At 50.9% G+C, this 57027-nt stretch carries 55 protein-coding genes and 1 pseudogene (2 of these 56 running past the window's edge); 15 read left to right on the forward strand and 41 right to left on the reverse strand.

All coding sequences use genetic code 11. The features are described 5' to 3' along the window. The 5 genes in view from shuU to shuT are tightly spaced (at most 48 nt apart) and all read right to left on the reverse strand, a layout consistent with a single transcriptional unit that may run on beyond the window. Positions 1-861: the 5' portion of a heme ABC transporter permease ShuU/ChuU gene (gene shuU, locus ACJHYR_RS09040; protein WP_000910398.1), read on the reverse strand. Its footprint begins 132 nt before the window's first position; 861 of the gene's 993 nt are visible here — the first part of the coding sequence; its start codon is at positions 859-861; its stop codon lies off the left edge, out of view. A gap of 48 nt (positions 862-909) precedes the next feature. Beyond that, entirely contained in the window at positions 910-1533 is a 624-nt protein-coding gene (gene chuY / locus ACJHYR_RS09045) for an anaerobilin reductase (RefSeq protein WP_000189349.1), read from the reverse strand. Continuing rightward, a complete protein-coding gene (gene hutX / locus ACJHYR_RS09050) occupies positions 1533-2027 on the reverse strand; it encodes a heme utilization cystosolic carrier protein HutX (protein WP_000020046.1) in 495 nt (164 codons plus the stop codon). The genes chuY and hutX overlap by 1 nt, the downstream gene beginning before the upstream one ends. A gap of 12 nt (positions 2028-2039) precedes the next feature. Next, a complete protein-coding gene (gene hutW, locus ACJHYR_RS09055) occupies positions 2040-3377 on the reverse strand; it encodes a heme anaerobic degradation radical SAM methyltransferase ChuW/HutW (protein WP_001095617.1) in 1338 nt (445 codons plus the stop codon). Between the two features lie 19 nt (positions 3378-3396). Next, positions 3397-4311: a heme ABC transporter substrate-binding protein ShuT gene (gene shuT / locus ACJHYR_RS09060; RefSeq protein WP_001322813.1), complete on the reverse strand. Its 915-nt coding sequence runs from the start codon at positions 4309-4311 to the stop codon at positions 3397-3399. 683 nt (positions 4312-4994) lie between these two features. Between shuT and chuA the strand changes: the two genes are divergently transcribed. Then, positions 4995-6977: a TonB-dependent heme/hemoglobin receptor ChuA/ShuA gene (gene chuA / locus ACJHYR_RS09065; protein WP_000089587.1), complete on the forward strand. Its 1983-nt coding sequence runs from the start codon at positions 4995-4997 to the stop codon at positions 6975-6977. Between the two features lie 48 nt (positions 6978-7025). Further along, positions 7026-8054: a hematinate-forming heme oxygenase ChuS gene (gene chuS, locus ACJHYR_RS09070; protein ID WP_001017181.1), complete on the forward strand. Its 1029-nt coding sequence runs from the start codon at positions 7026-7028 to the stop codon at positions 8052-8054. A 60-nt stretch (positions 8055-8114) separates the two neighbouring features. On the opposite strand, the gene ACJHYR_RS09075 is transcribed toward chuS, so the two are convergent. From ACJHYR_RS09075 to ACJHYR_RS09090, 4 genes and pseudogenes are all read right to left on the reverse strand, one after another. Next, positions 8115-8645: a helix-turn-helix transcriptional regulator gene (locus ACJHYR_RS09075; protein WP_000478615.1), complete on the reverse strand. Its 531-nt coding sequence runs from the start codon at positions 8643-8645 to the stop codon at positions 8115-8117. A gap of 152 nt (positions 8646-8797) precedes the next feature. Beyond that, entirely contained in the window at positions 8798-9364 is a 567-nt protein-coding gene (gene slp / locus ACJHYR_RS09080; protein WP_001057453.1) for an outer membrane lipoprotein Slp, read from the reverse strand. A 351-nt stretch (positions 9365-9715) separates the two neighbouring features. Beyond that, positions 9716-10832 (reverse strand): annotated as a pseudogene (locus ACJHYR_RS09085) (hypothetical protein). Between the two features lie 580 nt (positions 10833-11412). Further along, complete coding sequence (locus tag ACJHYR_RS09090; RefSeq protein WP_059327892.1) at positions 11413-12417, reverse strand: permease; 1005 nt, start codon at positions 12415-12417, stop codon at positions 11413-11415. A gap of 107 nt (positions 12418-12524) precedes the next feature. Between ACJHYR_RS09090 and ACJHYR_RS09095 the strand changes: the two genes are divergently transcribed. Continuing rightward, positions 12525-12845: an ArsR/SmtB family transcription factor gene (locus tag ACJHYR_RS09095; protein ID WP_001175592.1), complete on the forward strand. Its 321-nt coding sequence runs from the start codon at positions 12525-12527 to the stop codon at positions 12843-12845. 20 nt (positions 12846-12865) lie between these two features. On the opposite strand, the gene arsC is transcribed toward ACJHYR_RS09095, so the two are convergent. The 4 genes from arsC to ACJHYR_RS09115 all read right to left on the reverse strand — a co-directional run bounded on the left by arsC (position 12866) and on the right by ACJHYR_RS09115 (position 15463). Beyond that, entirely contained in the window at positions 12866-13291 is a 426-nt protein-coding gene (arsC, locus tag ACJHYR_RS09100; RefSeq protein WP_000065798.1) for a glutaredoxin-dependent arsenate reductase, read from the reverse strand. A gap of 12 nt (positions 13292-13303) precedes the next feature. After that, positions 13304-14593 (reverse strand): arsenite/antimonite:H(+) antiporter ArsB, encoded by a 1290-nt coding sequence (gene arsB / locus ACJHYR_RS09105; RefSeq protein ID WP_000922637.1) that lies wholly within the window; start codon positions 14591-14593, stop codon positions 13304-13306. 54 nt (positions 14594-14647) lie between these two features. Beyond that, a complete protein-coding gene (arsR, locus tag ACJHYR_RS09110) occupies positions 14648-15001 on the reverse strand; it encodes an As(III)-sensing metalloregulatory transcriptional repressor ArsR (RefSeq protein WP_059327891.1) in 354 nt (117 codons plus the stop codon). A 246-nt stretch (positions 15002-15247) separates the two neighbouring features. Beyond that, positions 15248-15463, reverse strand: coding sequence for a hypothetical protein (locus tag ACJHYR_RS09115; protein WP_059327890.1), 216 nt, complete (start codon positions 15461-15463; stop codon positions 15248-15250). A 278-nt stretch (positions 15464-15741) separates the two neighbouring features. Between ACJHYR_RS09115 and dinQ the strand changes: the two genes are divergently transcribed. After that, positions 15742-15825 carry a damage-inducible type I toxin DinQ gene (gene dinQ / locus ACJHYR_RS09120; protein ID WP_001295215.1) on the forward strand — a complete coding sequence of 28 codons (84 nt, stop codon included), beginning with the start codon at positions 15742-15744 and terminating at the stop codon, positions 15823-15825. 53 nt (positions 15826-15878) lie between these two features. Here dinQ and gorA read toward each other — a convergent pair whose 3' ends face one another. Both gorA and rlmJ read right to left on the reverse strand, forming a co-directional pair. Further along, positions 15879-17231: a glutathione-disulfide reductase gene (gene gorA, locus ACJHYR_RS09125; protein ID WP_000160811.1), complete on the reverse strand. Its 1353-nt coding sequence runs from the start codon at positions 17229-17231 to the stop codon at positions 15879-15881. A 71-nt stretch (positions 17232-17302) separates the two neighbouring features. After that, complete coding sequence (gene rlmJ / locus ACJHYR_RS09130) at positions 17303-18145, reverse strand: 23S rRNA (adenine(2030)-N(6))-methyltransferase (protein WP_001296497.1); 843 nt, start codon at positions 18143-18145, stop codon at positions 17303-17305. A gap of 202 nt (positions 18146-18347) precedes the next feature. On the opposite strand from rlmJ, the gene prlC reads away from it, so the two are divergent. Both prlC and rsmJ read left to right on the forward strand, forming a co-directional pair. After that, positions 18348-20390 (forward strand): oligopeptidase A, encoded by a 2043-nt coding sequence (prlC, locus tag ACJHYR_RS09135; RefSeq protein ID WP_001298719.1) that lies wholly within the window; start codon positions 18348-18350, stop codon positions 20388-20390. Positions 20391-20397: 7 nt separating this feature from the next. Further along, positions 20398-21150 carry a 16S rRNA (guanine(1516)-N(2))-methyltransferase RsmJ gene (gene rsmJ, locus ACJHYR_RS09140; protein ID WP_000686620.1) on the forward strand — a complete coding sequence of 251 codons (753 nt, stop codon included), beginning with the start codon at positions 20398-20400 and terminating at the stop codon, positions 21148-21150. A 48-nt stretch (positions 21151-21198) separates the two neighbouring features. Here rsmJ and dtpB read toward each other — a convergent pair whose 3' ends face one another. Then, complete coding sequence (gene dtpB, locus ACJHYR_RS09145) at positions 21199-22668, reverse strand: dipeptide/tripeptide permease DtpB (protein WP_001098642.1); 1470 nt, start codon at positions 22666-22668, stop codon at positions 21199-21201. Positions 22669-22833: 165 nt separating this feature from the next. On the opposite strand from dtpB, the gene ACJHYR_RS09150 reads away from it, so the two are divergent. Next, positions 22834-22887 (forward strand): hypothetical protein, encoded by a 54-nt coding sequence (locus ACJHYR_RS09150; RefSeq protein ID WP_212591402.1) that lies wholly within the window; start codon positions 22834-22836, stop codon positions 22885-22887. A gap of 98 nt (positions 22888-22985) precedes the next feature. Here ACJHYR_RS09150 and uspA read toward each other — a convergent pair whose 3' ends face one another. Further along, positions 22986-23420 carry a universal stress protein UspA gene (uspA, locus tag ACJHYR_RS09155; RefSeq protein WP_000323571.1) on the reverse strand — a complete coding sequence of 145 codons (435 nt, stop codon included), beginning with the start codon at positions 23418-23420 and terminating at the stop codon, positions 22986-22988. 390 nt (positions 23421-23810) lie between these two features. Between uspA and uspB the strand changes: the two genes are divergently transcribed. Next, complete coding sequence (gene uspB / locus ACJHYR_RS09160) at positions 23811-24146, forward strand: universal stress protein UspB (RefSeq protein WP_000626187.1); 336 nt, start codon at positions 23811-23813, stop codon at positions 24144-24146. A 70-nt stretch (positions 24147-24216) separates the two neighbouring features. Here the strand turns inward: uspB and pitA are convergent, their stop codons facing one another. After that, positions 24217-25716, reverse strand: coding sequence for an inorganic phosphate transporter PitA (pitA, locus tag ACJHYR_RS09165; protein WP_000902780.1), 1500 nt, complete (start codon positions 25714-25716; stop codon positions 24217-24219). Between the two features lie 231 nt (positions 25717-25947). On the opposite strand from pitA, the gene ACJHYR_RS09170 reads away from it, so the two are divergent. After that, positions 25948-27150 carry an NAD(P)/FAD-dependent oxidoreductase gene (locus ACJHYR_RS09170; protein ID WP_059327889.1) on the forward strand — a complete coding sequence of 401 codons (1203 nt, stop codon included), beginning with the start codon at positions 25948-25950 and terminating at the stop codon, positions 27148-27150. 314 nt (positions 27151-27464) lie between these two features. On the opposite strand, the gene ACJHYR_RS09175 is transcribed toward ACJHYR_RS09170, so the two are convergent. Next, complete coding sequence (locus tag ACJHYR_RS09175) at positions 27465-28517, reverse strand: DUF2776 domain-containing protein (RefSeq protein WP_001028899.1); 1053 nt, start codon at positions 28515-28517, stop codon at positions 27465-27467. Between the two features lie 382 nt (positions 28518-28899). Between ACJHYR_RS09175 and ACJHYR_RS09180 the strand changes: the two genes are divergently transcribed. The 6 genes from ACJHYR_RS09180 (at position 28900) to ACJHYR_RS09205 (ending at position 37662) form a co-directional block, all read left to right on the forward strand. After that, the gene (locus tag ACJHYR_RS09180; RefSeq protein ID WP_000862327.1) at positions 28900-30489 is read left to right on the forward strand and encodes a DUF4049 domain-containing protein; all 1590 of its coding nucleotides are present in this window, start codon (positions 28900-28902) and stop codon (positions 30487-30489) included. A 261-nt stretch (positions 30490-30750) separates the two neighbouring features. Beyond that, positions 30751-32373, forward strand: coding sequence for a DUF4049 domain-containing protein (locus ACJHYR_RS09185; protein ID WP_014639332.1), 1623 nt, complete (start codon positions 30751-30753; stop codon positions 32371-32373). 189 nt (positions 32374-32562) lie between these two features. Then, positions 32563-32676 (forward strand): protein YhiY, encoded by a 114-nt coding sequence (yhiY, locus tag ACJHYR_RS09190; protein ID WP_001315057.1) that lies wholly within the window; start codon positions 32563-32565, stop codon positions 32674-32676. 62 nt (positions 32677-32738) lie between these two features. Beyond that, positions 32739-33806, forward strand: a complete 1068-nt coding sequence (locus ACJHYR_RS09195) for an HlyD family secretion protein (protein ID WP_000361491.1) — start codon at positions 32739-32741, stop codon at positions 33804-33806. Next, positions 33803-36538: a ribosome-associated ATPase/putative transporter RbbA gene (gene rbbA, locus ACJHYR_RS09200; protein WP_059327888.1), complete on the forward strand. Its 2736-nt coding sequence runs from the start codon at positions 33803-33805 to the stop codon at positions 36536-36538. Before ACJHYR_RS09195 ends, rbbA begins: the two co-directional genes overlap by 4 nt. Then, positions 36538-37662: an ABC transporter permease gene (locus tag ACJHYR_RS09205; RefSeq protein WP_001314210.1), complete on the forward strand. Its 1125-nt coding sequence runs from the start codon at positions 36538-36540 to the stop codon at positions 37660-37662. Before rbbA ends, ACJHYR_RS09205 begins: the two co-directional genes overlap by 1 nt. 90 nt (positions 37663-37752) lie before the next feature. On the opposite strand, the gene ACJHYR_RS09210 is transcribed toward ACJHYR_RS09205, so the two are convergent. The 22 genes from ACJHYR_RS09210 to ACJHYR_RS09315 form a co-directional block, all read right to left on the reverse strand. Continuing rightward, complete coding sequence (locus ACJHYR_RS09210; RefSeq protein ID WP_059327887.1) at positions 37753-38604, reverse strand: class II aldolase; 852 nt, start codon at positions 38602-38604, stop codon at positions 37753-37755. 30 nt (positions 38605-38634) lie between these two features. Next, complete coding sequence (locus ACJHYR_RS09215) at positions 38635-38904, reverse strand: HPr family phosphocarrier protein (RefSeq protein ID WP_000949583.1); 270 nt, start codon at positions 38902-38904, stop codon at positions 38635-38637. Beyond that, positions 38894-40402 (reverse strand): FGGY-family carbohydrate kinase, encoded by a 1509-nt coding sequence (locus tag ACJHYR_RS09220; RefSeq protein ID WP_059327886.1) that lies wholly within the window; start codon positions 40400-40402, stop codon positions 38894-38896. Before ACJHYR_RS09220 ends, ACJHYR_RS09215 begins: the two co-directional genes overlap by 11 nt. Continuing rightward, positions 40395-41753: a PTS galactitol transporter subunit IIC gene (locus tag ACJHYR_RS09225; RefSeq protein WP_001306345.1), complete on the reverse strand. Its 1359-nt coding sequence runs from the start codon at positions 41751-41753 to the stop codon at positions 40395-40397. Before ACJHYR_RS09225 ends, ACJHYR_RS09220 begins: the two co-directional genes overlap by 8 nt. Positions 41754-41829: 76 nt before the next feature. After that, the gene (locus tag ACJHYR_RS09230; protein ID WP_000084021.1) at positions 41830-42111 is read right to left on the reverse strand and encodes a PTS sugar transporter subunit IIB; all 282 of its coding nucleotides are present in this window, start codon (positions 42109-42111) and stop codon (positions 41830-41832) included. Next, positions 42108-42581 (reverse strand): PTS sugar transporter subunit IIA, encoded by a 474-nt coding sequence (locus ACJHYR_RS09235; RefSeq protein ID WP_001377099.1) that lies wholly within the window; start codon positions 42579-42581, stop codon positions 42108-42110. The genes ACJHYR_RS09230 and ACJHYR_RS09235 overlap by 4 nt, the downstream gene beginning before the upstream one ends. A 24-nt stretch (positions 42582-42605) precedes the next feature. Further along, positions 42606-43352: a GntR family transcriptional regulator gene (locus tag ACJHYR_RS09240; RefSeq protein ID WP_021564691.1), complete on the reverse strand. Its 747-nt coding sequence runs from the start codon at positions 43350-43352 to the stop codon at positions 42606-42608. A 198-nt stretch (positions 43353-43550) separates the two neighbouring features. Further along, positions 43551-43952 (reverse strand): nickel-responsive transcriptional regulator NikR, encoded by a 402-nt coding sequence (nikR, locus tag ACJHYR_RS09245; protein ID WP_001190062.1) that lies wholly within the window; start codon positions 43950-43952, stop codon positions 43551-43553. A gap of 4 nt (positions 43953-43956) precedes the next feature. Then, complete coding sequence (gene nikE / locus ACJHYR_RS09250; protein WP_000173693.1) at positions 43957-44763, reverse strand: nickel import ATP-binding protein NikE; 807 nt, start codon at positions 44761-44763, stop codon at positions 43957-43959. Beyond that, positions 44760-45524 (reverse strand): nickel import ATP-binding protein NikD, encoded by a 765-nt coding sequence (gene nikD, locus ACJHYR_RS09255; protein ID WP_001136250.1) that lies wholly within the window; start codon positions 45522-45524, stop codon positions 44760-44762. The genes nikE and nikD overlap by 4 nt, the downstream gene beginning before the upstream one ends. Continuing rightward, entirely contained in the window at positions 45524-46357 is an 834-nt protein-coding gene (nikC, locus tag ACJHYR_RS09260) for a nickel ABC transporter permease subunit NikC (RefSeq protein WP_001008963.1), read from the reverse strand. The genes nikD and nikC overlap by 1 nt, the downstream gene beginning before the upstream one ends. Continuing rightward, complete coding sequence (gene nikB / locus ACJHYR_RS09265) at positions 46354-47298, reverse strand: nickel ABC transporter permease subunit NikB (protein ID WP_000947068.1); 945 nt, start codon at positions 47296-47298, stop codon at positions 46354-46356. The genes nikC and nikB overlap by 4 nt, the downstream gene beginning before the upstream one ends. After that, positions 47298-48872: a nickel ABC transporter substrate-binding protein gene (gene nikA / locus ACJHYR_RS09270; protein WP_000493130.1), complete on the reverse strand. Its 1575-nt coding sequence runs from the start codon at positions 48870-48872 to the stop codon at positions 47298-47300. Before nikA ends, nikB begins: the two co-directional genes overlap by 1 nt. Positions 48873-48982: 110 nt before the next feature. After that, the gene (acpT, locus tag ACJHYR_RS09275) at positions 48983-49570 is read right to left on the reverse strand and encodes a 4'-phosphopantetheinyl transferase AcpT (RefSeq protein WP_000285765.1); all 588 of its coding nucleotides are present in this window, start codon (positions 49568-49570) and stop codon (positions 48983-48985) included. Between the two features lies 1 nt (position 49571). Continuing rightward, on the reverse strand, positions 49572-50801 hold the full coding sequence (locus ACJHYR_RS09280) for a beta-ketoacyl-ACP synthase (protein WP_410233110.1): 1230 nt from the start codon (positions 50799-50801) through the stop codon (positions 49572-49574). Further along, on the reverse strand, positions 50798-51529 hold the full coding sequence (locus ACJHYR_RS09285; protein ID WP_000091666.1) for a 3-ketoacyl-ACP reductase FabG2: 732 nt from the start codon (positions 51527-51529) through the stop codon (positions 50798-50800). The genes ACJHYR_RS09280 and ACJHYR_RS09285 overlap by 4 nt, the downstream gene beginning before the upstream one ends. Then, positions 51529-51993, reverse strand: a complete 465-nt coding sequence (locus tag ACJHYR_RS09290; protein WP_000020249.1) for a 3-hydroxy-fatty acyl-ACP dehydratase — start codon at positions 51991-51993, stop codon at positions 51529-51531. The genes ACJHYR_RS09285 and ACJHYR_RS09290 overlap by 1 nt, the downstream gene beginning before the upstream one ends. Beyond that, positions 51990-53159: a beta-ketoacyl-[acyl-carrier-protein] synthase family protein gene (locus ACJHYR_RS09295; protein WP_001306340.1), complete on the reverse strand. Its 1170-nt coding sequence runs from the start codon at positions 53157-53159 to the stop codon at positions 51990-51992. The genes ACJHYR_RS09290 and ACJHYR_RS09295 overlap by 4 nt, the downstream gene beginning before the upstream one ends. 1 nt (position 53160) lies before the next feature. Beyond that, the gene (locus ACJHYR_RS09300) at positions 53161-53745 is read right to left on the reverse strand and encodes a DUF3261 domain-containing protein (protein ID WP_000595147.1); all 585 of its coding nucleotides are present in this window, start codon (positions 53743-53745) and stop codon (positions 53161-53163) included. Then, a complete protein-coding gene (locus tag ACJHYR_RS09305) occupies positions 53742-56060 on the reverse strand; it encodes an MMPL family transporter (RefSeq protein WP_077248658.1) in 2319 nt (772 codons plus the stop codon). The genes ACJHYR_RS09300 and ACJHYR_RS09305 overlap by 4 nt, the downstream gene beginning before the upstream one ends. Continuing rightward, positions 56029-56634, reverse strand: a complete 606-nt coding sequence (locus tag ACJHYR_RS09310) for a LolA family protein (RefSeq protein ID WP_000670558.1) — start codon at positions 56632-56634, stop codon at positions 56029-56031. Before ACJHYR_RS09310 ends, ACJHYR_RS09305 begins: the two co-directional genes overlap by 32 nt. Continuing rightward, positions 56631-57027: the 3' portion of an acyl-CoA thioesterase gene (locus tag ACJHYR_RS09315; RefSeq protein WP_000930891.1), read on the reverse strand. 26 nt of this gene lie beyond the right edge of the window; 397 of the gene's 423 nt are visible here — the last part of the coding sequence; the start codon falls outside the window, past its right edge; the stop codon is at positions 56631-56633. Before ACJHYR_RS09315 ends, ACJHYR_RS09310 begins: the two co-directional genes overlap by 4 nt.

A 57027-nucleotide genomic window follows, 5' to 3' on the forward strand; every position in this document is an offset into this window, starting at 1 on the left:
ACAGGCTCCGGCGAGGGCGGAGCAAGGGATTAGCCAGCGGTGATTTGCCCCGGTAGTCATACGAATCAGATGCGGGATCACCAGGCCAATAAAGCCGATAATGCCGCTTACCGATACGGCGGCACCAACGAGCAGTGAGCTCACTAACAGTAATTGCTGGCGTTTACGCTTAACGTTCACGCCGAGGTAGTGGGCTTCTTCATCACCGAGCTGCAGTAAATTCAGCGTTCCGGCGAGACAAGTTGTTGCGATAATGGCCGGTAGGATGAATGAACTGGCAACCAATAACGTCGGCCATTGCGCCTGTCCAAGATTGCCCATCATCCACAATGTGAGTTGTCGTAGCTGCTGCTCATCGCCGATATAGCTCAGTATGCCGATCGCTGCGCCGCACAGGGCATTGATGGCGATACCGGAGAGTAATAATTGCATCATGCTGCCATCGCGATGGCGCTGCGTGATGAGAAAAATGATGGTGCAGACCACTAAACTTCCGGCAATGGCAAACACCATTTGCTCATAGAGCACCAGCGCCACGGGGAAGGAGAAGGGCAGCACAATAGCAACGCCGACCATTAATGCAGAACCGCTACTGACGCCGAGTAATCCAGGGTCAGCCATTGGGTTGCGAAAAAGCCCCTGCATAATTACCCCGGCGGCTGCCAACGCTGCACCTACCAGCACCGCCAGCAAAACCCGTGGTAGACGAATATTGAGCCAGATATCGCGGTATTCCTCATCAAAAAGGGCATCAAAACTGATCTTTAACGCTCCCTGACTGGCACCGAACAGCACCAGAGCGAGCAATAATAGTGATAGCCCCATAAAGATCCTGGCGGAAGAGAGTGAATCCTTGAGCACGCAAAACTCCGTTACGACATTACGGCGCGGAGATTCCGCGCCGGGGTATCACGCCGGTTTCAGGTCCGGTTCAATCAGACTGTGGACCTGCTGGTTAAGTGCTGGCGCATTTGCCAGTTCATGGATATGTGCGGCGACATCGGCACGGTGAACAAAACCATGACACTCCTGATTTTGTATCCGTTGTGCTTTGCCCGTTGCCGCCCCATCAAGCAGACCGCCAGGGCGGAGAATGGCGTAATCAAGCTGGCTGGTTTGCAACCAGCTTTCCGCCAGCGTTTTTTCCCGTACCGCCTGACCAAACGCAGCCTTTGCCCGCTCCGATAAAAACGGCCAGCTATCGCCGCATCCCAAAGAGGTCACCAGAATCATGCGACTGATGCCGGCCTTTTCGGCCTCATCAATCACTGTTCTGTGCGCCAGATAATCCTGAGCTCCTCCCATTGTTGAGATGATAAGCGCATCCGGGCCAGCTGCGCGGCAAGCAGCCGCAACTACGCTGGCATCACAGGCGTCGCCTGTAAAAACCTGTACGCCTTGTTGCGCCAGTTTCGTGGCGGCATCGGCATGACGAATGACAGCAACGACCGGACGTTGTTCCGCCAGCGCCAGTTCAAGCGTTCTGGCACCCACACCTTTTCCGCCTGCGCCAAAGAGTAGCCACGGCGTCATCAGGCGTGTTCCTTTAACGATGCCGCCAGAGCATGGAAAGCGTTGACCTGTTCGCTCAGGAGCTGACGATGGTCATCCCTGCCGAGGAAGATTTTCAGCATGGCGCTGCCTTCCTTATTGAAAAAGAGAATAGAGGCGGTGTCCATGCCCATAAATTTACGTTCGATCAAGGCAATATGCGTGCAGTTTTCTGCTTTGATATGCCCGGACATGCCGTGCTTTCCGCGTAGGTTGAAATAGCCGTGGCGGTGGAAACCCGAAGGCAGTTCGCCGCTAAATTCGAGGATTACATCGGCAGTATGTACTAACGTGGTGACGTTGCCCCATTCGCAGACGGTATCCCAGACAGTATCGAATTTATCGCCTGACACTATGGTAGAGGAGGGTAGATTTCTCACTACCTCCAGCAGTGTGGTGTTGTATTGTTCGGCTACCACCTCCAGCGTACCGTCCGGCTCCGTTTTCAAAAATTCTTGTAACGAGACATGGCTCATAAATCACTCCTGTTATGGTTTTTCACGCACAATCGCTGGCGCATTAAGTACCTGAATTAGTTCATTAAGAGACTGCAAAATATTGCTTGCCCAGAAACGACCTTCATTAGTCAGCCGCAGGCAAGTTGACGCATCGCGGCTTAAGCCTTTTTGGTGCCATTGAGCCAGTAACGGCGCGAGTTTTTCGGCATGTGGCGTAAGTTCATCCAGCGGTACACGCGCTGTTTCAACACCTGACTGCAAGGTATGACGCCATTGCGCATTACGTTCGGCGTTACGCATGATCATCATCAGCGGTTTTTTGCCTGCCGCGACGGATTCATGCCAGGTCTGCAGATTGCGTTCGTTCATCCAGGAGTAACCATTAATCGAACCGCCGGCTCCGGAACCAAAGGCCAGACAATCGGCACCTTGTTTTATCAGCAGGTTATAGAGATTGCGTTCGCGTGTGGTACGGCCCCAGTGGCTGTTACTGATGCAGCGCCAACCGGCATCGTCCATAAAATCACACCCTTGCAGATAAAGATCGCGACGTTCTGCCGGTGAGGGTACGGTAGTGCGCCCATTTTCCACGGCTTTGCCCAGCGGTGTATTGGGCAGGACATTGAGCGCATAGAGATCGACGCCGTCGAGACCGATATCGCGAGCAATAGCCAGATCTTCTCCCCAGGTTTGCGCATCCTGACCCGGCAGGCCAAACAGCAGGTCACAGACCACCGCAGCACGGTCACGTTTGACCAGGCTTTCCATAAACGCAATGGCGGTTGGGCCATCCGAGGTGCGGGCCATTTTCTTGCGGATTTTGCTGTTAAACGACTGGATACCAATTGAGAAGCGGTTTGCTCCTGCATCAAGACAACCATCGATTCGCTCAGCGTCAAAATTCAGTACCCGGCCTTCGATAGTGATTTCACAATCAGGGGCCAGTGGCAGCTTTTCTCGTAATGTGGTGATGATTCTGGCCAAATCGTGTGCCGAAAGCGCGGAAGGCGTACCGCCACCGAAATAGACCGCGTGGATGGGGGCAGACTGATGCAATACGCTGTCCGCTTCCATTTCTATTTCACGAATCAGGGCGTCGGTATAATGAGCACACGCATCTTCATTAAAACGGTTCTGATAAAAGCCACAAAACGTGCAGTGTGTCGCACAAAAAGGAATGTGTAGGTAAATCAGTCGCTTACGAGGTGATGCCGTTTGATTGATCATCTCTTGCCAGGTCTGTGCCAGTTGCTCTTTGGCAACCGGAATGGCTCCACGAAACGGCATCATGGCGCGCCTGTCTTTAAATGGCTGATCACCGTCTAAAGCAAAATGTGGCGTGAGATCCAGGGTGTTATTTGTGTTCATTCGTCTGATTTAAATCCATTTATTGCGGCCAAAGCTGCTGGTGTAAAGACTCAACGACATCAGCAATACGCGGACCCATTCCCAGAATCAGGTTTTGATCAACGGTGATAATGCGCTGGTTTTTCCATGCGGCAGTGTGGGTAATTCCGGCAATAGAACGTAGCCGATTAATATCGCCATCGACCATTTGTGAGGTTACGACAATCACTTCTGGATTGGCCGCAATCAGTGATTCTGCACTGTAGCTTTTGTACTGCTGGTGGGTTGCGACGTTTTCTGCTCCGGCAAGCGAAAGAATGGCGTCCGCGACGCTGCCTTTACCGGCAACCTGTGGCGCACTTCCGCCTGCGGAGAGAATAAACATGGCTTTAACCGGGGCTTTTTTGGCCGCCACGTTTTGCTGTACTCGCTCCAGGCGTTGGTTGATCTGTGTCACCAGCGCCTCGCCTTGTTCAGGAACCTGTAGCGTTTTTGCCAGTTGGCGAATGTTGGCGTACATCTGCTGAAGGGTGGCAGGCACACGCGGCAGGGTGACGACGTTGACTTTCTGCGCTCGTAGTTGGTCGAGCACAATTTGTGGCCCGGCATCCTGCCAGGTAATTACGCTATCCGGGCGAAGTGACAAAATGCCTTCGCTGCTGAGTTGTTTCCAGTAGCCAATATGCGGCAGTTTGGCGGTTTCTGGTGGATAAGATGTCGTTTCATCGACACCAACCACGCGTTCGCCAGCGCCCATCGCGTAGATTAGCTCCGTCAGCGATCCTCCTGCGACCACGATACGTTCGGCAGCCGTTACGCTAAAAGCCCAGCTAAGAGCCAGTACTGCCGTAAACAATTTTTTTCGTTTTACCGCGGTCTTCGCGGCAGAGGCCACGGCTGAAATACATAACGTCAGTGGGGAAAAAAGAAACGGCCTGGTGATGATCCTTGGCATAATATGAGAACTCTTATCAAATTGAGAATGATCATGATTATCATTTGAGTTATATATGAAATACAACCGTCGATTCAATACGCAAGGCGTTACAAGCGTATTTATTTTTGATTTTTATCAAGATGCTTCGTCAGCTAACGTTCTTGTTACCGACTAAATTTCAGCGCGGGAAAAAGCTGAGAACCCAGAGATATCGAGGCTTGCAGAGCAAAGCGAAGAGAAAATTATCACTGTTAACGACAAAGTTTAGTGATGAGGTCATGGGGGAATAACCATAAAAATAAAGTGGTTTCCAGGGCGCAGGATAAGTTTCATAACCCCCTGTTTATTGTGTTAATGGCGGTTAAAAAAAAGCTTGATCATAAAAAATTGATCGATAATAATTCTCATTATCACGTTTGCATTTAACAAAATACGGCCATATGGATAACAAAGCCATATCATTTACAAGGGGTAACGCACAGCGCTCTTCACTCCTGATGGGGCATATCGTTTTGCCTGACAAAGAGGGCGTGCTTTTGCGTATTTGCCGAGATACCAGGCAATTTCATGGGATATAAACGCCTGTAAACTCACCCGGCGAATATTATCGCTCTGAATTTTAAATAAATTTATTTTTCGCCAGCCACCCCGGTATTAACCCAGGCAGCCAGCATTTTTTATTTTCCTCATGGAGAATCGCTATGTCACGTCCGCAATTTACCTCGTTGCGTTTGAGTTTGTTGGCTTTGGCTGTTTCTGCCACCTTGCCAACGTTTGCTTTTGCTACTGAAACCATGACCGTTACGGCAACGGGGAATGCCCGTAGTTCCTTCGAAGCGCCTATGATGGTCAGCGTCATCGACACTTCCGCTCCTGAAAATCAAACGGCTACTTCAGCCACCGATCTGCTGCGTCATGTTCCTGGAATTACTCTTGATGGTACCGGACGAACCAACGGTCAGGATGTAAATATGCGTGGCTATGATCATCGCGGCGTGCTGGTTCTTGTCGATGGTGTTCGCCAGGGAACGGATACCGGACACCTGAATGGTACTTTTCTTGATCCGGCGCTGATCAAGCGTGTTGAGATTGTTCGCGGACCTTCAGCATTACTGTATGGCAGTGGCGCGCTGGGTGGGGTGATCTCCTACGATACGGTCGATGCAAAAGATTTATTGCAGGAAGGACAAAGTAGTGGTTTTCGTGTCTTTGGTACTGGCGGCACGGGGGACCATAGCCTGGGATTAGGCGCGAGCGCGTTTGGGCGAACTGAAAATCTGGATGGTATTGTGGCCTGGTCCAGTCGCGATCGGGGTGATTTACGCCAGAGCAATGGTGAAACCGCGCCGAATGACGAGTCCATTAATAACATGCTGGCGAAAGGGACCTGGCAAATTGATTCAGCCCAGTCTCTGAGCGGTTTAGTGCGTTACTACAACAACGACGCGCGTGAACCAAAAAATCCGCAGACTGTTGAGGCTTCTGATAGCAGCAACCCGATGGTTGATCGTTCAACAATTCAACGCGATGCGCAGCTTTCTTATAAACTCGCCCCGCAGGGCAACGACTGGTTAAATGCAGATGCAAAAATTTACTGGTCGGAAGTCCGTATTAATGCGCAAAACACGGGGAGTTCCGGCGAGTATCGTGAACAGATAACAAAAGGAACCAGGCTGGAGAACCGTTCCACTCTATTTGCCGACAGTTTCGCTTCTCACTTACTGACATATGGCGGTGAGTATTATCGTCAGGAACAACATCCGGGCGGCGCGACGACGGGCTTCCCGCAAGCAAAAATCGATTTTAGCTCCGGCTGGCTACAGGATGAGATCACCTTACGCGATCTGCCGATTACCCTGCTTGGCGGAACCCGCTATGACAGTTATCGCGGTAGCAGCGACGGCTACAAAGATGTTGATGCCGACAAATGGTCATCTCGCGCGGGGATGACTATCAACCCGACTAACTGGCTGATGTTATTTGGCTCATATGCCCAGGCATTCCGCGCCCCGACGATGGGCGAAATGTATAACGATTCTAAGCACTTCTCGATTGGTCGCTTCTATACCAACTATTGGGTGCCAAACCCGAACTTACGTCCGGAAACTAACGAAACTCAGGAGTACGGTTTTGGGCTGCGTTTTGATGACCTGATGTTGTCCAATGATGCTCTGGAATTTAAAGCCAGCTACTTTGATACCAAAGCGAAGGATTACATCTCCACGACCGTCGATTTCGCGGCGGCGACAACTATGTCGTATAACGTCCCGAACGCCAAAATCTGGGGTTGGGATGTGATGACGAAATATACCACTGATCTGTTTAGCCTTGATGTGGCCTATAACCGTACCCGCGGCAAAGACACCGATACCGGCGAATATATCTCCAGTATTAACCCGGATACCGTTACCAGCACCCTGAATATTCCGATCGCTCACAGTGGCTTCTCTGTTGGGTGGGTTGGTACGTTTGCCGATCGCTCAACACATATCAGCAGCAGTTACAGCAAACAACCAGGCTATGGCGTGAATGATTTCTACGTCAGTTATCAAGGGCAGCAGGCGCTCAAAGGTATGACCACTACTTTGGTGTTGGGTAACGCTTTCGACAAAGAGTACTGGTCGCCACAAGGCATCCCACAGGATGGTCGTAATGGAAAAATTTTCGTGAGTTATCAATGGTAATCATCTGCCCCGATATTTCGGGGCATTTATATGGAAGGAAGAGAGACAATGAACCACTACACACGCTGGCTTGAGTTAAAAGAACAAAATCCCGGAAAGTACGCGCGTGACATCGCAGGTTTAATGAATATTAGCGAAGCAGAACTGGCATTTGCGCGCGTCACGCACGATGCGTGGCGGATGTGCGGCGATATCCGTGACATTCTGGCGGCGCTCGAAAGTGTTGGCGAGACCAAATGTATTTGCCGTAATGAATATGCAGTCCATGAGCAAGTTGGTGCGTTCACAAACCAGCATTTGAACGGACATGCCGGATTGATCCTCAATCCACGCGCGCTGGATTTGCGTCTGTTTCTCAATCAATGGGCCAGTGTTTTTCACATTAAAGAAAATACGACTCGTGGCGAACGCCAGAGTATTCAGTTCTTTGATCATCAGGGCGATGCATTACTAAAAGTTTATGCCACCGACAATACCGATATGGCGGCATGGAGTGAGCTTCTGGCACGGTTTATCACCGATGAGAATACGCCGCTTGAGTTAAAAGCCGTTGATGCGCCAGTCGTTCAAATGCGAGCCGATGCCAGTGTGGTCGAGCAAGAGTGGCGGGCGATGACCGACGTTCATCAGTTTTTTACGTTGCTCAAGCGCCACAACCTGACGCGCCAACAGGCGTTCAATCTGGTGGCAGACGATTTGGCCTGCAAAGTATCCAACAGTGCGTTGGCGCAAATTCTTGAATCTGCACAGCAGGATGGTAATGAAATCATGGTGTTTGTTGGCAACCGTGGCTGCGTACAGATTTTCACTGGCGTGGTAGAAAAAGTGGTGCCAATGAAAGGTTGGCTGAATATTTTTAACCCGACGTTTACTCTTCATCTATTAGAAGAGAGCATTGCTGAAACCTGGGTAACCCGTAAGCCTGCTAGTGACGGTTATGTGACCAGTCTGGAATTGTTTGCCCATGATGGTACGCAGATAGCGCAACTTTATGGTCAACGTACAGAAGGCGAACAGGAGCAAGCGCAATGGCGTAAGCAAATTGCTTCGCTGATACCGGAAGTCGTTACTGCATAACGTATAATTAACGGGAGGTCTGGCTATTTATTGCTGGGCCTCTTTATATTAATCAATCGATCACACCAGATAATCAATATGCTGATGGCGTACCAACTCATTGATCCGCTTAAGATTGAGGATCATCATGATATTGTGTTTATGGCAGTAGAACGTTTTTAGCGATATTTTCAGTTTCTCCAGAATATCTTCCGTTGTCATTTGATTCGCAATGCAGCTCAGAACCTGATGCTGCTTGCGCGAAAGGGACACATCCGCTTCAGGCACAGAGCAGTAACTGCCATTGATGAGTGCGACAAAGTCGATGATGGTGATAGTTCGCGGAACAAAGGTCACCGGTACTTTCCCCAGGCAGCGTTTAATATTAAAGGGGGAGAAAATAATCACATGGACAGGTTTTAATCGTTCAATTTGAGTGAGCAAATTAGAATGAAATACATTATTCATTAATGTATCAATAATGACGAAGGCATGCTGATGCAACATTACGTCGATCTCTTCTTCGTTCTGTATATGAACGACATTACCTTTACTCAGAATGTTTTTCATCGCAGTGAAGAACATCGTATCCCTGGTAATTATAAGAAACATAACCGACTCCTGGTGCGGACATTAACTTTATAATCAGTTTGCCAAAGGTAATTAACAGGACAGGGCTTATAATAATAGTTAGCTGGCTGTGTATTAATTTGATGTAATGCATGATGCAGATGCTGAGAAAGCATCTGCATCTTTCGGTGGTGTTATTTGACCAGCTCAGGTGTTACCTGACTCACCGCGTTGGTGTAGTAAGGCGCACCCCAGCCCGGTTCCGGCCAGAATGCACCATAGCCGTAATCCCACAGGTTATAGGTGGTATTAACCACTTCTCTCAAATGCCACACCTGGATGCCCTGCATATTCACTTCGAGGAAGTTATACGGGACTTTATTGATAAAGCCAGGTTGTTCACCCTGAATGGTACCGAGGATGGTAACAAAGTGATTACGATAGTTCACTGGATCAAGGAAGCCGCTTTGTCTGGCGAGCAGTCGGCCCTGATAGTTGGCTTCAATATCAGGCTTCGCATAGCTATCCAACGGTAATACAGCGATTTCTAACAACGTATCCGTTTTGCCATTGATAACGTTGATAACCTTCCCGCCAAAGCGCGCTTGTTGACCAACATATAACCCCGGCTGGTTATGAACAGCAACAAAACTTTTTTGAATATCAGGTTGGTTATTGCCTTTGATATTTTGCGGAATTGAACTACATGCGGCAAGCAAAAATGAAAGGCTGAGGATGAGTGCACCTTTTGTCATGTTCATGTTACTATCCTTATCAACAAATATTAAAACCATAATAGATATTTCTTTATAGTTTTCATCTGATTCTGAGGCGATATGCCTGATAGTAACGTAAACCTGTCTGATGTTTATATCCCTTCTGTTTAGTTTAATTCTGTTAATTTTGGGGCGTGACATGAGTATCCATCGCCCCATAAAATAGCCTTTTTTTAAAGGTACATAAAATCTATTTTTATTCAATGATTATAAAGTGCTAATGTTCATATTATGGGATTATATTCTGGTAATGATTTGATAAGCGAATTCTTTTGCCAGTTGGTGTTTCTATTTCCACCCCATAATTTATAGTTTTTTCATCAGGTAGCGATCTCTTTAAATAAGGTGCGTATGACATTTTTTTGGGGTTAAGCATCTCGTATTGAAATACTTCGAATTGATATTCAGACATTTCTGCCCATGTTTGAATTTTATTGTATCGGGAGAGTGTCGTAAAGGCTTTAACTTGCTTATAACATTGCTTTTGGAATTCTTTCTGATATTTTAATATGTCATTGTATGAAATATTGGTTATCCTGGCCTCTAAGAATTTAATTATTGTCGAAGCAATTTCCGCTTTTGCTCGTAAAAAGTTGTCATTAATGGTTAATAATGTTGAAAATAAACCTTCGATTTGTTTGTCAAGGTATTGTTCGTCTTTATATAATTTTGGGGTAGGGTGTTCTTTATGTGAAAAAATAGCGTCACCTAAATTTGCGTCAGTGAAATTTATATTAAGTAGATCTTCGAAATAAAACCTTGACAAGGTTAGAACGAACCCGGACAGGTTCTGTCCTGTCATATTGAAATCAATAAAGTTGGTTCCGGCAAAGACTTTCATCCTGTTTTTATTTTCACTGTGCTCAATATATAACTTCGTCATTTTTTGATACAGGTTTTGAATATCTTTTATATTAGTCGGTAAGTCAGCTCGTTGTTCAGCAATAAAATTAGTATCTGAAAACATGGTTTGGACACTGAATCTTACTGGTATTCCCTCTTCTACGCTAATTTTAGTTATGATTGCCTTGTCGGGTTTAGGATTAGCGACAACAATGATTCGACATTCAGCACTTTTGTTTTTTTCGTATCTAATGTTATTAATCTGATTAAGTATTGATTGTGTCTGTTGCGTAAGTGGTGTCGAACTTATCGTTTCAATGTTAGTAATAAGACTTACAAGTTGAGCCACAACTTTTGAGTAGTCTGCATTTGTATATGTAGTGTTCGTGTGGCACGCATTAATTTGTTGAAGTTGGTGTTGCGCTAAATCATATTGATCAGAGGTATATCCTTCTCCAGAGAATGTGGAATTAATGGGTTGTTGTTCTTCCCAATTATCGCAAGGCCACTTCGGTGTGTCTGGCGTTTTAGCATTTTCGGTATTTGTTGTGCAGTTATAAATATCGCCGTGATATGTATTTATTATACCTGGGGTAAAGTCAATTGACATAAAATTCCTTATTGTTCATCTATTTCGCTAAATTTTTGTAAATCGGAGAATTAGAGCAGGAATGGATTTTCTTCTACGCGGAAATAAACACAATGCGTCATATCTTCCTGATATAATTACCTTTGATTTCCCTTTTATCTCCACCCGGTAATATTTGTGTATAAAAAAAGGGCAGTGATAGTATCGTAAAGGAAAACGTTAACAACTATCAAAAAGCGCTCATTTTAAAAAGTTATGATGTTCACCGATAGTGTGTGAAGTGATATTTTTGTGATGTTTTAGATGTGTAATAATGAACCAGGTTAAAGTGTATTTAAAAATGTGTTGTATTGGCGACTGAAATCTGCCCTTTAAAAGGGGGGATAGCACTGAAACAAAGAGACATTGCTTCTCCGATAAAATGTCAGAGAAGCATGATTGCGTGGTGATCGTCGATTGATGACTTACTGACGGATCCGTCATCATTCTCAAAGCATTAGTTAAGTTATTTGTGATTTTTAAGGATTATCCTGTCTATGATTTTCTACTCAGAAGGATAAGGCACTAACAATGCTCCTTATAGTTTACTGCTGGCATCTATTTAAAATAGCATTTGAGTCAAATAGCCCATCAAGATAGCCATACCTAATATAACCGTCAGGAATGCAACTATCATCGGTATTCTGAACATTGATTTAAGTAATATCACTTCCGTCAGGCTTGCGCCGGCACTGCCGATGATTAATGCCATTAATGCTCCCAGACCCATTCCTTTTGTCATCAGAACAGATGCCAGAGGGATAACCGCCTCTGCCCGGATATATAGCGGAATACCGACAACGGCGCTCAATGGGATGGCGAAGGGATTATCTGCCCCTGCATGAGCGGCAATCCATTCTGAGGGAATAAAGCCATAAATAAAAGAGCCTATTAATACCCCTAACAAAAGATATGGCAGTACATCTTTAAACTGTTGCAACGCATCTTTGGTGGCTAGTTTTATGGGATTAATACTTATTACCACAGCTTTGGTACTGCAACAGTTTACTACAGGTTTCTCAATGGCTTTAGCCGCTGGACTACAGCAACTCACTTTTATTGGCGTATATGTCGTCCCCGGCGAAGTTTTGGCTGGAGCACAACAATTTGCTGATGAGCTTTTACTGGCAATGATATGACGTTCAAATCCCAGGGAATCCAGGATAATACTGGCAAGTACGGAGACGCCGGCGGCGATAATCGCGTACAACAAGGTAACTTTCCAGCCAAAAGTCACCCACATTAACCCGACGATAATGGGATTAAGTAATGGGGAAACAAATAAAAAAGTGAGGGTCGGACCAAACCCGGCTTTCGCTGATAACAATCCACGTAACATGGGGATTGTCGAGCAACTACAGAACGGGGTAACGGCTCCCAACAGAGCAGCCAGGAGATAACCTCTCCCTTTTCTGGCCCCCATCATCTGCTGGATTTTATGGTCTGGCACCTTTTGTCTTATCAGGCTCACACCGGCACTAATCACTATAAACAGCAAAGAAAGCTCAACGGCGAGAAACACAAACATCTCTGCGGCATCTTGCAGCATCGCAAGCCAACTACTCATACGTAACCTCATTGAATAAATCTATATTTCCAGAATAATCGAAATGAAATTCAGATCAAGATATTTCTGGTATTATCGAAATATCAACCAGACAAAGGGGGTGTCATATGCAGTTGGAAGAAGTTGCTAAAGCGCTGAAAGAGCTAGGTCACCCGACCCGTTTGTTCATATTCAAACACCTGGTCAAAGCGGGGGAACAAGGTTTGCCGGTCGGTGAGTTGCAAAAGCAGCTTGGGATACCCGGCTCTACACTCAGTCACCATATTTCAGCACTGGTATCGGTAGGGCTGGTCAAACAAAACCGTGAGAGTCGAACGCTGATGTGTGTTTCGCAATACGCAATGCTGGAAGCGATAATTGAATTCTTACGCGAGGAGTGCTGCGTAAATAGCAAAACACATGGCGAAGGGGCCACGAAGAACAAATAAGGGGGCATATCCCCCTTTAGCTATTTCAGGCGATTACCCGCCTCATCAACCACTTTCTCGCCATCTTCCTTGGTGAACGCGCCTTGTTGCGCATTTGGCAGAATTTCCAGCACCACTTCTGAAGGGCGGCACAGGCGAGTTCCCAACGGCGTCACCACAATCGGGCGATTAATCAGAATCGGGTGCTGAAGCATAAAGTCGATTAACTGATCGTCAGTAAATTTATCTTCTGCAAGGCCCAGTTCCTCATACGGCTCGACGTTTTTACGCAGCAGCGCGCGTACGGAAATCCCCATATCGGCAATGAGTTTGACCAGTTCATCACGCGTCGGTGGGGTTTCCAGATAATAGACAATGGTCGGTTCTGTGCCGCTGTTGCGGATCATCTCCAGCGTATTTCGCGACGTGCCGCAGGCTGGGTTGTGATAAATGGTAATGTTGCTCATATCAATATCTCATTACAAAGTGAAAGAGAGACGTAGCGCCAGCGCAGCCAGCGTCACAAAAAGCACCGGCAGGGTCATGATAATCCCTGTACGGAAGTAATATCCCCAGCTGATAGTCATATTCTTCTGCGAAAGTACGTGCAGCCAGAGCAGCGTCGCCAGGCTACCAATTGGGGTAATTTTCGGCCCCAAATCGCAGCCAATCACGTTGGCATAAACCATCGCTTCTTTGATAACGCCAGATGCCGTGCTGCCATCAATGGACAACGCGCCAACCAGTACCGTCGGCATATTGTTCATAATAGAAGAGAGGAAGGCGGTGAGGAATCCGGTGCCGAGCGTCGCGGCCCACAGGCCGTTTTCCGCCAGCACGTTGAGTACGCCAGAAAGATATTCCGTTAGTCCGGCATTGCGCAGGCCATAAACCACCAGATACATGCCGAGCGAGAAGATGACAATCTGCCAGGGCGCACCGCGCAGGACTTTACCCGTATTAATTGCATGACCGCGTTTAGCGACGGCAAATAATATCAGCGCGCCCACTGCCGCAATGGCGCTTACCGGAATGCCGAGCGGTTCCAGGACGAAAAATCCCACCAGCAGAAACAGTAAAACAACCCAGCCAGTTTTGAACGTAGCAGGATCTTTAATCGCTTCTGCGGGAGATTTCAGCAGCGCCATATCGTAGTTCTGTGGAATATCTTTGCGGAAATAGAGATGCAACATCACCAGCGTTGCAACAATTGCGGCGATATCCACCGGCACCATCACCGATGCGTATTCGCGAAAGCCGAGGCCAAAGAAATCTGCGGAAACGATATTCACCAGGTTGGAGACAATAAGCGGCAGGCTGGCGGTATCGGCAATGAACCCGGCCGCCATCACGAACGCAAGCGTAGTGCCTTTACTGAACCCTAAAGCCAGCAGCATGGCGATGACAATCGGTGTCAAAATAAGCGCCGCGCCATCATTGGCAAACAGAGCTGCAACGGCAGCACCGAGCAGGACAATCCAGGTAAACAGCAAGCGACCGCGTCCATTGCCCCAGCGTGAGACGTGCAGCGCCGCCCATTCAAAAAAGCCGGACTCATCCAGCAGCAGGCTGATGATAATGACGGCAATAAACGCCGCCGTCGCGTTCCAGACGATATTCCACACCACCGGAATATCACCCGGATGTACCACGCCCGTAACTAACGCCAGTACTGCGCCGAGCGTTGCACTCCAGCCGATGCCTAAACCTTTCGGCTGCCAGATAACCAATACAATGGTCAGGACAAAGATAGCGCCTGCCAGTAACATAATGCCTCCCGGATAAAACACATGCGAAAATCCATATGTGTTTAGCTAAATTTTTTAACTACAAATGTTCTTACTGTCTGCGGAACAATTTTGTCGAGCCAGGTTGCGGACAATCACCTGAACCTTTTCCTGTTCGCATCGCCAGGCCTGCTCAATAATTTTCGCGGCCCATGATGGAATATGCGGTGATAAGCGGTAATGAACCCACTTACCCTGCTTGCGATCCAGCAATAGCCCACTTTCACGCAGCAATGCCAGGTGGCGGGATATCTTGGGCTGCGACTGATCGAGGGCAGTACAGAGATCGCAGACGCATAATTCTCCCAGCTCGCTGAGCAGTAAAACGATGCCCAGACGGGTTTCATCAGCAAGAATTTTGAACAGTTGGATGGGTAACAGAAATGACATATTGCGCTCCTGATTGTTGCAGGTAGTGTCTCTCTTTGAAGCGGATAAGTCAAAAACATATATGACTTAACGAATATGTAAGTGCAGAGAAAGGTATAGGTGTGAATTAAGCGTTGGGTATTCATTTGAAAGGAGGTCTGAATCAGGACGTAAAAAAACCGACTTTGCGTCGGTTTTTTACTTTCCAGCCCTGAGTTGGTGGCTCTGGCCGGAGTGAGAATGCCCACATCTAACGGTTCAATACTATTAGCCAGTGGCTAACATTGCAAGCGTTAGCGATTTCTTCAGCTGGCGAAGGGACAGTTTGCTATACATGTTGGTGAAAGAGGATTTATATACTTTCATCGGGTCGCTGCCGTACCAGGCCTTGTCCGAATCCGGAAGTAAAAAACCGACTTTGCGTCGGTTTTTTACTTTCCAGCCCAGAGTTGGTGGCTCTGGCTGGAGTGAGAATGCCATCATCTAACGCATCAATGCTAATACCATACTGAAACTATTGCAAGGACATGCTGGTTTTATAACCTGTATGTACTGTATGATTATCCAGTTAGTTCTGAGGCATTTTCACTCTGGTAATGCGCATAAACGCTTTCAAAGTCCTGGTCAGAAGTACGGGTGGTGCCGTTAACTGATGCTCTGGCCGGAGTGAGAATGCCCACATCTAACAATGGGGCATGCGCCGTGACAGGCAGTGGATGAGTAAGCGGATGCATTCTCACTCCATCGCATGGAGAAAACGGGTGATTGATAAAGCAATCATCGTTCTTGGGGCGTTAATTGCGCTGCTGGAACTGATCCGCTTCCTGCTTCAGCTTCTGAACTGATAGCGGAAACGTAGCTAAGGGCAAAGAGCACACCACTCTTTGCCCTTTAACATTTAACGCATGGTCACGAACTCTTCTGCCGCCGTCGGGTGAATGGCGACGGTATTGTCGAAGTCTTTTTTGGTCGCCCCCATCTTCAGCGCCACCGCGAAGCCCTGCAACATTTCATCCATACCAAAACCAATGCCGTGAATTCCGACAATCTTCTCTTCCGGTCCAACGCATACCAGTTTCATGCGGCACGGCTGGCGGTGAGTGGTGACGGCGGTATACATCGCGGTGAAAGAGGATTTATACACTTTCACCTGATCGTCGCCGTACTGCTCGCGCGCCTGCGGTTCCGTTAAACCAACAGTCCCAATCGGCGGATGGCTGAAGACCACGGTCGGAATGTTGCTGTAATCGAGATGCTCATCCGGCTTGTTATTAAACAGGCGTTCAGAGAGACGGCGACCCGCTGCAACTGCTACCGGTGTCAGTTCCACTGCACCCGTGTTATCGCCCACCGCGTAAATACCTTCAACGTTGGTGTTTTGATATTTATCGACGACGATATAGCCTTTTTCGTTGGTTTTAACGCCAGCGGCTTCCAGGTTGATGTTGTCATTGGCAGGCTCGCGACCAATCGCCCAAATCAGGCAATCCACCGTTTCACTACGCCCATCTTCCAGCTCCAGCGTCAGGCTGCCATCGGCATTTTTCACTACTGCTTTCGGGATGGCGTTGGTGTGCAACTGCGGGCCTTCGGCGTTCATCACTTCGACCAGCGTTTCAGAGATCATCGGGTCGAAGCTGCGCAGCGGCGCATGTTTACGCACAAACAGATGCGTTTTCGCGCCGAGGCCGTTAATCACGCCCGCCAGTTCAACGGCGATGTAACCCGCGCCAACAACCGCTACGCGCTCTGGCAGCGCCGGCAGGGCGAAGAATCCATCAGAATCAATACCGTATTCCACGCCCGGAATATCCGGGTGGCTCGGACGACCGCCGGTGGCGATCAGAATATGATCGGCCGTGATGGTTTCGCCGTTTACCTCCAGCGTTTTGGCATCAACGAAGCGGGCAAAGCCTTTGATTACATCAACGTTATTTTTACCGAGCACGTTTTCATAGGAAGTATGAATACGGTCGATATAGGCGGTACGGCTGGCGATCAACGTTTCCCAGTTGAATTTATTGATAGTGGTATCGAAACCATAATCCGGACCGTACATGTGGATCGCTTCACGGATTTGCGCCGCGTGCCACATCACTTTCTTCGGTACGCAACCGACGTTCACGCAGGTGCCGCCCAGCTCTTTGGCTTCAATCAGCGCGCATTTCTGGCCGTACATAGCCGCGCGGTTGATGGAGGCGATACCGCCGCTGCCGCCGCCGATGGCGATGTAATCATAGTGTTTAGTCATGACAGAGTGTCCTTATCGTTGATTACCGCGATTGTAGCGCGAGACGTAATAGGTGCCAGCAATGGCTGCAATTACTCCGGCACGATCCAGCTTACGGTGGCGTGCCCGGTACCAGCCGGAACCAGTTTGCTGTGCAGCCACGGCAGCACGTTATTCATTTGCTGTTCCAGCTTCCACGGCGGATTAATCACAATCATGCCGGAAGCGGTCATGCCACGGCGATCGCTGTCTGGCAGTACCGCCAGTTCAATTTGCAGAATTTTGCGAATGCCGGTCGCTTCCAGGTCGTGGATCATGCGCTTAATTTGCTGGCGCAACACCACTGGATACCACAGTGCGTAAGTGCCCGTGGCGAAACGTTTATAGCCTTCTGCTATCCCGCTGACCACCGCCTGATAGTCGGTTTTCATTTCATACGGCGGGTCGATAAGGATTAAACCACGGCGGGAAACCGGCGGCAGCTTGGCCTTAAGCTGCTGGAAACCATCGGCTTTTTCGACGCGCGCACGATTGTCTTTCTGAAATTCAGAACGCAGCAACGGGTAATCGCTCGGGTGCAGTTCGGTCAGTTGCAGGCTGTCCTGTTCACGCAGTAACTGACGAGCAATCAACGGCGAACCGGGGTAGTAACGCAACTGACCGCTACGGTTGAAGTGTTTTACCACATTGATGTACGCCTCCAGCTCTGCAGGCAAATCGTCCTGCTGCCAGATACGGGCGATACCTTCGAGATATTCGCCGGTACGCTCGGCATGTTCGCTGCCTAACTGATAACGCCCGGCTCCTGCGTGGGTATCGAGATAGAGAAACGGTTTATCTTTCTCTTTCAGCGACTCGATGATCAGGCTCTGAACGGTATGTTTAAGGACGTCGGCGTGGTTGCCAGCGTGAAAGCTGTGGCGATAACTGAGCATGGGTAAAGGTGTTCCGGTAAGTAAAAATCGGCCCGTATTCGGGGCGCACAAAAGCCTATCAGGACAGTATACCGAAAAGAGGCCGCCGCCGCGAAAGCGTAACGTTTCTCATTGAAATTCACTACACTTAACCCCATGCTACAAACATTATGTAAAGCGCCTGTTGAGCGCTTCCTTAACCTCTTTAACCAGGACTGCGCTAATGACGAATCCGTTACTGACTCCCTTTGAATTGCCTCCGTTTTCTAAAATTCTCCCGGAACATGTCGTTCCAGCCGTGACTAAGGCGCTGAATGACTGCCGCGAAAACGTGGAGCGCGTAGTAGCGCAAGGGGCACCGTACACCTGGGAAAATCTCTGCCAGCCGTTGGCAGAAGTAGACGATGTGCTGGGGCGTATCTTCTCCCCGGTCAGCCACCTGAACTCGGTGAAAAATAGCCCGGAACTGCGTGAAGCGTACGAACAAACTCTGCCGCTGCTGTCGGAATACAGCACCTGGGTAGGGCAACATGAAGGGCTGTATAAAGCATATCGCGACCTGCGCGATGGCGATCATTACGCCACGCTGAACACGGCGCAGAAGAAAGCGGTTGATAACGCACTGCGCGACTTCGAACTCTCTGGCATCGGTCTGCCAAAAGAGAAACAGCAGCGTTACGGTGAGATTGCCACTCGTCTTTCCGAGCTGGGCAACCAGTACAGCAACAACGTCCTCGATGCGACAATGGGCTGGACCAAACTCGTTACCGACGAAGCGGAGCTGGCGGGGATGCCAGAAAGCGCGCTGGCTGCGGCAAAAGCCCAGGCTGAAGCGAAAGAACTTGAAGGCTACCTGCTGACGCTGGATATCCCAAGCTACCTGCCGGTAATGACCTACTGCGACAACCAGGCTCTGCGCGAAGAGATGTATCGTGCTTACAGCACCCGCGCCTCCGATCAAGGTCCGAACGCCGGTAAGTGGGACAACAGCAAGGTGATGGAAGAGATCCTCGCGCTGCGTCACGAACTGGCGCAACTGCTGGGTTTTGAAAACTACGCCTTTAAATCCCTTGCCACTAAAATGGCAGAAAATCCGCAGCAGGTGCTTGATTTCTTAACCGATCTGGCAAAACGCGCGCGTCCGCAAGGTGAAAAAGAGCTGGCGCAACTGCGTGCCTTCGCTAAAGCCGAATTTGGCGTGGATGAGTTGCAGCCGTGGGATATCGCGTACTACAGTGAAAAACAAAAACAGCACCTCTACAGCATCAGTGACGAACAACTGCGTCCGTACTTCCCGGAAAACAAAGCGGTTAACGGCTTGTTTGAAGTGGTGAAACGTATTTACGGCATCACCGCTAAAGAGCGTAAAGATGTTGATGTCTGGCATCCGGATGTACGTTTCTTCGAACTGTATGACGAGAACAACGAACTGCGCGGCAGCTTCTACCTCGACCTGTATGCCCGTGAAAACAAGCGCGGCGGGGCGTGGATGGATGACTGCGTAGGCCAGATGCGTAAAGCCGACGGTTCGCTGCAAAAACCGGTCGCGTATCTGACCTGTAACTTCAACCGCCCGGTAAATGGTAAACCGGCACTGTTTACTCACGACGAAGTGATCACCCTGTTCCACGAGTTCGGTCATGGTCTGCACCATATGCTGACCCGCATTGAAACCGCTGGTGTTTCCGGGATCAGCGGGGTGCCGTGGGATGCGGTCGAACTGCCGAGTCAGTTTATGGAAAACTGGTGCTGGGAGCCTGAGGCGCTGGCGTTTATCTCCGGTCACTATGAAACCGGCGAACCGCTGCCGAAGGAGCTGCTGGATAAAATGCTGGCAGCGAAAAACTACCAGGCGGCACTGTTTATTCTGCGCCAGCTGGAGTTCGGCCTGTTCGATTTCCGCCTCCATGCCGAGTTCCGCCCGGATCAGGGAGCGAAAATCCTCGAAACTCTGGCAGAAATCAAGAAACTGGTTGCCGTGGTACCTTCTCCGTCATGGGGCCGTTTCCCGCACGCTTTCAGCCATATTTTCGCCGGTGGTTATGCCGCAGGTTACTACAGTTACCTGTGGGCCGACGTGCTGGCGGCAGATGCCTTCTCGCGTTTTGAGGAAGAGGGCATTTTCAATCGTGAAACCGGACAGTCGTTCCTCGACAACATTCTGAGCCGTGGCGGTTCAGAAGAGCCGATGGATCTGTTCAAACGCTTCCGTGGTCGTGAACCGCAACTGGATGCGATGCTGGAGCATTACGGCATTAAGGGCTGATCATTCAGTGAAAATCTGCTTAATTGATGAAACAGGCACCGGAGACGGTGCCTTATCTGTTCTGGCGGCTCGCTGGGGGCTGGAACATGATGAAGACAACCTGATGGCGCTGGTGTTAACACCGGAGCATCTGGAACTGCGCAAGCGTGATGAGCCGAAGCTTGGTGGCATCTTTGTTGATTTTGTTGGCGGAGCGATGGCGCACCGTCGCAAATTCGGCGGTGGTCGCGGTGAGGCGGTGGCAAAAGCGGTGGGCATTAAAGGCGATTATCTCCCGGACGTGGTGGACGCCACCGCAGGGCTGGGGCGCGATGCCTTTGTGCTGGCTTCAGTCGGCTGCCGCGTGCGGATGCTGGAGCGTAATCCGGTGGTTGCTGCATTGCTCGACGACGGCCTGGCGCGTGGTTATGCGGATGCGGAAATCGGCGGCTGGTTGCAGGAGCGGTTGCAGTTAATTCACGCCTCCAGCCTGACGGCGCTGACCGATATTACCCCACGCCCGCAGGTGGTCTATCTCGACCCGATGTTCCCGCATAAGCAGAAAAGCGCGCTGGTGAAAAAAGAGATGCGCGTGTTCCAGTCGCTGGTGGGGCCGGATCTCGACGCTGATGGATTGCTGGAGCCTGCACGCTTGCTGGCGACCAAACGCGTGGTGGTAAAGCGCCCGGACTACGCGCCGCCGCTGGCGAATGTCGCCACGCCAAACGCGGTAGTGACCAAAGGGCATCGCTTTGATATTTATGCCGGAACGCCGGTGTAAAAGTAAAGCAGGGTAGCGTTATCGCTACCCTGCTTTCTGCAAGAATAATTAATGGCTTTCGGGCGTCGCAATCATTCGTTTCAGCCACGGCACCATCAGCAGCATCACCACCGCAACGCCCAGCGTAACCAGGCCAATCTTACCAAACACGTTGGTATAGACGGGCAACGTCTCAAGCGGATCGGTAATGTTGTCTGGTACTGCGGTAAATGTTGCCACATAGCCGCCCAGCAAGAACGCGGCAGCCTGCGTCAGGAACCACATCCCGAGAATAAAGCCCATCAAATGCTGCGGCACCAGGGCAGCAATCATCGCCAGGCCAAGGGCGCTAATAAACAGTTCACCCAGGCTCTGGAATAAGTAAACCAGCACAATAAACCACGGCGATGTCAGTCCTTGTGCATCAGCAAACCACATTCCCGCAGCGGCGGCTGTAAGAAAGCCCAGCGAGCACATAAACATGCCGAGAGTAAATTTCATCGGCATCGAGAGGTCTTTGCCTTTGTTACCCAGATGCGTGTAAATGCCTGCCAGTATTGGACTGGCGAGTACCACCCAGAAAGGGTTAAGCGCCTGGAAGCTGACCGGGTTGATGGAAAAGCCGAGAATTTCATGATGCACGTTGTTGATGGCAAAGAAGTTCAGTGACGTTGGCATCTGGGCGTAGAGAATGTAAAACACCACCGCTTCGAGCATCAGGACAAAGGCGACAAACATTTTATTGCGCCCGGTTTTATCCAGCTTGAATGCCTGACGAAAGAAAATGATGGTGACGACGATGGAGAGAACAATCAGCACCAGATTGGCGACTTCTACGTTGTGCATCAGCCATGCACAGACGAAGATCATCACCACGCTGCCAAGTAACACGTACAACAGTTTGCTGAAGCTCATCGGCCGGAAGTCGGGGTCAGAACCAATGTCTTTCACCATTCCGCGACAGGCGATGTAAACCAATAGCGCGATAATTAATCCCGCACCGCACAGGTTGTAGGTGACTGAATAGCCGAATCTATCAGCGATCACAGGGGCCAGCGATAACGCTATCAACGAGCCGATGTTGATCGACATATAGAACAGGGTGAATGCGCCATCAAGCCGCGGATCTTTCGGTGGATAGCACTTCGAAAGCAAGCTGGCTGGGTTAGCTTTAAACAGGCCGTTACCGACAGCGATAGTCCCCAGGGCGATGAAAATCAGGTCAGGCTTAAGTAGCGACATGCCGGTCATGAAGTAGCCAATCGCCAGCACAAGTGCTCCGAGAACAATGGTGCGTTTGGTCCCCAGCAGGTGGTCGCCGACATAGCCGCCAATGGAAATGAGGCCATAGACCAGCGCAGCAAAAGCACCAAAAGTGACAAAAGCCTGTTCTTGCGAGAATCCAAGCTGCTTAACGAAGAAAACCGCCAGTACGCCCTGCACGCCGTAGTAGCCGAATCGCTCCCATAACTCGACAAAAAAGATCATGAAAAATGGGCGAGGTTGCTGCAGCATCCCCATGGGTGTTGTTGTATTCATATTTATTAACCTTCCAATACCATCCTGAAAAGTATGAACGCGTAAGGGATAACGCGCGAAAAAGTTTACATCTGTCAGAGATTCTTAATATTGATGCGGTGAATAGATTAATGCACTATTACAACAGAAAATAACCAGCTGATCACACTAATGATGGAAAATATGATGGTGTTAAATGTTGTATTGGCAGGGGATTTTGATTGCGTACGCAGATCGTAGGCCAGATAAGGCGTATACGCTGCATCAGGTAACAAGGCGCGCCAAAAAGCAAAACGCCCGCATATGCGGGCGTTCAGGAACACGTCGTGGAGGGAAGATTATTCTTCTTCGTCGCGCAGCGGAACAATCAGCATATCAACGTGAACGGTGTTGATCAGCTGACGTGCGGAAGACATCAGTTTGCTCCAGAAGTCCTGGTGGTGACCACAAACCACCAGATCCATATCGTATTTCTTGATTGCATCGACCAGAACCTGGCCCAGATCGCCGCTGCCGCTCAGGGTTTCAGTGATTGGGTAGCCTGCATTAGTGGAAAGCTCGGTCAGCGCATGATGTGTCTCTTCAGAGATGCGTTTCTGCATATCACCCAGATTCACATCAATAAGCCCGGTGTATAGGTCAGAGTAGTTTACATCTACGTGGATCAGAGAAACTTTCGCATTGTAGGGGCGAGCCATAGAGACTGCTTTCTCTACCAGAACTTTGCTTTCCGGGGAGAGATCGACCGCGATGAGAATGTGTTTATAAGCCATAGTGTTACTCCTTCCATAAAGTTGTCGATGACTGGCCAGCTAGCGTTTCTTGTGCCGTTACGTCACCCGCGTCCTGCGAACTACGTGCGCGGGGCTAACCCAGCCGTAAAGATTCAGTGTTAAGACCATCCTTACCTTATAGCGACCCGGATGATCCGTCAATCCGCCTTACTTACTCGTTAGATAAACAAATTTTCGACATGAATATATTGATAGTGGTTAACCTTCTGGAAAAAAAACAACCTGATCTCCTACACTATCTATAGAGCCGCTCGGATGTTGGTCACCACAAAAGCGGTTTCTCCAGGACCTGGTGTTAACTGATTGGCAGCGTATCGGGAGCGGTAGCCCCGGGGTGGAACTCCGCGGGCAGGTCGCCGGGGAGGAGGTATGATAAGCACCGTCGCATTATTTTGGGCTTTATGTGTCGTTTGCATTGTTAACATGGCGCGCTATTTCTCATCACTACGCGCGTTGTTAGTGGTACTGCGTAACTGCGATCCATTGCTCTATCAATATGTTGATGGAGGGGGCTTTTTTACCTCACATGGCCAACCCAACAAACAGGTGCGTCTCGTTTGGTATATCTATGCCCAACGTTATCGCGATCATCACGATGATGAGTTTATTCGCCGCTGTGAGCGGGTGCGTCGGCAGTTTATTCTGACCAGCGCATTGTGTGGTCTGGTGGTGGTCAGTCTGATTGCATTGATGATTTGGCATTAAGCACTTCAGCAAAAATAACGCATAAAAAAAGCGGGCCAGTAAACTGACCCGCTCGTTTTGGTGCGTGCGATTACAGGAACTGCAAGGAGAGCCAGTAAAGCCCGCCGGAAAGCAGTACCGCAGCCGGAAGGGTAAACACCCAGGCCATCAGAATACTGGTCACGGTTTTACGCTGTAAGCCGCCGCCATCTACCACCATCGTCCCCGCGACAGAAGAGGAGAGTACGTGGGTAGTGGAAACCGGCATCCCGGTATAACTCGCCAGGCCGATAGACACTGCCGCAGTCATCTGGGCAGACATCCCCTGAGCGTAGGTCATGCCTTTCTTACCGATTTTCTCACCGATAGTCGTTGCCACACGACGCCAGCCAATCATCGTACCGATACCTAACGCCAGCGCGACCGCCATGATGATCCACACCGGTGCATACTCGATGGTGCTAAGCATGTCAGACTTCAGTTTCTTCAACAGGCGCTGATCGTCAGCACTCACGCCAGGCATCTTCACCACTTTGTCGATAGTGTCAGAAACGCACAGCATAATGCGGCGCATCTGGCTACGTTGATCAAGCGACAGCTTATCGTAGCTTTCCACATCGGTAGTCAACATGCCTTTCAGGCGGTTGAGCGCGTTAATGGTATTCGACGGATGGCAATGGAACTCCGCAGGTTGCGTTGCGCCAGCTTCCGGAGCCGGTACTAACTGATCAGCACCGGTAGCCTGTTTCAGCAGCGCAGGGTGCTGCTCAAAGTAAGCTTCCACGTTGTTGATGGCATCACGGGTACGGGTGATTTCGTAGCCAGTGGCATTCATGTTCACCACGAAGCCTGCTGGTGCGACGCCAATCAATACCAACATAACCAGACCAATGCCTTTCTGACCATCGTTCGCGCCGTGCGAAAACGCCACGCCGATAGCGGAAAGGATCAGCGCAATACGCGTCCAGAACGGCGGCTTTTTCTTGCCGTCTTTCTTTTCACGCTCCGCTGGGGTCAGGTGGATACGGGCGCGTTTCTTGGTGCCGCTCCAGTAGCGACGCAGCAAGAAAATCAGACCGCCAGCAAACACCAGGCCGACAATAGGGGAAACGATCAGAGAACCGAAAATACTTAATACTTTCGGGATATTGAGTGCATCCACCACTGACGTCCCGGTCATCAACGCATTGGTTAAACCAATCCCGATGATCGCGCCAATCAGCGTATGAGAGCTGGATGCAGGTAAACCAAAGTACCAGGTACCCAGGTTCCAGATAATCGCCGCCAGCAACATAGAGAACACCATGGCAAGGCCATGAGACGATCCCATATTAAGCAGCAGATCCGTCGGCAGCATATGCACAATGGCATAGGCAACACTCAGACCACCCAGCAAAACACCCAAAAAGTTGAACACCGCCGCCATAACCACGGCGAGCTGAGAACGCATCGCGCGGGTATAGATAACGGTTGCCACTGCGTTGGCTGTGTCATGGAAACCATTGATGGCTTCGTAGAACAGCACAAAAGCCAGTGCAAGCAATAATAACAGCCCGGTATGCAAATCCAGGCCAGCAAACAAATGTAGCATAGGACGTTACGCCATTTTGAGGACATGAACGCGGCGCATTATCAGTGACTTTCGCGGCGCGGGCAAAGTGAAATATAGACTTTTTTTGATTTGCCTCCTGTATGGATTTCACTCAAAAAATAATTATCTTATATAATTCAGACAAATACTTCCTTTTAGTAATATTGATGCTGGTGCGACCACTGAGGAATCTTTACAATTCACGCCCGTTTTTTCTTAGAGGAGCGCAACGTGGAAAGGTTTGATGCCATTATTATAGGCGCTGGTGCGGCGGGTATGTTCTGTTCTGCGCTGGCAGGTCAGGCAGGACGCCGGGTTCTGCTGATCGATAATGGTAAAAAACCAGGGCGCAAAATCCTTATGTCTGGCGGTGGGCGCTGCAACTTTACCAACCTTTATGTCGAACCAGGCGCTTATCTGAGCCAGAATCCGCATTTTTGTAAGTCTGCACTCGCGCGTTTTACCCAGTGGAATTTCATTGATCTGGTCAATAAACACGGCATCACCTGGCACGAGAAAACGTTAGGGCAACTCTTCTGCGATGACTCCGCGCAGCAGATTGTCGACATGCTGGTGGATGAGTGCGAGAAGGGCAATGTGGCCTTCAGATTGCGTAGCGAAGTGCTGAGCGTGGCGAAGGATGAAACAGGCTTCACGCTTGAACTGAACGGCATGACTGTCGGTTGCGAAAAGCTGGTCATCGCGACCGGTGGACTGTCAATGCCGGGGCTGGGCGCGTCGCCGTTTGGTTATAAGATTGCCGAACAATTTGGCCTCAACGTGCTGCCGACCCGCGCGGGCCTGGTGCCATTCACTCTGCATAAACCGTTGCTCGAAGAGTTACAGGTGCTGGCAGGCGTGGCGGTGCCTTCCGTGATTACCGCTGAAAACGGCACCGTTTTCCGTGAGAACTTACTCTTCACCCACCGCGGCTTATCTGGACCGGCGGTGTTGCAAATTTCCAGCTACTGGCAACCGGGTGAATTTGTCAGTATCAATCTGCTACCGGATGTGGACCTCGAAACCTTCCTGAATGAGCAGCGTAATGCACATCCGAATCAGAGCCTGAAAAACACTCTGGCGGTTCATCTACCGAAGCGGTTGGTTGAACGTTTACAACAACTCGGGCAAATCCCGGATGTCTCGCTAAAACAGCTCAACGTGCGTGACCAACAGGCACTGATTAGCACATTGACCGACTGGCGCGTACAACCCAACGGCACTGAAGGCTATCGCACTGCCGAAGTGACGCTCGGCGGCGTGGACACCAACGAACTCTCTTCACGGACGATGGAAGCGCGCAAAGTGCCTGGGCTGTACTTCATCGGCGAAGTGATGGACGTCACCGGTTGGCTGGGGGGCTATAATTTCCAGTGGGCGTGGTCGAGTGCGTGGGCTTGTGCGCAGGATTTGATTGCAGCGAAGTCGTCCTGAGCTATTTCCTAAAGATGAAAATTATTAGAGTCGCATTAAAAATGAGCTAATTTTGATAGTGGTTATCTTGTGATTATTTTCTAATGAGCCTGTGAACTGAGACCCTCCATGCTTAATATAAGATGGAGGGAAAGGTGATTAAAACTCCCCCAGTGGCCAGATCTTTATAAAATATGAACAGGTTGAAAAAATCAGCAACTTTGCTGTTTATTTATACTTAACCACTATGCATTAATGCTGCGTTATTTCATGATACCTAAGAAAAACCAGCGTTACGCAAATAATCAACGCTGGTTTTATCCGGTACGTTGCAATTATTTTTTAGCAGAACCCGCTTCTAATATTGAAACGATTGAGAACAACGTAAAGCATACCGCTCCCAAACCGACCAGAACCCGCGAAGGAATAAAATACCCTATGTCGGTCTGCGCCATTTCTGCAAGAAACGATGCCAGGAAAAGGCAAAACAGGCAGGTGAAGACGGGAATCATCGGTATTCTGTTGGCTAACGAACAGGTACGTCTCCAGACCAGTGCCAGTAGCCAGACTTTTGAGAATATGCTGTAACAGATCATTCCGAGGCAAATGAGGATAATGCCGGGAGCCAGTCGGGCGCTTGCATCGGAGCTGACTAACACGTATATGCCCTGCAGCACCGTGATTGAGCCGAGAATAATAACCCAATAACACCACAGCCAGTGCTCTTTGGATGAGAACGTATTACGTGTTTGATGGACGATTGTGGCAACAAGGCCAATTAGACAGGCACAGATTGCGGTTAACCCAAGCAATACGTGACCGGCGACATAATGCGGAGTTATGTCGGCACTACGTAACAGCGTAATAGACCAAATGAAACCGAGCAGGGTGAGTAAAACGGGAACGGCAATGAGGCAATTACCGATTAATGACGAATAAGCCTGTACCGGTGTTCCATCGCTCTTGCTCCCTGCTGCGTTTTTGGGAATGAGCAGAAAGTGACCGGATGACGCTGCCACTGTCGATACACAGGCGGCAATCATACCAACGCCAAAAATAACATGGCCGGCAACAAACTCGTCTGCCATCACATCATTGCCTGCTAACAGTGCCCAACCCCATATCATGGTGATAATTGACCCCGCATAGCCAATAATGGGGAACAATGTATTGTAAAACGTATTAACGCCGCGCGTGAGCTGCGAAATGATAATAAATGCGGTAGTGAATAATGCCAGGCATATGGCTGCCAGAGAAATCAGCACATGACCCGCGACGAAATACTCACTTTGCCCAGAACTTTCCAGCACAAAGCCACCTAACGCGATACAAATTAAGCCCATAATTAAAGGGATTAATTTGAAAAGCCACCCGATATATATGTTCACTTTAAACTCCTCAGGTATCCCTGCTAATATTGAAATGTGCATTAATGATAATTTCAGCCTGTTAATACAATGACGAGATATCATTAAAGACAAATGCATAGCATAACTATAGCGGGATTTACTTTGCAGAGCGCTACTTTTCAGCGTTCAAAAGGCCATGGTAAATAAATATTTATCCTAAGATTAATTCTTATTCTGTTGTTTTTTACAATTATCTTCCAGGGAGGGATTCTTTTTCATTATTTGGTAAAAGACCGGATGGTATCGGTGCTTAAAATCATCGAACATATAAGTATTATTGCTTTGTATCATCGTAAAAATGTCTTTCAGACATGTGTCATTTATTTTGTTACTAACAAGTCAAAAATATCACGGGTTATTTATGAAAGTATTTCACAATATATTTAAGCACTTCTCTTCAAACCATCAAGATAAGCATTCAGATAAAGTTAACAGTCATCAACACCATGGCAATGTTGATAAAAAACATCGTTCAAAGATAGTTGAAATTGATAAGCTGGATAAACATTCGCAAATAGATAACGATTTTGGCCTGCATATCATCTATTTCCTGCAACATGGCTGCTGGAACGTAACTGAACATAGTCCTCAGATAGAAAAACTGTGGTTTTACAATAGTGAGCCATCTATAGATATTAAAGAATATAATAGTTTCGCCGATAATACTACTGACACGTTTATCTTTACAATTATACCAGACAATAACCATGTGATAAAATTATCGTCTCCCATTACCGTTACGATTGAGCGTAAGGACGGTTATTATTTTATTAATTTCTCCGGGGATAAATCAGACATAATTTATAAAGTTGATGGGTTTTCTATCATACCTGAAAATTTTTTTACTCTTCTTAGCGGTAATTTTAAAGCTGACTGGCGTTGGGCTGTCTCTAAAGAGACGTTTACTAAGGAAAAGTTTGATAGCTATGTTGAATCTGTTTTTTCAAAAATAGACTTTTATAAACAGTGTGGTGTGATTAACCCAAAAAATCCCAACACGGCTTATTTTGGCGATACAGATGGAAGAGTGGGCGCTGTACTTTATGCATTGCTCGTTTCAGGGCATATAGGCATCAGGGGAGAGGGGTGGAGTTTATTATGTCAATTATTAAAACACGAAGACATGGCGTCATTCGCATATGAAAATAAAAAATTGAAAAAACTCTTCACTTTATTAGATACGAGAGACATGATCTTGAATGAGTTGCATCAACATGTTTTTTTAAAAGGCGATGCGATTACCCCTTGTATCTTCCTTGGGGATCATACAGGCGATAGATTTAGTACTATTTTTGGTGATAAATATATCCTTACTTTGCTAAATTCTATGCGAAATATGGAGGGTAACAAAGATAGTCGTATAAATAAAAATGTTGTCGTTCTGGCTGGAAATCATGAAATCAATTTTAATGGTAACTATAGTGCACGACTAGCAAATCATAAACTCTCTTCCGGTGATACATATGACTTAATTAAAACGCTCGATGTTTGTAATTATGACTCAGAAACGAAAGTTTTAACCAGTCATCACGGAATAATAAGAAATGAAGAAAATGAATGTTATTGTCTAGGTGCTTTGCAGGTTCCATTTAATCAGATGAAAGACCCAATTGATCCTGAGGAATTAGCAAATATATTTAATAAAAAACATAAACAACACATGGATGATCGTCTTATCCATCTAATTAGAAGCAATGCTATAGCATCCACACCTGTATATGACAATTATTTTAATAACACTACTGCTTTCAGACCAAAACCTGAAGATATCTTCAAATGTGGACAGACGCTCAAAAAAAGTAAACAGAAATATGGCCATTATGGATTAGGGGTAGATCAGCATCAAAAAATTGATAATTATACCATGGGGCTAAATTCCTGGAAGATAGCACCTAACGAACGTGGTGATAAAAAAGGTGTCCCAGGGCTTAGTTGTTTTCAATCTCATTAAAACTCTATGAATACGGTGGTATATCTTTTTAATCCTGCCAGTATTTCATAGTTTTTCTTAATCGATTGTAGAGGCATGTACTGATGACGCCTCTACAATCTTTAGGGACTTTCTCTACTATGAGATAAGAAATTTCATATTATGCTTTAAGGCTGAATGATTTGTGCAAAATATAATTATTTTCCCGTCGAACATGAGGTGTATGTCATAAGATTAAATGATAACTATGTATTCCTTGCGGTGAATTATATGAGGTAAAAGATGAAACTTGGAACTGTGGCAGGTACTAACGACAGTATAACGACTATCGCAACAAATGATATGGTGCAAGAGCATGTTACTAACTTCACTAAAGAACTGTTTGGGTATATTGCAAATGGTATAGGTGATGATATATCAAGTATTGCCAGGACAATGCTCGGTGAAGTTGTGGAAAAAATTGATGATTGGCAAATAGAACGTTTCCAACAATCTTTTCAAGATGACAAAATTTCATTTACCATAGATACGAATCATTCAGAAAAATATAGTATGCTATCGGGCATGCGTGCCCATATTCTACGTAGGAATAATAGTTATCAGTTTATTGTGACAATTAATAGTAAAAATTACGGTTGCCCTCTTGATGATACCGATATAAATTGGTGCAGCATTGTTTATTTACTTAATAATATGACAGTAAATGATAATGCTAATGATGTTGCAGTTACTGAGTCGTACAAACCCATCTGGGACTGGAAAATATCGCAATATAATGTATCTGATATTAAATTCGAAACAATGATAAAACTCCAGTTCGCTGACAGAATCTATTTCTCCAATTGTTCACCCGTTGATCCCACAAGTACCAGACCAACCTATTTTGGTGATACCGATGGCTCAGTCGGTGCAGTTTTGTACGCGCTTTTCGCAACGGGACATTTGGGAATTATGGCTGAAGGAGAAAATTTCCTTAGCCAGTTGCTTAATATAGAAGATGAAGTTCTCAACGTATTGCTAAGGGAGAACTTTAATGAGCAACTTGACACTAATGTTAATACAATAATCAGTATTCTGAACAGAAGAGATATAGTTTTAGAAAGTCTTCAGCCTTATTTAGTTATTAATCAGGGCGCAGTGACGCCATGTACGTTTCTGGGTGACCAAACCGGCGATCGATTTAGTAATATCTGTGGCGATCAATTTATCATCGATTTGTTAAAACGCATAATGAGTATTAATAAAAATGTTCATGTATTAGCTGGTAATCATGAAACGAATTGCAATGGTAACTATATGCAGAACTTCACGCGTATGAAACCACTTGATGAGGATACCTACGCTGGGATAAAAGATTATCCTGTATGTTTCTATGACCCCAAATACAAAATAATGGCAAATCATCATGGGATAACTTTTGATGATCAGCGAAAACGTTACATTATAGGACCGATAACAGTCTCTATTGATGAAATGACCAATGCTCTCGATCCGGTCGAATTAGCGGCAATTATTAATAAAAAGCATCATACTATAATTAATGGTAAAAAGTTTAAAACTAGCCGGGCTATCTCTTGTCGATCCTTTAATCGTTATTTTTCTGTTTCGACAGATTACAGGCCTAAACTTGAAGCACTATTAGCATGCTCACAAATGTTAGGTATAAATCAAGTTGTTGCACATAACGGAAATGGTGGGAGAGAACGCATAGGTGAAACGGGGACAGTTTTAGGTCTTAACGCCCGTGACAGTAAACATGCTGGAAGAATGTTCAGCATGCATAATTGCCAAATTAACCCTGGTGCAGGGCCTGAGATAACCACTCCCTGGAAGTCTTACCAGCATGAAAAAAACAAAAATGGACTTATGCCTTTGATTAGAAGGCGCACAATGTTACAGCTCTGAACCATAGACAACATGAATATTAATGTTACTATCTGGTTGAGACTGTTGATAAAACGTAATAAGGAATGCTCTGTTCCTGCAACTGAACAGGCGTGAAACGCTATCCAACAGGATGGATACCGTTTTGTCAGCCAGTTTTATAGATCACACTTATGAGTATGCGTGTTTCATTTACGGCCAGGAATGCTGATGATGACAACATTACTACCCGTTTTCACTAAGCCTTCCACGTTGGCGCTCAATGCTCTGCGCGCTGGTCGTATTTGCCGTTTCCTTCTTATCCCGGATGGAAGAATCCGCTGAACGTCGTTCGGCGGCAGTTGTAACACGCGTCGTTTGCTTACAGGGATTATGGCGGGTCGATTATGGATAAGAGTAAGCGCCATCTGGCGTGGTGGGTTGTCGGGTTACTGGCGGTGGCTGCTATCGTGGCGTGGTGGCTGTTGCGCCCGGCAGGTGTGCCGGAAGGCTTTGCCGTCAGCAATGGGCGCATTGAAGCGACGGAAGTGGATATCGCCAGCAAAATTGCCGGGCGTATCGACACCATTCTGGTGAAAGAAGGCCAGTTTGTTCGCGAAGGTGAAGTGCTGGCGAAGATGGATACTCGCGTGTTGCAGGAACAGCGACTGGAAGCCATCGCGCAAATCAAAGAAGCACAAAGCGCCGTTGCCGCCGCGCAGGCTTTGCTGGAGCAACGACAAAGCGAAACTCGTGCCGCACAGTCGCTGGTCAATCAACGCCAGGCCGAACTGGACTCCGTGGCTAAACGTCATACGCGTTCCCGCTCGCTCGCCCAACGAGGGGCTATTTCTGCGCAACAGCTGGATGACGATCGCGCCGCCGCTGAGAGCGCCCGAGCTGCGCTGGAATCAGCAAAAGCCCAGGTTTCGGCTTCTAAAGCCGCTATAGAAGCGGCACGCACCAATATCATTCAGGCGCAAACTCGCGTCGAAGCCGCGCAAGCCACTGAACGGCGTATTGCCGCAGATATCGATGACAGCGAACTGAAAGCCCCGCGTGACGGACGCGTGCAGTATCGGGTTGCCGAGCCAGGGGAAGTGCTGGCGGCAGGCGGTCGGGTACTGAATATGGTCGATCTCAGCGACGTCTATATGACCTTTTTCCTGCCAACCGAACAGGCGGGCACGCTGAAACTGGGCGGTGAAGCACGGCTGATCCTCGATGCCGCGCCAGATCTGCGTATTCCTGCAACCATCAGTTTTGTCGCCAGCGTCGCCCAGTTCACGCCAAAAACCGTCGAAACCAGCGATGAACGGCTGAAACTGATGTTCCGCGTCAAAGCGCGTATCCCACCGGAATTACTCCAGCAGCATCTGGAATATGTCAAAACCGGTTTGCCGGGCGTAGCGTGGGTGCGGGTGAATGAAGAACTTCCGTGGCCTGACGACCTGGTGGTGAGGTTGCCGCAATGACGCATCTGGAACTGGGTCCCGTCCCGCCTGTCGCGCAACTGGCGGGCGTGAGCCAGCATTATGGAAAAACCGTTGCGCTGAACAATATCACTCTCGATATTCCGGCCCGCTGCATGGTTGGGCTGATTGGTCCGGATGGCGTCGGGAAGTCGAGTTTATTGTCATTGATTTCCGGTGCTCGTGTCATTGAGCAGGGCAATGTGATCGTGCTGGGCGGCGATATGCGCGACCCGAAGCATCGTCGCGACGTTTGCCCGCGCATCGCCTGGATGCCGCAGGGGCTGGGCAAAAACCTCTACCACACCTTGTCGGTGTATGAAAACGTCGATTTTTTCGCTCGCCTGTTCGGTCACGACAAAGCGGAGCGGGAAGTGCGAATCAATGAGCTGCTGACCAGCACCGGCTTAGCACCGTTTCGTGATCGTCCGGCAGGGAAACTCTCCGGCGGGATGAAGCAAAAACTTGGGCTGTGCTGTGCGTTAATCCACGACCCGGAACTGTTGATTCTTGATGAGCCAACAACGGGGGTTGACCCGCTCTCCCGCGCCCAGTTCTGGGATCTGATCGACAGTATTCGCCAGCGGCAGAGCAATATGAGCGTGCTGGTCGCCACCGCCTACATGGAAGAGGCCGAACGCTTCGACTGGCTGGTAGCGATGAATGCCGGAGAAGTGCTGGCAACCGGCAGCGCCGAAGAGCTGCGGCAGCAAACGCAAAGCGCCACGCTGGAAGAAGCATTTATAAATCTGTTACCGCAAGCGCAACGCCAGGCGCATCAGGCGGTAGTGATCCCACCATATCAACCTGAAAACGCAGAGATTGCCATCGAAGCGCGCGATCTGACCATGCGTTTTGGTTCCTTCGTTGCCGTTGATCACGTCAATTTCCGCATTCCACGCGGGGAGATTTTTGGTTTTCTTGGTTCGAACGGCTGCGGTAAATCCACCACCATGAAAATGCTTACCGGACTGTTGCCCGCCAGCGAAGGTGAGGCGTGGTTGTTCGGGCAACCGGTTGATCCAAAAGATATCGATACTCGCCGTCGGGTGGGCTATATGTCGCAGGCGTTTTCGCTCTATAACGAGCTCACCGTGCGGCAAAACCTGGAGTTACATGCCCGTTTGTTTCACATCCCGGAAGCGGAAATTCCCGCAAGAGTGGCTGAAATGAGCGAGCGTTTTAAGCTCAACGACGTTGAAGATGTTCTGCCGGAGTCATTACCGCTCGGCATTCGTCAGCGGCTTTCGCTGGCGGTGGCGGTGATTCATCGCCCGGAGATGTTAATCCTCGATGAGCCTACTTCTGGTGTCGATCCGGTGGCGAGGGATATGTTCTGGCAGTTGATGGTCGATCTCTCGCGTCAGGACAAAGTGACTATCTTCATCTCCACCCACTTTATGAACGAAGCGGAACGTTGCGACCGCATCTCCCTGATGCACGCCGGAAAAGTGCTTGCCAGCGGTACACCGCAGGAGCTGGTTGAAAAACGCGGAGCCGCCAGTCTGGAAGAGGCATTTATCGCCTATTTGCAGGAAGCGGCAGGGCAGAGCAACGAAGCCGAAGCGCCGCCTGTGGTACATGACACCACCCACGCGCCGCGTCAGGGATTTAGCCTGCGCCGTCTGTTTAGCTACAGCCGCCGCGAAGCACTGGAATTGCGCCGCGATCCGGTCCGTTCGACGCTGGCGCTGATGGGAACGGTGATCCTGATGCTGATAATGGGTTACGGCATCAGTATGGATGTGGAAAACCTGCGCTTTGCGGTGCTTGACCGCGACCAGACCGTCAGTAGCCAGGCGTGGACGCTCAATCTCTCCGGTTCCCGTTACTTTATCGAACAACCACCGCTCACCAGTTATGACGAGCTGGATCGCCGGATGCGTGCGGGCGATATCACGGTGGCGATTGAGATTCCACCCAATTTCGGGCGCGATATCGCGCGTGGTACGCCTGTGGAACTCGGTGTCTGGATCGACGGTGCGATGCCCAGTCGTGCCGAAACGGTAAAAGGTTACGTGCAGGCTATGCACCAGAGCTGGCTACAGGATGTGGCGAGCCGACAATCCACACCCTCCAGCCAAAGCGGGCTGATGAACATTGAGACGCGCTATCGCTATAACCCGGACGTAAAAAGCCTGCCAGCGATTGTTCCGGCGGTGATCCCGCTTCTGCTGATGATGATCCCGTCAATGCTAAGCGCCCTTAGCGTGGTGCGGGAAAAAGAGTTGGGGTCGATTATCAACCTTTACGTGACTCCCACCACCCGTAGCGAATTTTTGCTTGGCAAACAGCTACCGTACATCGCGCTGGGGATGCTGAACTTTTTCCTGCTCTGCGGCCTGTCGGTGTTTGTGTTTGGCGTACCGCATAAAGGCAGTTTCCTGACGCTCACCCTGGCGGCGCTGCTGTATATCATCATCGCCACCGGAATGGGGCTGCTGATCTCCACCTTTATGAAAAGCCAGATTGCCGCTATTTTCGGTACGGCGATTATCACGTTGATCCCGGCGACACAGTTTTCCGGGATGATTGATCCGGTAGCTTCGCTGGAAGGTCCAGGACGCTGGATCGGCGAGGTTTACCCGACCAGTCATTTTCTGACTATCGCCCGCGGGACGTTCTCGAAAGCGCTGGATCTGACTGATTTGTGGCAACTTTTTATCCCGCTGCTGATAGCCATACCGCTGGTGATGGGCTTAAGCATCCTGCTGCTGAAAAAACAGGAGGGATGATGCGCCATTTACGCAATATTTTTAATCTGGGTATCAAAGAGTTGCGCAGTCTGCTCGGTGATAAAGCGATGCTGACATTGATTGTCTTCTCGTTTACGGTGTCGGTATATTCGTCAGCGACCGTCACGCCAGGATCATTGAACCTCGCGCCGATCGCCATTGCCGATATGGATCAATCGCAGTTATCGAATCGGATCGTTAACAGCTTCTATCGTCCGTGGTTTTTGCCACCGGAGATGATCACCGCCGATGAGATGGATGCCGGACTGGACGCCGGACGCTATACCTTCGCGATAAATATTCCGCCTAATTTTCAGCGTGATGTCCTCGCCGGACGCCAGCCAGATATTCAGGTGAACGTCGATGCCACGCGCATGAGCCAGGCATTCACTGGCAACGGTTATATCCAGAATATTATCAACGGTGAAGTGAACAGCTTTGTCGCGCGCTACCGTGATAATAGCGAACCGTTGGTATCGCTGGAAACCCGGATGCGCTTCAACCCGAACCTCGATCCCGCGTGGTTTGGCGGGGTGATGGCGATCATCAACAACATTACCATGCTGGCGATTGTGTTGACCGGATCGGCACTGATCCGCGAGCGTGAACACGGCACGGTGGAACACTTACTGGTGATGCCGATAACGCCGTTTGAGATCATGATGGCGAAGGTCTGGTCGATGGGGCTGGTGGTGCTGGTGGTGTCGGGATTATCGCTGGTACTGATGGTGAAAGGCGTGCTGGGCGTACCGATTGAAGGCTCGATCCCGCTGTTTATGCTGGGCGTGGCGCTGAGTCTGTTTGCCACCACGTCAATCGGCATTTTCATGGGGACGATAGCGCGTTCGATGCCGCAACTGGGGCTGCTGGTGATTCTGGTGCTGCTGCCGCTACAAATGCTTTCCGGTGGATCCACGCCGCGCGAAAGTATGCCGCAGATGGTGCAGGACATTATGCTGACCATGCCGACGACACACTTTGTTAGCCTCGCGCAGGCCATTCTCTACCGTGGTGCAGGATTCGAAATCGTCTGGCCGCAGTTCCTGACACTGATGGCAATTGGCGGCGCGTTTTTCACCATCGCACTGCTGAGATTCAGGAAGACAATTGGGACAATGGCGTAAATACAGTTGCCCGATGCGTAAGCTTATAGGGTCTACGCATCGGTACAATTTATTGAATTGTAGTTGTTTTACGCCGCATCCGGCGAAGATTTACTTAACCAACCGATGCCCCTCATTCATCATCAGGATTTTTCTATACACATCTTCCTCGACGGCGTTTTTTGCTGATGCCATCACTCGTGCCAGATTCGCCTCGTTGTGATTATTCACATACGCTTTGCCGACGGCGGTGATAAACGCTTTGCGCAGATCGCTGGCGATATTTACTTTAGCGACGCGATAATTAACAAAGCTGCGTAATATTTCCGGGGCGATACCGGAGCCGCCGTGAATAACCAGCGGCACCGGGCAGACTTCGGCAATGCGCTTCAGCAGGGGGATATCGATACGCGGTATATCGTCCAGGCCATGAACGTTGCCAATAGAAACTGCCAGCATGTCGCAACCGGTGCGCTCGACAAAGGTCTTCACCTTTTCCGGTTCCGTTTTGCAATCGGCTTCGCTGACGTGATCATCTTCTTTGCCGAGAATCGCCCCCAGCTCCGCTTCAACCGGTACGCCATAGGATTTACAGAAATCGACAGCTTCCTGGGTGAAAGCGATATTCTCTTCAAAAGATAATGCGGCACCGTCAATCATGACCGAGGTAAAGCCCGCGCGCACCGCCTGTTTAACATCCTCCTGAGTTTTCCCGTGATCCAGATGAAGACTGACCGGAACATCCATTTTATCGGCGTGACGTTTCACGATTTCATAAATGTAATCGTATCCCGAGAGTTGTGCATTGGTGGGCGCAATCTGAATGAAGTTGGGTAATCCTGAACGCTCAATGGCGTTTAAAATTGAAATCGTCGTCTCCAGATTGGTGGTATTAAACGCGCCCGCTAATACCCGTTTTTCCTGAATGCGGTCGAGCAGTATCCGTCCATTAACTAATGGCATTTGAAAACCTCATCTTTTAATATCAGTTAATTATTCAGCTTCACCGAAGCGATCACGAAATAAGGCGGTGAGAGTTTGTATTGCCTCATTTTCATCATCGCCTTCGCAGCGTATTTCCACCGTTTTGCCGCCTTTTATTCCGGCGCGCATAATATTCATCATGCTGGTGGCATTAATATCATTACCCTCATAATGCAGCGTCACTTTACAGCTAAACTTTTTGGCGGCTTTCACCAGACACGCCGCCGGACGTGCATGCAGGCCAGTACTGTTTCTGACCTCCACGGTTTTACTCAACATAGTGCTCCTCCCGATGGTGTAATGGCATCACGCCTTCTTGCTGTAATTTCAACTGATACCAGCTTTTCCATTTGTGCTGGTAACGCTGTAATTGATGGTATCTCGCCCGATTCGGTAACAAACGTTGGGCTATGGTAACTTGCGGCGGTGGAATATCCGGTGCGGCAGTTAATAATGCTCCGACAGAAACCGCCTCGTTAAATGCAATTGCTTCAACCGGACGCTGTAAAATATCCGCTTTTAATTGCAGCCAAAGGGGATTTTGGGTTGCCGGACCTATCACTTTTAACGCGCTGGTGCCAGGCACATTAAAACAGGCGAAGCAGTTGGCAAATTCCATGGTTAATCCCAGTGAGACGCTGGCAATTAACATGTCGATATTTAACGTATCGCCAAGCCCATAAAATAATCCACGAGTATGGCGATTTTTATAGGGCGAACCCGAACCGCGAAGATGTGGAATAAAGAGGGGAATGTCATCGAGCGACCAGTTCCCCGCCAGGTAATCCGCATGTCCGCGAGTAAGTGATGCGGCGATCTCCTCATCGGTTAGCCGGAACGTGTTACGCAGCCACTCCAGAGCGAAACCGCCCACGGGCAGCGACGCAAACAGGGTGAACTGGTTTGCAAGCGAATAACAGCCGTTTGCCAGCTTGTCACGTTTGGCCTGTTCATCCAGCGTCGGTTGTGTATCCAGTTGCAGAATGCCTTCTGTGGTCCCCGTCGAGTTAAGGATATCGCCCGGCATCATCTGCAACGCTCGCGCACCCACCATATGGTCATGTCCGGCCAGCGTCACGCTGACCGGTTGCGAGAACCCAAGCGTTTTGCAGAGCGACTCGCTGACCCATCCGGCGTGTTCGCCTGGCTGCACCAATGGCGCAAATGCTGAACAGGGAACGTGTAACAACGCCGCCGCTTTCGCTGACCATTCGCCTTTGCGCACGTCAAGACACAGCGTGCGGCTGGCTAAGGTGATATCCGTGCGCTGTTCGCCGGTCAGCCGCCAGAGCAGTACTTCCGGCGCATGTAGCCAACGCAGGCCGCGGCGATTACGCAGTGGGTAATGTTCCAGCAACCAACGCATTTTGAAGGCAGAGTAATTGCTGTGCAGCGGTAACCCGCAAATGTCATAAAGTGCCGCACTGTCTGCCTCGCTAAGTATAGCCAGATACTCTTCACCGCGACGGTCATACCATGCCAGCATTGGCGTCAGGATCTCGCCATGCTCGTCAAGGAACACGCCTGACTCGCCAAAACTGGCAATGCTTATCCGCCTGACTGGCAGCGACGAAGCGGCGTTCAGTTGCGCTATCGCCTGGCGGACCTCCTGCCAGAGGGCGTCGATATCGAAATCGACATTGCCCTGTGGGGAGATCTGTTTTGCCGTCACGAATTTATGCGCGCCCAACGTCGTTGCGTCCAGGCAGGAAAAGCAGGTGACTTTGCAATTGGTGGTGCCAATATCGATAACGATAGCTGCGCTGTTATCAGGCATAAACCGTGCTCCGCGTCATTCGGAAAATACCATACAGTACCAGGGCGATAACCGGCACCAGACCAATGGCGATGAGATTGCCGTTGAAGATTTCCAGCAGCCAGAAGCGGAACGGGTTACCGCCATCAAGGAAACTGGAGACCTGGCCGCTGGAGCCTTCGGCAAATTTGAAATTAACGTCTTTCGCCATTCCGGTAATAAACGGCGCGATTTTAGTCGCAATCCACAGATCGGCAATAATCACCGGAATCGCCGCCAGAACGGTGCGGAAAATGTTGCCACGGCTGGCTAAAGCAATCATCGACGCCATTACCGCCAGGTTGGCAAGGTCGCCAAGCGGCAGGACTTCATTACCCGGAAGGACAAACGCGATAAAGACCGAGATTGGCGTCAGCAGCAGGGCGGTGGAGATAATCGCTGGGTTACCTACGGCAACGGCGATATCCAGGCCGATATAGAGATCGTCACGGTCAGGGTATTTGGCATTGAGATACTTTTTAATGGCTTCAGACAGCGGTAATAAACCTTCCATCAGAATGCGAACCATGCGTGGCAGGATGAACATCACACCGCCAATGCTGATGCCAAGCAGCAAGACTTTTTTGAAATCGTATCCGGCAATTACGCCGAGCAGAATGCCCAGAATAGTACCAACCATCATCGGTTCGCCGAATATGCCAAACTTTTTCTGTACGGTTTCCGGATCGATATGAATACGATTGAGGCCGGGGATATGGTCGATGATTTTGTCGACCAACAGACCGACCGGAAAGAACACCACCGAAGAGAGCGTCGGCAAAGAGATCCCTTCCAGGCCAAAGTATTTTTGTACCAGTGGCGCAGACCAGTCGGCGAGTTTAAGTACTACCACCGCAGCAATCGCCGCTGCCAGCAAACCAAAGAACAGGCTGCCGGTGCTGTAATAAACCAGCGTACCGGCAAGGGCAAAATGCCAGTAGTTCCACATATCTACGTCAACGGTGCGGGTTTTATTTAACGCCAGCATCGCCACGTTAATCAGAATAGTCAGGGGAATAACAAACGGGGCAATTGGCGAACCCCATGTAATAGCGGAAAGCGGCGGCCAGCCTAAATCCACCACCGGTAAATTAATTCCGGTGCGTTCAACCATCGCCTGGGCCGCTGGCCCGACATTGCTGGTAAGAATATCGAAAATGGCATAAATACCGACAAAACCAATGCCGACCGTTAATGACGAACGTAAGGCTTTAGCGGGTTTTACTTTAAAAAAGAGAGCAAGAATAAATAACACCAACGGCAACATTACCGTGGGACCAAATCCCAATATATATTGCACAATATTATAGAGGGTATGCGCGATATCGTTCATAATAAACCTCTTTTTCAGGCGAGAGCGCACCTCGCGTTAGCGCCTGATGGAGTGGGTTGAAATTAATTATTATTAATTACTTTTTAAGGATCGAAACAATTTGCGCCAGTACTTTCTCTTCGCCAATACCGGTAATAATCGGCAAGCCGTTAACCACCGGGACGTCGAGTTCATAAGGCACTTTAGTCGTTGAGACTACCAGTGCTACGCCGTCAGTATTTCCAGGTAAAGAGGCAACGTTGGTTTGGGAATAATTGACGTTAAGACCGTGCTCTTTACAATATTCCATGACTTTTTCTGTTACCGCCGTGGATGTGGCAATACCCGTGGCGCAGACAAATAAAATGGTTTGACTCATATTTCACCTCGTTCTTTCATTTTGTTTAAGATTACTGTGTGTATTTCTGTTGTTTCCATCGTAAGCAGGGCGCGCATAAAGGGCGTATCCTGAATCATCTCCATAATCCAGCCCAGGGCATTTAATTGTTTATTACTTTCACTTAAGGCGAGCAAAAAAATCACCCTGACATGTACGGGGTCAGGATCGCCGCCCATATCGGCAAACTCTACCGGTTCCGGAAGGATGCCGACGGCAATTGCATTGTGCCTGACATATTTATGGTCCGTGTGCGGAATGGCGACGCACGGTGGTTCGGTAGGCAGCCCCGTTGGGTACGTCGCCTCACGTTTCAGTACGTGATCGGCAAAATCAGGGACCACCAGCTCAGCAGCAACCAACGGTTGCGCTAACTGACGGATGATCTGTTCAACGCTTAACCCTGCCGGAAGTCGTTGAATATAATTTTCCTGAAACTGTATGCCTTGCATTTTATTCCTCATAAAAAAGTGTATTTAACTCAATTCCCGCCGTTGCAGCACGGTGCCCAGATAATATTTATTTCCTTTTAACCAGACGTTGCCAAACTCAACGGGTAACTCTCGGGAGAAAAAGACTAATTGCTCCAGATGCAAAACGGGTGCATCTTCACAGATATCTAAAAAATGACCGCGTTCATTACCAATTAATCGCGCGGCATAGCGACTTTCCGAGTAACGAATTTTTCTTTTCGACAAACTTTCTATTGTTGGAAATAAATTGTGTTGATTAAAATCGATTTCCACGATGCCGGGGCATAGCTCAATATTGATACGGTTCTCTATCAGCATCGCTTTTTCATCACCAATTGAACGTAAACGCTCAAGGTAAAGAATATCCTGACCGGGCGTTATTCTTAATTTCTCTGCCACATAACGATTAGCCGGTTCAATCCGTGACGTAATAACTTCAGTGGTAAAGTGTATTTTCTGGCTTTCCAGCGATTCCGCGAATGACAATAATCCTTCACCTAACGGATATGCCACGTTCTCTTTTTTGACAAATGTTCCCTTCCCCTGGACCTGAATCAACACGCCTTGTTTTACCAGTTGGGCGACAGCTTTTTTAACGGTTCCCCGACTCACTTCCAGCATATCCATAATCTGGTATTCCGAAGGAATGCGATCGTCTTCCACCAGATCCCCGGTATAAATATTTTCTCTTATCCACTCCACCACTTGTTGATAGAGCGGTATTTGTGACGACTTACTCAATGATTTCATGGCGCGCACCTGAACATTTACAGTTGTCTATGGACAATCATGGACAACTTCAAGCGTATAGTAGGTGAACAGGCGAAAAAGAGGATCGAAGCGTCTCACATTTTAGGGGACTAAATCGTGATCAAAAAAATGTGACGTGAGTCGATATTTGGCAGAAGTCTACTGCGCCGTCAGGAAATAACGGCGCGTTGGGAGGTGTTAATCTTCCTTCGGCAGGCACTGCAAATGCCCGTGCCGCACGCCGCGCTGGGCGATGACGTCATCGGCAAAATGCTGCACGTCGCCCATGTCACCTTTCAACACGGCGATTTCCAGACAGTCGTCGTGATTAATGTGCACATGCAGCGTGGCGACTGAGAGATCGTGGTGATGGTGCTGGGTGGAGACAATACGGCTGGCTAAGTCGCGTTTTTCGTGTTCATACACATACGACAGCACCGCGAAACCTTGCGTGCCGTGCTGCTGGGTAGCTTCCTGCGCCAGGGCGCTACGCAGAATATCGCGGATAGCTTCGGAACGGTTGTTATAGCCACGACGCTGGCTCAGGCTGTCCAGCGTCTCCAGTAAATCGTCATCAAGCGTGATGGTAACTCGTTGCATAGACTTAAACCTTTTCTGTGGCGCGACGGCGCACGGGGTATGCGGGTAATACCGCGTTTTGTAGCACACGTCCGGCGTCAGAGGAAAAGGTTAATTTATCTCCCACCACCTGGGTTTCGACGATTTGCCCGTTGTCCATCACCATCACTCGCTGGCAAAAGCGTTCCACCAGGCGTAAGTCATGAGTGATGAACAGGCAGGCAGTGCCAAACTGTTGTTGTAGCTTTTTCAGCAGGCGAATGACGCCCGCCTGTAACACGAGATCAAGGTTAGAAACGGCTTCATCCAGAATCAGTAGTTTCGGTTCGACCGCCAGCGCGCGAGCCAGGCAGACGCGCTGGAGCTGACCGCCGCTTAACTGCGGTGGGCGTTTGTCTAGAACGCTGTCATCGAGATCGACCGCCTTCAGCATTTCGCTGGCGCGTGCCAGTTGTTCCGATTTTTTTAGCGATAGCAGGTGGCGCATCGGCTCGCGCAGGATCTCGCGCACGGTTTTGCGCGGATTCACGGCGCTGATGGAGTCCTGAAATACCATCTGAATATCGCGGCGGAACGCTTTACGCTGGGCGCGATTGAGCTTTGCCAACGGTTCGCCGCGCCAGCTAATATTCCCTTGTGAGGGAGACTCTAAGCCTACCAGCAGCCGCGCGAGAGTGCTTTTTCCGCAGCCGCTGCGCCCCAGCAGAGCGACGGTTTCGCCGCTTTTCAGAGTCAAAGAAACGTTATTCAGCACCGCCTGGTGTTGATGTTTGCCGCTAAATCCACCGTGCGCATAGTGATGGGAAAGGTCGGAGACGTTAAGTAAAGTCATGATGCCAGCTCCATACCGTAGAGGGCGAGATGAGCGGAAACCAGGCTGCGCGTTACCGCATGTTTGGGGGCATTAAACAGCGTTTCTACATCGCCCTGTTCGACAATTTTACCGTGTGACATCACCGCCACGTCATCCGCCAGACGCGCCACAACGCCCATATCATGGGTCACCAGCAGCATTCCCGGCGCTTGTTTTTGCATAATGCTTTCCAGCAGATCGAGGATGCGCGCCTGTGCTACCACGTCGAGATCGGTGGTCGGTTCATCGGCGATGATAAACGGCGATTCACACAACACCGCCATCGCAATCATCATGCGCTGCAACATGCCGCCGCTCATCTCGAACGGGTACAGCTTCAACACGCGCGCGGCGTTTTCCAACCCCACCGCTTCTAAAGCAGCGGTAAGCGTGGCGTCATCGGCGGGTTTCCCTAACGCCAGGCAGGTTTCCCGCGCGTGGGTGTGCATGGTGTGAAGCGGATTAAAGGCGCTGCGCGGGTTCTGCATGATGGTGGCAATTTTGATGCCGCGCAGGGCGCAGGGAGAAACCGGTTTGCCATCGGCTAAAATTTCCCCCGCCGTCTGGCGAACGCCTGCGGGCAGAATGCCCAGTGCGGCGGCGCAGGTTAATGATTTCCCGCTGCCGCTACTGCCGACTAACGCCAGCACGCGCCCGCGTTGCAGAGTTAACGATACGCCGTGCACCAGCGGTTGCGCGGCCTGTAGCGCGATATTACGTAGTTCAATCTGTTGCGGCATTAGTGTGCGTGCTCCGTCACCAGATGAGGGTCCAGATGATCGCGCAGTGCGTCACCCACCAGGTTAAAGGCCATCACGCTGATAAACAGCGCCAGCCCCGGCCAGAACATTTGCAGCGGCTGGGTCCAGATATACTGGCGCGCGTCGTTAATCATCACGCCCCATTCGGCGGTAGGCGCGGTCACGCCGAGGCCGAGGAAGGACATCCCCGCGACGTGGAGCATCATATGACCAATATCCAGCGTCGCCAGCACCAGCAGCGAGGGGATCACCGCGCCTGCCAGATGATCGACAAACACCCGCACATGGCCCGCGCCGGAAAGCCGTGACGCCAGCACAAACTCGCGCTGGCGTAGCGAAATCACCAGGCTGCGCACCATGCGCGCATACCACGCCCAGTGCGACAGGGCGATGGCGATAATCACGTTGGTCAACCCGGTGCCGAGTACGCCGACCATAAAGAACGACAGAATCGAAGTCGGGAAGGTCATAAACATATCCGCGACGCGCATGGTGGCCTGATCAACGCGCCCGCCAATCAGCCCGGCGCTGCCGCCAATAACTAGCCCTAATGTCAGCACCAGCAGCAGGCAGGCCATTACCGAGCCGAGCGACACGCGGGTCGCCGCCATCAGCCGCGAGAAAATATCGCGCCCTAAATGATCGGTACCCAGCCAGTGCTGCGCATCCGGTGAAAGCAGGCGCGACGGCAGATCAATCGCCTGTGGGTCATACGGCAGCCACCACTGGCTGGTGAGCGCAATCAGTGCCAGCAGGGCGATAATGATCAGCGCCAGGCGTACCGACCAGCGGGAAGAGAGGAAAAAGTTCACGCGTGGGCTCCTTCATGACGACGAATGCGCGGGTCCAGCGCGGCGTTGAGCAAATCAACAATCAAATTACAGACCACAAAAACCACCACCATCATCAGCGTAAAGCACTGGATCACCGGATAGTCACGGTTAAAAATCGCCGACACCGCATAGCGCCCGACGCCCGGCCAGGCAAAGATGTTTTCGATAATCATCGTCCCGCCAATCAGTTCGCCAATGTGCATCCCCACGGCGGTGATCATCGGCAGCGAGGCATTGCGCAGAATATGACGACGCTCGGTCTGTTTGTCATTCAGGCCGCGTAGCCGCGCCCAGGTCACGTGACGCTGACCGGCGACGTCCAGCATGCTGGCGCGCAGTAGCCGTGCATTAATCGCCAGCGACATAAAGGCAATGGAAACCGCAGGCAAAATGATGTGCTGCCAGCCGCCGTAGCCCATCGCGGGTAGCCATTGCAGATATACCGAAAACGCCATCACCAGCAAAAACGCCAGCCAGAAGTTGGGCATCGACACGCCGAGAAACGCGATGAAACGTACGGCGAAATCCGGCAGACGATCGCGATGGCGCGCCGCCCAGATACCGAGCGGTACGGAAGTGAGCAGAATTAATACCAGCGCGGCACCTGCAAGTTCCAGCGTGGCGGGCAGGAAGTTCAGCATATCGTCCAGCACCGGGCGTTGGCTGGCGAATGAGATACCAAAGTCAAGATGCAGCGCCTTCCACAACCAGGTGCCGTACTGGACATACAGCGGCTGATCCAGCCCCAGCATGGTGCGTGTAGAGGCCAGCATCTCCGGCGTCGGCGGCAGGTTAGACAGACGCAGATAATCGAGCGCCGGGTCGCCGGTGCCGAGGCGCAGCATCAGAAAAATGATCACCGAGGCGGCGAGCACCATCGGGATCAGCAGCAGAAAGCGGCGTAATACGTAACGCAACATTAAGGTTTCACCGGTTTAATCTGTTCGAACGGAATTTCGGTGGCGATCGGCGCGTAGGGGATGTTACCCAGCTCCGGTTTTGATACCACCATCATTGAGATGTAACTGATAGGCAGATAAACCGCCTCGTCATGCAGACGGGTCAGAATGTCGCGATACAGCGCCTGACGTTGCGTTTCGTCATGGGTTGCCAGCACTTCGCCGATCTCTTTATCAATCAGCGGCTTGTCGGCTAATCCTTGCTGTGCCTGGAAATCAGCATGCGACGGTACGCGCATTGAACTCAGGAAGGCGTGTGGATCGTATGGCGCGCCCCAGGTGCGATGGAAAATCATGCCAAAACGACCGTCGCGCTGACGAGCATAGATACTGCTCTCTTCTTCGCCAATCAGTGAGACATCTGCGCCAATCTGGCGCATATCAGCCTGAATGATTTCCGCCATCGATTTGCTTAACGCATCGGTGCCGATGAACGACAGTTCAATGCGCAGCGGCTGACCATTTTTCTCGCGGATGTCTTTGCCCGCAGGCAACGTCCAACCGGCTTTTTCCAGCAACGCTTTCGCTTTCTGCGGATCGTACTGGCGCGGTTTCAGGCCGAGGTTGGCATAGGGCACAGAAGGAGCAAACAGGGTGTCGGCGACCTGCTGGGTGCCATACAACGCGTTATCAATCAGCGATTTTTTGTTTACCGCGTAATTAAGAGCTTCACGTACTGCCAGCTCGTTGGTGGGGGCTTTGGCGGTATTGAGCGCCAGCATCACGGTTTCGATCGGCTGTGACAGTTGGGTGTGGTAAGCCGGGTTCTGGCTAAAGCGGGCGAAGGTATCGAGCGGTAATAACCCTTCGTTTCCGTACAGCAGGTCAATATCGCCAGTTTCAAACGCCACCGCGCGGGTAGTCGGGTCCGGGATCACGTTAAAAGTGATCTTCTTAATCGCCGGCTTTTCGCCCCAGTAGTTTTCGTTACGGACGAAGACATCGTACTGATTCAGTTTCGATTCCTGCAAAACCCACGGCCCGGTGCCAATCGGCGCTTTAATTCCGTTCATGGTTTCATGGTTTTTAAACTGCGAGGGGGCGATAAAACGGAAAGGGCGTGGCAGGGCCAGTTCTTGCAGGAAAGGATAGTAGGCGCTTTTCAGGGTGATTTGCAGCTCTGTTTTACTGAGTGCTTTGACATCAACAATCTGGTTTGCCAGCTCCAGCCAGGCGTGACGTTGACGGTTATCGAGCACTGCGCGGAAGTTTTCTGCCGCCGCCTCTGCATCAAACGGTTCGCCGTTGGAGAATTTCACGTCATCACGCAGGGTGAAGGTCCAGGTTTTGCCATCTTCCGAATGGGTCCAGCTTTTTGCCAGCCACGGGATCACCGAACCGTCTGCCTGATATTTCACCAATGGTTCATAAACCATGCTCTGGGCGAACATCTGGTTAGGCGTGTAAAGGTGCGGGTTTAGTGGCCCGACATTCACCGGCCAGGCGGTGGTGATTTCATCTGGTGCAGCGGCATGGACGATAAAAGACGCACAAGCCAGCAGCGCAAATAGAGTGCGGCGGAGTGTAGAGAACATGGTAACCCCAATGGATTAAAATAGATGGCGGAAATAAGTATGACGATTTTAAGTATTCGTCATACTGATTACCTGTTCTGGATCAATAGATGGGCAGTCGGGTGGGCGGATCAGTTAACTGAATCGATCCATTGCACACTGTCGGCGGAGAGCGTAAAGGGGGTAGGGGTGCAGATCGCCAGGCTTAAATTTTCTAGCTGACAATGGCTGACTGACAGTGATGAGTGATAGGTGCTGTCTACGCTGACGATTTGCCAGGCGCTGCCGCCACGCTGTTTAACGATGGCTTCTTTGCGCGTCCAGATGCGCCAGAACATTTCCAGTTGCTGATCGGGATGCACGGCGTCCATCTCAGCGTGTTCCCCGAGGCTGAACACGGCGTTCGCCAGCCAGCGCCAGTTGGCGCGCGGGCGAATCACTTCGATATCGCAGCCGACTTCGCCTTCATCGCTCAACAGCAGGGCGATATCGTCACCGCTATGGCTTAAGTTGAACCATAGCGGCGTTTCCGGCGCGAATGCCGGTTTGCCTTGTTCGCCATAGATGATCTCCGGTAGCGGGGAAAGCGTGTGCGAAAGTAATGCACGCCCCGCCAGCCAGCGTTCGCGTCGTGGACCTTGCGGTGCTTGATCGCGTAAAGCCGGTGGCAGTGGAGCTGCGCTTAAGGTCGAAACTTTCCCCAGAACTATCCGATACATATCAGGGCCAACGTTTAATGATGATGGATGTATTAATGCCGCCAAAGGCAAAGTTGTTACTCTGCAAAAACTCACAATCAACCTTGCGGGCTTCATGCATGATGTAATCCAGCACGCCACAGTTCGGGTCTGGTTTATTCAGGTTTAGCGTAGGCGCAAACCAACCTTCGCGCATCATTTGCAGACTCATCCAGGCTTCGAGCGCGCCACAGGCACCAAGCGTATGACCAAAATAACTTTTCAGCGAGGAGAGCGGCACATTATCACCGTAAATGGTTGCTGTCGCCAGACTTTCTGCCATATCACCACGATCGGTCGCCGTACCATGCGCCGAAATATAGCCGATATCACTTGCACTTAACCCGGCGATTTTTAACGATTTTTCCATACAATATTGCATGGTCTCACGCTGAGGCTGGGTAATATGTGCCGCGTCGCAGTTAGTCGCAAAGCCGACGATTTCACCGTAAATGGTCGCGCCGCGCGCTTTGGCGTGCTCCAGTTCTTCAAGAATCAGCGTACCTGCGCCTTCACCAATCACCAGCCCGTCGCGGTTTTCATCGAACGGTGAAGGTGTGGTTTTCGGCGCATCATTGTGCTGGCTGGTGGCGAAAAGTGTATCAAATACCGCTGCTTCTGAAGGGCATAACTCTTCGGCACCACCAGCAACCATCACCGTTTGATAACCGTGGCGAATGGCTTCCCACGCATAACCGATCGCCTGGCTGCCGGAGGTACAGGCGCTGGAGGTCGGGATCACCCGCCCGCGCAGGCCGAAAAACAGACCGGTATTAACGGCGGTGGTGTGCGGCATCATCTGTACATAGGTGGTGCCGGTGATGTTATTGGTGTGCTTTTCCGTCAGCATGGTGGCAAATTCGCTCACCGGACCGGTACTGCCGGTCGATGAACCGTACGCAATGCCCGTTTCGCCGCTGGTTAATATCGGATCGCCAATCAATCCTGCCTGCTCTAACGCCAGCTCGCTGGCACGGGTCGACATTTGCGACACGCGGCCCATCGCACGGATACGCTTGCGGGTGTAGTGCTCCGGTAGCGTGAAATCATCAACAGGCGCGCCAAGCAGGGTGTGCAGACCATCGTAGACCTGCCACTCCGGCATTTTGCGCACTGCATTCTCATACGCCAGCAGACGCGCGGAAACGTCCTGCCAGTTTTCACCAAAGGCAGTCACGCCGCCCATTCCTGTAATCACTACGCGACGTGTCATAACATCCCTCCGTTGATGGAAATAACCTGGCGGGTGACGTAACCCGCAATATCAGACATTAAATAGCTGGCAAGCCCGGCAACTTCTTCCGCCTGGCCCATGCGTTTCATGGGGATCATCGACATTGCCTCTTTCAGGGCGCTCTCTTCCATTTCGATCATCCCGGTATCAATAAGCCCCGGCGCGATGCAGTTGACGGTGATTTTGCGCTTCGCGAGTTCGATAGCCAGTGCTTTTGTTGCGCCGATAATTCCGGCTTTGGCAGCGCTGTAGTTCACCTGTCCGCGATTGCCCATCACGCCGGAAACCGAGGACAGCGTGATGATGCGTCCACCCTGGCGTGTGCCGATCATCGGCATAATGCACGGCTGAATAACGTTGTAGAAACTGTCGAGATTGGTGTGGATCACCGCATCCCAGTCGTCATCGCTTAAAGCCGGAAAAGCGGCATCGCGGGCGATCCCGGCGTTACTAACCACGCCGTACCAGGCACCGTTTTGCGCGATTTCGTGCTCCAGCACTTCCCGACACTGTTCGCGGTTTGCGACGTCGAAACTGAGCAAACGCCCGTTACCCCCGTTGGCGACAATGGCATTTAGCGTTTCCTGAGCGCCTGTGGCGTCACGGTGATAGTGAACGCCAATATTAAAGCCGTCTGCCGCCAGTTGGCAGGCGATGGCGCGACCAATGCCTTTGCTGGCACCAGTAACCAGAACTGAACGACTCATCAGGACGCTCCTTGTTGAAACAGGGTGGTAAGTTCTTCCGCGGTCGGCTGGAAGGTGTTAATGCGGCCCGTTGCCGTGCCGTTGTTGATGCTGCACTCAAAACTGCCGAAGCGATCGTCTTGCATCAGGAGTTTGACGGTAATGGTCAGCGTCTGGCCTGCGGGCAGAATGCCAGCGGCGCAAAGCAATTCACGTGCGCCCAGTACCATCCCTAACTCAATACTGTTTTTGCCCTGCTGGTGGCGATGCCAGCCAGACCAGACGCCGACGGTTTGCGCCATCAATTCAAGGGCAAACCAGCCAGGGAGATTGCCGTCCGGGTCGAGAAACGGTGCCAGTACGCCACTGGGCGAGACCGTTACACGGCACACCGCGCTGTCATCGCTGACGCTCACCACTTCTTCCAGCAGTAACATGGGCGCGTCGTGGGGCAGATAAGCGCCGGGGGATAAATAGTGGCTCACGAAACCCTCCCGAGCAGAATGCTGGCGTTATTGCCGCCAAAGGCGAAGGAATTGGACAGGATCACCGGACGTGCCAGCGGCTGTGGTTGTTCGATAATGCCGCACGGTGGCAGCGTGGGATCGCGCGGCGACAGGCTGAAGTCCTGAGCGGGCAGCGGTAAATCACGCTCTAAGATCAACATACTGATTGCCGCTTCGGTAATGCCCGCTGCGCCCAGCGTGTGTCCGGTCAAATGTTTGGTGGAGCTGCACGGTACGCGTTCGCCAAACAGGGCGTTTACCACCATCGATTCAATCTGGTCGTTGAGTTGTGTGGCGGTGCCGTGCAGGTTGATATAGCCCACCTCATCCGGCGTAAGCTGCGCATCAGCCAGCGCCTGGTTAATGGCGCGAATTGCGCCTTCGCCCTGTGGATGCGGGGCCGAAATATGATAAGCGTCGCTCGATTCACCGACGCCCAGCAAGGCGATGGGCTGCGGTTCGCGGGTCAACAGCATCAGCCCCGCACCTTCGCCAATGGTGATGCCCGCGCGGTCACGACCAAACGGCTGACATAAGGTTGGCGAGAGCGATTCGAGGCTGTGAAAACCGTTAATCGGCATTCGGCTCAGGGTGTCTGCACCACCCACAATGGCGGCATCGACCAGCCCCGCCTCGATAAGCCTGCGCCCGCTGATCATCGCTCTGGCACTGGAGGAGCAGGCGGTTGAAAGGGTATAAGCTGGGCCGTCGAGCGCCAGCCAGTGGCTGAGAAAACGCGACGGATCGCCGAGCTCTTGTTGTGCATAGTGCCACGTGGTGCTCGGCTGCCCGTGGGTGCGCAGGTTAACGTGCGTGTCGCCTTCATGCAGGCCGGAGGTGCTGGTGCCAAGCACAATCGCGATGCGCTCGCGGCCATATTTCGCAATAGCGTCATCAACCTGCGGCTGGATCTGCGCCAGCGCCGCCAGCAGGATCTGATTGTTGCGCGAGCGGTGCGCAGCGAATTTTTCCGGGATAACCGGAAGCTCGCCATCCACGCCAGCCAGGACCGCCTGCGGATGCCCCTGCAACCAGCCTGCGCGCGGGCGCATGCCGGGAGCGACACCGCGAGTCAGGTTGGCTGCGATATCGTCAAGGTTATTTCCCAGGGCGTTGATCATGCCGACGGCGGAAATGTAAATCATATCAGTCACCTAAATATTGAATGGTGATGTGGTATTTAAAGACATGCTGTTCAATGCTGATTGGCACGCGTTTTCCCTGGCGATTCAGATAGGTGATTTCCGTGACCAGTTTGCCGCTGGCGTTACGCAGTTCGCGTTTGTCACCGTTGTCGCGAAGCGTCCATCCAGCGGGGAGTTGCGGTTGCCAGGCGCTAATCGGCCAGTGGCTAAGCATCACGTCAGCCAGCACCTGACTTGCGGGCGGCAACTGTGGGACGACGATGGATTGCTCGGCGCGTAGCCCTTGCGCATCGTAGGTCACCAGAAACAGACGAATGCCGACCGACGACAGCCCGGCAAGGGTGATTTTCTGGTCGTCGGCGTTAAGCATCACTAGCAGAGACTGGGTTTTGCCGTTGAAGCTGCCGCTCAATAGTTGCTGGGAATTAACGGCGGGCGAAATCCCTGGTGCCGGCAGCGTGATGCGCGTGCCAGGTTGCAGCCACGCCTGTGGGCGACCTTCCTGTTCCGGTTGCGAGTGGCTACAGCCGGTGAGGATAAGCGTAGCGGTCAGGGCGAACGCTCGCCAGAATGTGGGTTTGATCATTTTTTTGTTCTCTTTTTATCGGGCATAGCCAGCGGCGAAAGCAGGAAGGCGGTGAAAATACCGCTCACCAGCACAATGCCAAAACTGCTGATGGCCTGGGTGGCGCTGAATACCAGCATTCCCAGCGCCAGCAAGGTGGTGAGCATTGCCAGCGTGATCGCCAGTAGGGAAGTTAACGGTGTACCGCGCGGATTACTGAAAAACAGCGTGTAATTGATGCCGATGCCAAGCACCAGCACCAGCGCCAGTAGCGAAAAGAGATTCACCGCCTGCCCGCTCATCGCCAGCACTGCCAGACCGCAGCCCAGCGAAAGTACCGAAGGCACCAGGCTGATAAGCCCTTTGCGCCAGCCGAGGCGGGCCACTGCGCCGCAGGCAATCACCGCCAGCGCCACCAGCAACAAACCGGTTAAGACGTAGCGGTAAAGTGCGAACAACTCATCAAAGGTGCTTTTGCGATCAACCCAGGCAATGCCGCCAGGGTAATCGCTGGCGATTTCCTGCAACAACGCGCTACTTTTAACCCCTTCAACCGGCACCAGTACGCCGCTTTCGCCGTTTTTCAGCGTCAGCCACAGCAGACGCCAGCCTTCACTGGCGGGGCTTGCCAGCCATTCATCGACCTTCACTGGCATGGCGTTGAGATCCGGATTCACTGCCGCCAGCCCGGCATTTTGCAGTGCTTTTGTTACTGTCGGGGCAGCCGTTTTCAGCAGATGTAAATCTTCCTCCTGCCGCGCCAGGGAGTTCAGCGGAATGGTGCGGTAGTTGCTGATAAGCCCCTCTTTTTTCGCATTCTCCAGCGAGGCGGTAAATTTCTCCAGCCGCCGCAATGTTTGCTGTGGAGAGTCGCCGTAAACTACAAACCATTTTTGATCGACGCTTTGTCCGGTCAGGGCGGTAATGGCTTTCTCCTGGGCCAGAATATGCTGCGGTAGCGCCTGTAACTGCGAGATATCGTCGTCGACGCGCAGCATTGACATCCCCGCCAGCGAAAACAGCGCCAGCGCGACGGGCAGACCCAGCGACAGTTTTTTATTACGCCGCCACGCAGCCAGCCAGCGCAGCATCAGCGCCATCGCCGGAACCGGACGCACCGGCAGGCCACGGCACAGCCACGGATGCCAGAACAGGACGGTCAGACAGGAGGCGCTCAACCCGACGGCGGCAAAAATCGCCATCTGGCGAATGCCGGGGAAGGGGGCGAGCATCATAATCAGATACGCCGCCACGGTGGTGAGCAGCGCCAGCAGCAGGGCATTGCGCACTTTCGCCAGGCTTTGCCACGGCGAAACGTCATTGCCGTGCACCATCCGCTCGGTGAGGTAATAGAGCGTGTAGTCAGCGGAAATGCCGATAACGCTCATGCTCATCACCAGCGTCATCAGGTGTAATTCGCCGAAAATCAACAAGGTGGCGACCGTTCCCGCCAGCGCGCCGATGCCGATGGAAATCACGCAAAGCAGCAATGGGCGTAAAGAGCGGAACACCGCCACAATCAGTAATATCACCCCCAGCAGCGTTGCCACGCCCAGGTTGGAGATATCCTGCTTCGCCTGTTGGCTGGCGTAATCGCTGTAAAACACCGTGCCGCGCGAGAGCAACTGCGCCTGCGGGTAACGCGTTTTCAGATCCTTTTCCAGCGTATTCAGGGTCGTGATGAGCTGGTGGGTTTGCTGCATATCAAACGACGATCCCGTCAGTTCGCCGTGCAGCAGATACCAGTAGTTGCCCTGGGGATCCTGCGTCACCAGCCAGCCGTCCATCAGCCGCAAACGCTGGCCGTTTTTCGCCATCGCCAGCTGCGAGCCACGCATTAACATCAGCGGATCGTTTTGCAGCTCCTTACCGCTTACCCCGGAGAACGCAGAATAAAGCTGGGAGAGGATCCACTGCGCCTGCGCTTCGCCGCCGTTTTGCAGGCGCGCGCGGGTGTCGGGGTCAACCAGGCCGTTGCGGTGCTGCCAGAAAAACGCTCCCCACGCCTGCTGGCTGGCGGCATCCATTGGCCCTTTAACGTCGCCGAGCGCAGCGGATTTTTGCAGCAGCGTCAGCCACTCCTGAGCCACCCTGGGATTAGCCTCTTTACCGGGGCTGACCAGCCACACCAGTTGGCGGTCCAGACGCTGCATAAAGCCGTCATTCAGCGCTGGAGGAATATCGCCCATCGCCTGTTTGGGTAACATAGCCAGCACGCTACTGTTCAGTCGTGATTGCGGCAACAGGATCAGCAACGCCGCCGCCATGACCAGGCAGACGATCCCCCATAACAGCGCCGGGCGTTTACTGGGCGGCAAAACGTTGGCGTTCGTCATCGGTCAGTTGCGCTGGCGTCAGTTGATGTTGGGTAAGAGCGATATCGGTGCGATCGCCCTGTTTATCATTAAGCTGAATGCTCTCCAGATAGGTTTGCCCGGCGAGATCGATGGTGTTGAAAATTTTATCCAGCGGCGTGGTGGTCGGCGTCAGGCGCAGTGTCCAGCGGCCTTCGCCTTTGTCAGCAAATTCGACGCGGAAATTTTGTTCCAGCACTTTGCGATCGGCCTGGAACAGCGCGCGCAGCAGGTGGTTAAACTGGAACATCTGCGGGTTATTTTCTGCCGTGATGATTTGCGGCGGCTGACCGTTGATCACCTGCACCATGCGTTTATCGTCCAGCAATAGTTGCATGGGAAATGGTGAGGTTTGATCCCACAACAGCCCCTGGTCGCGGGCGATCAACATCTGGCCCTGAGATCGTAGCGGCTGCGGCAGATCTTTAATCGTCCGGGTTTGATCGAAATGAGCGCGGATCACCGGCTGTTCGGTAAAGCGTTGCTGAAGATCGTCCAGGTTCAGGGCGCTCACAAACGGGCTAATCAGCAGCGCCAGCAGTGGTAAAAATTTCATGGTTTGACTCCCATGCGTTCAAACAAAATATCGGGGCTGACAAAGCACAGTTCGCGGCTTTGCTCGTCGACCGCGACCTGAATGGTGTATCCGGTGGTGGCGCGTTTGCCCGTTTCGGCATCGAAAATCTGATAGCCAATCCGCAGACGGTTTTCGAACTCTTCGATATGTGCACGCACGCGGATGCGTTGCTCAAAGGTGAGGGCGTGGCGATATTTCACCCGCGCATCGACCACTGGCCACAAATAACCGGACTCTTTCATCTGCCGATAGCCGTAATTGAACTGGTTGAGCAGCGCCTCGCGGGCCACTTCAAAGTAGCGAAAATAGTTACCGTGCCAGGCCACGCCCATCATATCGACGTCGTGAAAGGGAATGGTCAGCTCGACTTCA

It is taken from the genome of Escherichia sp. WS1450 (assembly GCF_046487395.1).
In the GTDB taxonomy this organism is placed as follows: Bacteria; Pseudomonadota; Gammaproteobacteria; order Enterobacterales; family Enterobacteriaceae; genus Escherichia; species Escherichia coli.

What these genes read in the sequence shown, in the direction of transcription:
- chuY (WP_000189349.1), bottom strand. Translation starts at nt 1,533, where the DNA reads ATGACGCCGTGGCTACTCTTTGGCGCAGGCGGAAAAGGTGTGGGTGCC.
- hutX (WP_000020046.1), bottom strand. Translation starts at nt 2,027, where the DNA reads ATGAGCCATGTCTCGTTACAAGAATTTTTGAAAACGGAGCCGGACGGT.
- hutW (WP_001095617.1), bottom strand. Translation starts at nt 3,377, where the DNA reads ATGAACACAAATAACACCCTGGATCTCACGCCACATTTTGCTTTAGAC.
- shuT (WP_001322813.1), bottom strand. Translation starts at nt 4,311, where the DNA reads ATGCCAAGGATCATCACCAGGCCGTTTCTTTTTTCCCCACTGACGTTA.
- chuA (WP_000089587.1), top strand. Translation starts at nt 4,995, where the DNA reads ATGTCACGTCCGCAATTTACCTCGTTGCGTTTGAGTTTGTTGGCTTTG.
- chuS (WP_001017181.1), top strand. Translation starts at nt 7,026, where the DNA reads ATGAACCACTACACACGCTGGCTTGAGTTAAAAGAACAAAATCCCGGA.
- ACJHYR_RS09075 (WP_000478615.1), bottom strand. Translation starts at nt 8,645, where the DNA reads ATGTTTCTTATAATTACCAGGGATACGATGTTCTTCACTGCGATGAAA.
- slp (WP_001057453.1), bottom strand. Translation starts at nt 9,364, where the DNA reads ATGAACATGACAAAAGGTGCACTCATCCTCAGCCTTTCATTTTTGCTT.
- ACJHYR_RS09090 (WP_059327892.1), bottom strand. Translation starts at nt 12,417, where the DNA reads ATGAGTAGTTGGCTTGCGATGCTGCAAGATGCCGCAGAGATGTTTGTG.
- ACJHYR_RS09095 (WP_001175592.1), top strand. Translation starts at nt 12,525, where the DNA reads ATGCAGTTGGAAGAAGTTGCTAAAGCGCTGAAAGAGCTAGGTCACCCG.
- arsC (WP_000065798.1), bottom strand. Translation starts at nt 13,291, where the DNA reads ATGAGCAACATTACCATTTATCACAACCCAGCCTGCGGCACGTCGCGA.
- arsB (WP_000922637.1), bottom strand. Translation starts at nt 14,593, where the DNA reads ATGTTACTGGCAGGCGCTATCTTTGTCCTGACCATTGTATTGGTTATC.
- arsR (WP_059327891.1), bottom strand. Translation starts at nt 15,001, where the DNA reads ATGTCATTTCTGTTACCCATCCAACTGTTCAAAATTCTTGCTGATGAA.
- ACJHYR_RS09115 (WP_059327890.1), bottom strand. Translation starts at nt 15,463, where the DNA reads ATGATGGCATTCTCACTCCAGCCAGAGCCACCAACTCTGGGCTGGAAA.
- gorA (WP_000160811.1), bottom strand. Translation starts at nt 17,231, where the DNA reads ATGACTAAACACTATGATTACATCGCCATCGGCGGCGGCAGCGGCGGT.
- rlmJ (WP_001296497.1), bottom strand. Translation starts at nt 18,145, where the DNA reads ATGCTCAGTTATCGCCACAGCTTTCACGCTGGCAACCACGCCGACGTC.
- prlC (WP_001298719.1), top strand. Translation starts at nt 18,348, where the DNA reads ATGACGAATCCGTTACTGACTCCCTTTGAATTGCCTCCGTTTTCTAAA.
- dtpB (WP_001098642.1), bottom strand. Translation starts at nt 22,668, where the DNA reads ATGAATACAACAACACCCATGGGGATGCTGCAGCAACCTCGCCCATTT.
- uspA (WP_000323571.1), bottom strand. Translation starts at nt 23,420, where the DNA reads ATGGCTTATAAACACATTCTCATCGCGGTCGATCTCTCCCCGGAAAGC.
- uspB (WP_000626187.1), top strand. Translation starts at nt 23,811, where the DNA reads ATGATAAGCACCGTCGCATTATTTTGGGCTTTATGTGTCGTTTGCATT.
- pitA (WP_000902780.1), bottom strand. Translation starts at nt 25,716, where the DNA reads ATGCTACATTTGTTTGCTGGCCTGGATTTGCATACCGGGCTGTTATTA.
- ACJHYR_RS09180 (WP_000862327.1), top strand. Translation starts at nt 28,900, where the DNA reads ATGAAAGTATTTCACAATATATTTAAGCACTTCTCTTCAAACCATCAA.
- ACJHYR_RS09185 (WP_014639332.1), top strand. Translation starts at nt 30,751, where the DNA reads ATGAAACTTGGAACTGTGGCAGGTACTAACGACAGTATAACGACTATC.
- yhiY (WP_001315057.1), top strand. Translation starts at nt 32,563, where the DNA reads ATGATGACAACATTACTACCCGTTTTCACTAAGCCTTCCACGTTGGCG.
- ACJHYR_RS09195 (WP_000361491.1), top strand. Translation starts at nt 32,739, where the DNA reads ATGGATAAGAGTAAGCGCCATCTGGCGTGGTGGGTTGTCGGGTTACTG.
- rbbA (WP_059327888.1), top strand. Translation starts at nt 33,803, where the DNA reads ATGACGCATCTGGAACTGGGTCCCGTCCCGCCTGTCGCGCAACTGGCG.
- ACJHYR_RS09205 (WP_001314210.1), top strand. Translation starts at nt 36,538, where the DNA reads ATGCGCCATTTACGCAATATTTTTAATCTGGGTATCAAAGAGTTGCGC.
- ACJHYR_RS09210 (WP_059327887.1), bottom strand. Translation starts at nt 38,604, where the DNA reads ATGCCATTAGTTAATGGACGGATACTGCTCGACCGCATTCAGGAAAAA.
- ACJHYR_RS09215 (WP_000949583.1), bottom strand. Translation starts at nt 38,904, where the DNA reads ATGTTGAGTAAAACCGTGGAGGTCAGAAACAGTACTGGCCTGCATGCA.
- ACJHYR_RS09220 (WP_059327886.1), bottom strand. Translation starts at nt 40,402, where the DNA reads ATGCCTGATAACAGCGCAGCTATCGTTATCGATATTGGCACCACCAAT.
- ACJHYR_RS09225 (WP_001306345.1), bottom strand. Translation starts at nt 41,753, where the DNA reads ATGAACGATATCGCGCATACCCTCTATAATATTGTGCAATATATATTG.
- ACJHYR_RS09230 (WP_000084021.1), bottom strand. Translation starts at nt 42,111, where the DNA reads ATGAGTCAAACCATTTTATTTGTCTGCGCCACGGGTATTGCCACATCC.
- ACJHYR_RS09235 (WP_001377099.1), bottom strand. Translation starts at nt 42,581, where the DNA reads ATGCAAGGCATACAGTTTCAGGAAAATTATATTCAACGACTTCCGGCA.
- ACJHYR_RS09240 (WP_021564691.1), bottom strand. Translation starts at nt 43,352, where the DNA reads ATGAAATCATTGAGTAAGTCGTCACAAATACCGCTCTATCAACAAGTG.
- nikR (WP_001190062.1), bottom strand. Translation starts at nt 43,952, where the DNA reads ATGCAACGAGTTACCATCACGCTTGATGACGATTTACTGGAGACGCTG.
- nikE (WP_000173693.1), bottom strand. Translation starts at nt 44,763, where the DNA reads ATGACTTTACTTAACGTCTCCGACCTTTCCCATCACTATGCGCACGGT.
- nikD (WP_001136250.1), bottom strand. Translation starts at nt 45,524, where the DNA reads ATGCCGCAACAGATTGAACTACGTAATATCGCGCTACAGGCCGCGCAA.
- nikB (WP_000947068.1), bottom strand. Translation starts at nt 47,298, where the DNA reads ATGTTGCGTTACGTATTACGCCGCTTTCTGCTGCTGATCCCGATGGTG.
- nikA (WP_000493130.1), bottom strand. Translation starts at nt 48,872, where the DNA reads ATGTTCTCTACACTCCGCCGCACTCTATTTGCGCTGCTGGCTTGTGCG.
- acpT (WP_000285765.1), bottom strand. Translation starts at nt 49,570, where the DNA reads ATGTATCGGATAGTTCTGGGGAAAGTTTCGACCTTAAGCGCAGCTCCA.
- ACJHYR_RS09280 (WP_410233110.1), bottom strand. Translation starts at nt 50,801, where the DNA reads ATGACACGTCGCGTAGTGATTACAGGAATGGGCGGCGTGACTGCCTTT.
- ACJHYR_RS09285 (WP_000091666.1), bottom strand. Translation starts at nt 51,529, where the DNA reads ATGAGTCGTTCAGTTCTGGTTACTGGTGCCAGCAAAGGCATTGGTCGC.
- ACJHYR_RS09295 (WP_001306340.1), bottom strand. Translation starts at nt 53,159, where the DNA reads ATGATTTACATTTCCGCCGTCGGCATGATCAACGCCCTGGGAAATAAC.
- ACJHYR_RS09300 (WP_000595147.1), bottom strand. Translation starts at nt 53,745, where the DNA reads ATGATCAAACCCACATTCTGGCGAGCGTTCGCCCTGACCGCTACGCTT.
- ACJHYR_RS09305 (WP_077248658.1), bottom strand. Translation starts at nt 56,060, where the DNA reads ATGACGAACGCCAACGTTTTGCCGCCCAGTAAACGCCCGGCGCTGTTA.
- ACJHYR_RS09310 (WP_000670558.1), bottom strand. Translation starts at nt 56,634, where the DNA reads ATGAAATTTTTACCACTGCTGGCGCTGCTGATTAGCCCGTTTGTGAGC.